38 protein-coding genes (1 of these 38 only partly in view) are annotated in these 57671 nt (G+C 67.3%); 19 read left to right on the top strand and 19 right to left on the bottom strand.

Annotated elements, in window-relative coordinates; all coding sequences use genetic code 11:
- From ACX27O_RS15495 to ACX27O_RS15475, 5 genes are all read left to right on the top strand, one after another.
- Positions 1-988: the 3' portion of a M23 family metallopeptidase gene (locus tag ACX27O_RS15495; protein WP_458939648.1), read on the top strand. 104 nt of this gene lie to the left of the window's left edge; 988 of the gene's 1092 nt are visible here — the last part of the coding sequence; the start codon falls outside the window, past its left edge; its stop codon occupies positions 986-988.
- 102 nt (positions 989-1090) lie between these two features.
- The gene (locus ACX27O_RS15490) at positions 1091-1762 is read left to right on the top strand and encodes a hypothetical protein (RefSeq protein WP_458939647.1); all 672 of its coding nucleotides are present in this window, start codon (positions 1091-1093) and stop codon (positions 1760-1762) included.
- A 66-nt stretch (positions 1763-1828) separates the two neighbouring features.
- Positions 1829-2923 (top strand): DUF4314 domain-containing protein, encoded by a 1095-nt coding sequence (locus tag ACX27O_RS15485; RefSeq protein WP_458939646.1) that lies wholly within the window; start codon positions 1829-1831, stop codon positions 2921-2923.
- 414 nt (positions 2924-3337) lie between these two features.
- Complete coding sequence (locus ACX27O_RS15480) at positions 3338-4486, top strand: AAA family ATPase (protein WP_458939645.1); 1149 nt, start codon at positions 3338-3340, stop codon at positions 4484-4486.
- 153 nt (positions 4487-4639) lie between these two features.
- The gene (locus ACX27O_RS15475) at positions 4640-6133 is read left to right on the top strand and encodes a VWA domain-containing protein (RefSeq protein WP_458939644.1); all 1494 of its coding nucleotides are present in this window, start codon (positions 4640-4642) and stop codon (positions 6131-6133) included.
- Between the two features lie 219 nt (positions 6134-6352).
- Here ACX27O_RS15475 and ACX27O_RS15470 read toward each other — a convergent pair whose 3' ends face one another.
- The 8 genes from ACX27O_RS15470 to ACX27O_RS15435 all read right to left on the bottom strand — a co-directional run bounded on the left by ACX27O_RS15470 (position 6353) and on the right by ACX27O_RS15435 (position 18821).
- Complete coding sequence (locus ACX27O_RS15470) at positions 6353-6727, bottom strand: hypothetical protein (RefSeq protein ID WP_458939643.1); 375 nt, start codon at positions 6725-6727, stop codon at positions 6353-6355.
- Between the two features lie 13 nt (positions 6728-6740).
- The gene (locus tag ACX27O_RS15465; protein ID WP_458939642.1) at positions 6741-8081 is read right to left on the bottom strand and encodes a WD40 repeat domain-containing protein; all 1341 of its coding nucleotides are present in this window, start codon (positions 8079-8081) and stop codon (positions 6741-6743) included.
- A 731-nt stretch (positions 8082-8812) separates the two neighbouring features.
- Positions 8813-9811, bottom strand: a complete 999-nt coding sequence (locus tag ACX27O_RS15460) for a hypothetical protein (protein WP_458939641.1) — start codon at positions 9809-9811, stop codon at positions 8813-8815.
- Positions 9812-10026: 215 nt separating this feature from the next.
- Positions 10027-11511, bottom strand: a complete 1485-nt coding sequence (locus tag ACX27O_RS15455; RefSeq protein ID WP_458939640.1) for an AfsR/SARP family transcriptional regulator — start codon at positions 11509-11511, stop codon at positions 10027-10029.
- A 1710-nt stretch (positions 11512-13221) separates the two neighbouring features.
- Positions 13222-15321, bottom strand: a complete 2100-nt coding sequence (locus ACX27O_RS15450; RefSeq protein ID WP_458939639.1) for an AfsR/SARP family transcriptional regulator — start codon at positions 15319-15321, stop codon at positions 13222-13224.
- 1 nt (position 15322) lies between these two features.
- A complete protein-coding gene (locus ACX27O_RS15445) occupies positions 15323-17005 on the bottom strand; it encodes an Hsp70 family protein (RefSeq protein ID WP_458939638.1) in 1683 nt (560 codons plus the stop codon).
- A gap of 211 nt (positions 17006-17216) precedes the next feature.
- Complete coding sequence (locus ACX27O_RS15440) at positions 17217-17351, bottom strand: hypothetical protein (protein ID WP_458939637.1); 135 nt, start codon at positions 17349-17351, stop codon at positions 17217-17219.
- An 801-nt stretch (positions 17352-18152) separates the two neighbouring features.
- Entirely contained in the window at positions 18153-18821 is a 669-nt protein-coding gene (locus tag ACX27O_RS15435) for an HNH endonuclease family protein (RefSeq protein ID WP_458939636.1), read from the bottom strand.
- Positions 18822-19251: 430 nt separating this feature from the next.
- Here ACX27O_RS15435 and ACX27O_RS15430 point away from each other — a divergent pair, with 430 nt between their 5' ends.
- Positions 19252-22773: an nSTAND1 domain-containing NTPase gene (locus ACX27O_RS15430; RefSeq protein ID WP_458939635.1), complete on the top strand. Its 3522-nt coding sequence runs from the start codon at positions 19252-19254 to the stop codon at positions 22771-22773.
- Here ACX27O_RS15430 and ACX27O_RS15425 read toward each other — a convergent pair.
- Together ACX27O_RS15425 and ACX27O_RS15420 are read right to left on the bottom strand one after the other, a co-directional pair.
- Positions 22768-23067 (bottom strand): NIPSNAP family containing protein, encoded by a 300-nt coding sequence (locus ACX27O_RS15425; RefSeq protein ID WP_458939634.1) that lies wholly within the window; start codon positions 23065-23067, stop codon positions 22768-22770. The two genes, ACX27O_RS15430 and ACX27O_RS15425, sit on opposite strands and share 6 nt — an antisense overlap.
- Before the next feature lie 118 nt (positions 23068-23185).
- Positions 23186-24286 (bottom strand): TolB-like translocation protein, encoded by a 1101-nt coding sequence (locus tag ACX27O_RS15420; protein ID WP_458939633.1) that lies wholly within the window; start codon positions 24284-24286, stop codon positions 23186-23188.
- Between the two features lie 387 nt (positions 24287-24673).
- On the opposite strand from ACX27O_RS15420, the gene ACX27O_RS15415 reads away from it, so the two are divergent.
- The 3 genes from ACX27O_RS15415 (at position 24674) to ACX27O_RS15405 (ending at position 25986) form a co-directional block, all read left to right on the top strand.
- The gene (locus ACX27O_RS15415) at positions 24674-25462 is read left to right on the top strand and encodes a hypothetical protein (protein WP_458939632.1); all 789 of its coding nucleotides are present in this window, start codon (positions 24674-24676) and stop codon (positions 25460-25462) included.
- Positions 25463-25484: 22 nt separating this feature from the next.
- The gene (locus ACX27O_RS15410) at positions 25485-25667 is read left to right on the top strand and encodes a TraM recognition domain-containing protein (RefSeq protein ID WP_458939669.1); all 183 of its coding nucleotides are present in this window, start codon (positions 25485-25487) and stop codon (positions 25665-25667) included.
- A 154-nt stretch (positions 25668-25821) separates the two neighbouring features.
- Positions 25822-25986 (top strand): hypothetical protein, encoded by a 165-nt coding sequence (locus ACX27O_RS15405; protein WP_458939631.1) that lies wholly within the window; start codon positions 25822-25824, stop codon positions 25984-25986.
- 228 nt (positions 25987-26214) lie between these two features.
- Here ACX27O_RS15405 and ACX27O_RS15400 read toward each other — a convergent pair whose 3' ends face one another.
- On the bottom strand, positions 26215-26370 hold the full coding sequence (locus ACX27O_RS15400; RefSeq protein ID WP_458939630.1) for a hypothetical protein: 156 nt from the start codon (positions 26368-26370) through the stop codon (positions 26215-26217).
- A 902-nt stretch (positions 26371-27272) separates the two neighbouring features.
- Between ACX27O_RS15400 and ACX27O_RS15395 the strand changes: the two genes are divergently transcribed.
- Together ACX27O_RS15395 and ACX27O_RS15390 are read left to right on the top strand one after the other, a co-directional pair.
- Complete coding sequence (locus tag ACX27O_RS15395) at positions 27273-27563, top strand: hypothetical protein (protein ID WP_458939629.1); 291 nt, start codon at positions 27273-27275, stop codon at positions 27561-27563.
- Between the two features lie 10 nt (positions 27564-27573).
- The gene (locus ACX27O_RS15390; protein WP_458939628.1) at positions 27574-27753 is read left to right on the top strand and encodes a hypothetical protein; all 180 of its coding nucleotides are present in this window, start codon (positions 27574-27576) and stop codon (positions 27751-27753) included.
- Positions 27754-28766: 1013 nt separating this feature from the next.
- On the opposite strand, the gene ACX27O_RS15385 is transcribed toward ACX27O_RS15390, so the two are convergent.
- Positions 28767-29315: a hypothetical protein gene (locus ACX27O_RS15385; protein ID WP_458939627.1), complete on the bottom strand. Its 549-nt coding sequence runs from the start codon at positions 29313-29315 to the stop codon at positions 28767-28769.
- A 1502-nt stretch (positions 29316-30817) separates the two neighbouring features.
- On the opposite strand from ACX27O_RS15385, the gene ACX27O_RS15380 reads away from it, so the two are divergent.
- Positions 30818-31348, top strand: a complete 531-nt coding sequence (locus tag ACX27O_RS15380; protein WP_458939626.1) for a hypothetical protein — start codon at positions 30818-30820, stop codon at positions 31346-31348.
- Between the two features lie 11 nt (positions 31349-31359).
- Here the strand turns inward: ACX27O_RS15380 and ACX27O_RS15375 are convergent, their stop codons facing one another.
- Positions 31360-32181, bottom strand: a complete 822-nt coding sequence (locus ACX27O_RS15375; RefSeq protein ID WP_458939625.1) for a hypothetical protein — start codon at positions 32179-32181, stop codon at positions 31360-31362.
- A 205-nt stretch (positions 32182-32386) separates the two neighbouring features.
- The gene (locus ACX27O_RS15370) at positions 32387-33502 is read right to left on the bottom strand and encodes a hypothetical protein (RefSeq protein WP_458939624.1); all 1116 of its coding nucleotides are present in this window, start codon (positions 33500-33502) and stop codon (positions 32387-32389) included.
- A 187-nt stretch (positions 33503-33689) separates the two neighbouring features.
- Here ACX27O_RS15370 and ACX27O_RS15365 point away from each other — a divergent pair, with 187 nt between their 5' ends.
- Complete coding sequence (locus tag ACX27O_RS15365; RefSeq protein WP_458939623.1) at positions 33690-34127, top strand: very short patch repair endonuclease; 438 nt, start codon at positions 33690-33692, stop codon at positions 34125-34127.
- Here ACX27O_RS15365 and ACX27O_RS15360 read toward each other — a convergent pair.
- From ACX27O_RS15360 to ACX27O_RS15340, 5 genes are all read right to left on the bottom strand, one after another.
- Positions 34124-35548 (bottom strand): DNA cytosine methyltransferase, encoded by a 1425-nt coding sequence (locus ACX27O_RS15360; protein ID WP_458939622.1) that lies wholly within the window; start codon positions 35546-35548, stop codon positions 34124-34126. The genes ACX27O_RS15365 and ACX27O_RS15360 overlap by 4 nt on opposite strands.
- A 626-nt stretch (positions 35549-36174) precedes the next feature.
- Complete coding sequence (locus ACX27O_RS15355; protein ID WP_458939621.1) at positions 36175-41625, bottom strand: DEAD/DEAH box helicase; 5451 nt, start codon at positions 41623-41625, stop codon at positions 36175-36177.
- 915 nt (positions 41626-42540) lie between these two features.
- Positions 42541-44544, bottom strand: coding sequence for a hypothetical protein (locus tag ACX27O_RS15350; protein WP_458939620.1), 2004 nt, complete (start codon positions 44542-44544; stop codon positions 42541-42543).
- A gap of 171 nt (positions 44545-44715) precedes the next feature.
- The gene (locus tag ACX27O_RS15345) at positions 44716-45645 is read right to left on the bottom strand and encodes a hypothetical protein (protein WP_458939619.1); all 930 of its coding nucleotides are present in this window, start codon (positions 45643-45645) and stop codon (positions 44716-44718) included.
- A 140-nt stretch (positions 45646-45785) separates the two neighbouring features.
- Positions 45786-47480: a hypothetical protein gene (locus tag ACX27O_RS15340; RefSeq protein ID WP_458939618.1), complete on the bottom strand. Its 1695-nt coding sequence runs from the start codon at positions 47478-47480 to the stop codon at positions 45786-45788.
- A gap of 561 nt (positions 47481-48041) precedes the next feature.
- On the opposite strand from ACX27O_RS15340, the gene ACX27O_RS15335 reads away from it, so the two are divergent.
- The 6 genes from ACX27O_RS15335 (at position 48042) to ACX27O_RS15310 (ending at position 56987) form a co-directional block, all read left to right on the top strand.
- On the top strand, positions 48042-49934 hold the full coding sequence (locus tag ACX27O_RS15335) for an ATP-dependent nuclease (protein ID WP_458939617.1): 1893 nt from the start codon (positions 48042-48044) through the stop codon (positions 49932-49934).
- Positions 49924-51618 carry a UvrD-helicase domain-containing protein gene (locus tag ACX27O_RS15330; RefSeq protein ID WP_458939616.1) on the top strand — a complete coding sequence of 565 codons (1695 nt, stop codon included), beginning with the start codon at positions 49924-49926 and terminating at the stop codon, positions 51616-51618. Before ACX27O_RS15335 ends, ACX27O_RS15330 begins: the two co-directional genes overlap by 11 nt.
- Positions 51619-51745: 127 nt before the next feature.
- The gene (locus ACX27O_RS15325) at positions 51746-54094 is read left to right on the top strand and encodes an argonaute/piwi family protein (protein ID WP_458939615.1); all 2349 of its coding nucleotides are present in this window, start codon (positions 51746-51748) and stop codon (positions 54092-54094) included.
- Positions 54091-55410 carry a PD-(D/E)XK nuclease domain-containing protein gene (locus ACX27O_RS15320; RefSeq protein ID WP_458939614.1) on the top strand — a complete coding sequence of 440 codons (1320 nt, stop codon included), beginning with the start codon at positions 54091-54093 and terminating at the stop codon, positions 55408-55410. Before ACX27O_RS15325 ends, ACX27O_RS15320 begins: the two co-directional genes overlap by 4 nt.
- A gap of 310 nt (positions 55411-55720) precedes the next feature.
- A complete protein-coding gene (locus ACX27O_RS15315) occupies positions 55721-56125 on the top strand; it encodes an endonuclease VII domain-containing protein (RefSeq protein WP_458939613.1) in 405 nt (134 codons plus the stop codon).
- Between the two features lie 67 nt (positions 56126-56192).
- Complete coding sequence (locus tag ACX27O_RS15310) at positions 56193-56987, top strand: endonuclease VII domain-containing protein (protein WP_458939612.1); 795 nt, start codon at positions 56193-56195, stop codon at positions 56985-56987.
- Positions 56988-57671 lie beyond the last annotated feature (684 nt).

The raw sequence follows: 57671 nt of genomic DNA, 5'->3' as shown, positions 1-57671 counted from the left end.
CGGATGTCACCCCATGGCCACCACTCCCGCGTCCACGTCAGACAGCACGGCGTCGCCGCACGGGCCGCCGATCCTGTGGCCGGCGATCGGCGACTGGGACAGCGACCAGGTCGGCAACGCCGCCGCGATCGTCGCCACCGGCGCCCGCCTCGGGCTACCCGGGCGCGGCTGGGTGATCGCGGTCGCCACCGCCATGCAGGAGAGCACCCTGCGGAACCTGCCCGGCGGCGACCGGGACTCGGTCGGGCTGTTCCAGCAGCGCCCCAGCCAAGGGTGGGGCACCCCCGCCCAACTGCGGAACCCCGTCTACGCGTCGGAGAAGTTCTTCGGAAAGCTGTCCGCAATCCGCGGCTGGCAGGCGATGCCGCTCACCGAAGCCGCCCAGGCCGTGCAGATCAGCGCCGTCCCCGACGCCTACGCGACATGGGAGGGACCAGCCACCCAGCTGGTCACGACGATCGCCGACACCACGGGCCTACCCACCGACGGCCTGGCCGGGTGCGGGGCCACCGGCCCGTGGACGCAGCCGGTCCTCGCTTCCGTCGGGTCAAGCTTTCGTAGCTCGGACCGGCCCGGCCACGACGGCGTCGACCTCAGCGCCGCGCGCGGCACCATCATCCGCGCCGCGTCCGCCGGGACCGTCCGCACCGTCCGCTGCAACGCCGTCCACGCCGACACCGGCGCCGATTGGGGCTGCGACCGCGACGGCGACCCCGACCTCACGCGCGGGTGCGGCTGGTACGTCGACATCGACCACCCAGGCGGCCTGCTCACCCGCTACTGCCACATGGACCAACCCCCGATGGTGACGGTCGGGCAGCCGGTCACCGCCGGCCAACCCATCGGCGTCGTCGGCTCCACCGGCCACAGCTCCGGACCGCACCTGCACTACGAGGTGCACCACAACAGCGATGCCAGCCCGAACGGCGCGATCGACCCGGTGCCCTTCATGGCCGCACAAAACGCCCCGCTCGCCACCAAGCCCTGACGGCGATACCGGCGGCTCCATGGTCAACCGACTCGACGGCGGTTCCCCGCCTGCGGACGACCGCCGCAACCCCAACCACACATCCTCAAGGAGGAAAGGCACGTGAGCACACCCGTCCTGATCGGTGTCGCCGCACTCCGCGGCAGGTACACCGCCCGCTCCATCCAGCTCGGTGAGGACCCGGAGGTCCTGGTGCCGCTGCTGCGCCGGATCTGGGCCGACACGTTCGCCCGCGACACCGACGCCCTGGCCGCCGCGCTGCTGGCCCGCAACTGGTGGAGCCTCGCCGTCAACCCCACGCTACGGCGATGGCACCGACAGCCGCCCGTAGCGGGACTGGGCTACCCGACCGTCACCGAGAACAACACCCTCCGGCAGGGCTCGCTGCGCGAGGACCTCGACGGGTTCTACGAATGGATGTACCTGCTGCGCCCCGACCAGCGGCTACTGATGGTGTACGAGGCGACGGTCCACCGCCGCTGGCTGCGGCACAGCGTCCACCACCTCGACCCGATCGAGGACCTGTTCGTCACCACACCCGCCCTCGACGAGGGCGGCCCGGAGATGACCGTGTGCACCGTCTGCGGCGCCGTCGACGAGATCGACCACGTCGAGGTGCCGTCCATGGCCGGCTACGGCCGCGACACCGCCACCAGCTGCACCCGCTGCGGCTCCTCGGTCGCTACCGACCCGATGTTCGGCGCGCACATCACCTGCAAGCCTTGGCCCCCGCACGCCCCCACCACTGACGACGCGACGGGCAGCACCCAGTGAGCACACCGGACCCCGATGCCGCCGCCCACCAGCCGCGTCTTATCCACTCACCCATCGGAGAGCACCATGACCTACCAGCCCGGCCAGCGCGTCGCCCTGGTCCACACCAGCGAACCCCACACCCAGTTACGGCCCGGCGACACCGGCACCGTCCAACGCCACGACCAGCAGCAGAACATTGTCGAGGTCACGTGGGACAGCGGCTCAGCCCTGTCCATGTGCCTCGACGCCGGCGACCGCATGCAACTGGTCACCACCACCCCGCAGCCCACCGGTGAGCTGGTCGACCAGGCCACCGGATGGGCCACCGCGCTGCGGCGGATGCGCGCCGCCGGCGTCGATGCCGGCCGCACCGCCGCCGAATGGTGGGCGCAGGACACCATCGGCGCCCGGTGCGGCGGCGACACCCGCCTGGCCGCGCGCCGGGTCCTGGCAGGCATCGACGACGGCGATCTGGCCGTCCTCGACGCCCTGCCCCGCTTCACGTTGGCCGGCGATTCGGTCGACATCGCCGGGTGGGAGCTGTTCGCCGACGCCACCGGCGACACCACGGGCTGGTTCGGGTTGCGCATCGCCCAGCGCGACGAGGCGATGGCCGTCTACCGCGACGCCTTCACCGCCGCCGCCGTCGACCGCGTCGCCGACCTGTGTCACCTCGCGGCCAGCCCCACCGGCCGCGACGTGTCGCACCTGCACCCTGACCGGGTCCGTGTCGGCGACGTCGGCGTGTTCTCCGGCGAGTGGGCTCTGACCGTCGGCCGGGACGGCAGTGATCGCCTTGAGGTGGGGTTCGTCGGCACCCTGATCGATCACTGGAACGGGTGGGCGGTGTTCTCCTGCAGCCGCGCCGTGGCCGAGGCGGTCGTCGCGGACCAGCAGCGGCGCCGCGACCAGTGCCGCGTCAGCATGCGGGACGCGGGCGTGCCGGAGGACGAACTGGACAGTCGGGTCGACGCCGCGCTGGCCGACCTGTCCTTCGACGGCGACGTCATCGTCGCCGACCAGCGCGCCCTGTCCGACGACCCGGACGCCATCCAACGCATCGCCCCCGACGGCGACGCCCGATACGTGGTGATGGGCCGTAACTGGTGCTGGGAGGCCGTCGACCCCTACGCCTGCGACCGGATCATCGGCGACCCGCCCGACCCCGACCAGGCGTAGGCCCAGACCCGGCCAGGGCCAGATTGGCACCGGCACAACCGCCGCCGACAGGCGACACCGACACGCAAGCAGTCGAAGCACCGTACGCGGGCCAGGCGCCGGCCTGCGATTCCCGAGTCCGACCGTGCCTTCCCCACCGGTAGGCGCCCCGACCTGAACACCGCTCCGCGTAGCCGAGCACGGCTACGTGCGCTCTTCCCGCCCGCTGTGGCTCACCAACGCCGCCGCGCGCCCCGGGAAGGGGCGCGCGGCGGCAATATTCGCCAAGGAGCACTTCATGCCACACCTGAGCACACCAGTCCGCCGATCAGCCAGCCGCGCGCCAGTGCCGCGGCTGCGCGGGTACGACTTGATCACCTCCGGGAGCGCGGGTATCGGTTGCACCCCGATCGCAACCACCGTCGGAGGTGCCCGGTGACCTCGCCCGCTCGACCCGCCAAGCCCAAGGCCAAGCCCCGCCCCATGTTCGGGCCGGTCCTGGCCCTGCTAGCGGCCGAACCGCACCGCGCCTTCTCCATCGGCGACCTGGGCAAGGAACTGCCCGGCCGGTCGTCCGGGGCGATCGGATCCGTTTTGAACCGCCTCGTCGACCGTGGTTGGGCGACCGTGTCCACCGGCTCGCCCCGCCGGTACACCATCACCGCCGAGGGCATCGACGCGTTCACCGCAGGAGCTGGTACCAGCCGCGCTCCGTCGGCTGCCACCGGCACGCCCGCGGCGACCGCCGCGCCGGTACCTGCCCCGACCGGCCCGGTTCCCCCGCGTCCCGGCGCTGTCCTGCGCCCCAACGGGGTCTGGTACCTGCCCCGCCAGCTCGGCGACGGCACCGACGTCGAGGTGCTGCGCCAGCTGCGCCGCGACACCATCCCGGTCCTGCTCTACGGGCCACCCGGCACCGGCAAGACCAGCCTCATCGAAGCCGCCTACCCCGATGCGATCACCGTCGCCGGGCACGGCGACACCACCGTCGAGGACCTCGTCGGCAACTACGTCCCGCTGCCCGACGGCGGCTTCGCCTTCGCCTACGGGCCGCTCGTGAGCGCCATGCGCGCCGGACGCGCCCTGTTCATCGACGACGCCACCCTCATCCCACCCCGCGTCCTCGCCGCCCTGTATCCGGCGATGGACGGCAGGGCCACCATCACCATCGCCGCCCACCACAACGAAGTCGTGACCGCCACCGACGGGTTCTTCGTCTGCGCCGGCCACAACCCCGGCGTGCACGGAGCGATCCTCACCGAAGCCCTCGCCTCCCGGTTCTCCGTGCACATCGAGGTCACCACCGACTTCCAGCTCGCCCGCTCCCTCGGCGTACCCAACGGCGCCATCGACGCGGCGATCGCCCTCAACGCGCGGATGCGCAAGCACGAGATCGACTGGGCGCCGCAACTGCGCGAGCTGCTGGCGTTCAAGCGCGTCGCCGGAAGCCTCGGCCTCGCCGCCGCCGTGGCCAACCTCGCCGCAGTCGCACCCGAGGCCGACCGGCAAGCCGTCGTCGAAGCCCTCCAGCGGGCCTACCGCGGCACCACCATCACCCCCCTCACCCTCGGCAAGCAGAAGTAAGGCAGGCCGTCATGACCAGCGTCTCCGCACACCTGCGCCCCTCCGGCGCCAGCCAGCCCCGCCTCCCCGGCCCCGGCCACCTCACCATGGGGCCGGTGGTCAGCGGCCTGGACCAGGCAGGCCGCGACACTGACCGGCCGACCAGACGCCAGCGTGACCGTCACCCCGGCCGACGGCGGCCCACCCGGCTTCAGCTACCCCGCCACCGCCCAGATCCAGGTCGACGCCGACCTCATCGCCGACCCGGCGATCGCCGACCCTCGCCGGCCCGGGCACCGGTCGAAGGTTTCCGTCGCCTACGGCGTCCTGCTGCACGAATGCGCCCACGTCATCCACTCCCAGTGGGACCCACCGCCCACCGTGGTGCCCGTCGTCCGGGAAGCCGCGCTCCTGCTCGAGGAGTCACGCATCGAACGACGCTACCGCGACACCCGACCCCGCGACCGGCGGTGGCTACGCCGCGCCGTCACTAGCATCATCGACCCCGCCGACACACCTACCGACACCCTTTGGAGTGCTGCCTACGCCGCCGGACTGCTCCTAGCCCGCGTCGACGCCCGAATCCTGTACCCCGCCGACGTCCGCGCGCCCCGGTGCGCCATCGCCACGGTCCTCGGCCGCAAACTCATCCGGGGCCTGCGCGCCGTCTGGCGGGAAGCCCACACCGTCGGCGACACCGACACCACTCGCATGATCGAACTCGGGGAACGCTGGTGCCGCCTACTGGGCATCGACCCGACCACCACCCCGGGCTTGCCCGCCGACGACGCGGCCACCAGCGCGATCGCAGCAGCCATCTCCGGCGCCCTCGACACCATTCTCCACAACCCCGCCGACACCCCGGAACCCGCAAGCGACAGCAGCCGTCCCCACGGACACGGCCTCCACGTCGACACCGACACGCCGATCACCTGGGGCGAACGCGACGCCCGCGACGCCGAACGCCACGCCGCCAACCGCCTCACCGCCCTGCTGCGCCGCGCCGGCCACCGCGAACCCGCCCGCACCCGCCAACCCAGCGCCGCACCGCCCGGACGGCTGCGAACCGGCGCCGCGGTCACCCTCGCCGCCCAACGCGCGGCCGGGGGCATCCCCACCGCCCAGCCGTGGCAGCGCACCGTTCGCCGTGCGAGCCCCGACCCCGAGCTGACCGTCGGCATCCTCATCGACGCCTCCGGCTCAATGGAGGACTTCGCGAAGCCCATGTCCTCCGCCGCGTGGATCGTCGCCCACGCCGCCACCCGCGCCGGAGCCACCAGCGCGACTCTCGCCTACGGCGACCGGATCACCGTGCTCATCCCACCCGGCCGCCGCCCGAGCAAGGTCCGCGACATGCGCGCCGACGCCGGCACGGAACGCTTCGTCGAGGCGTGCGCCGAAGCCGACCGGCTCCTACACCTGTCTACCCCGGGCACTTCACGCCTGCTCGTGGTGGTCTCCGACGGCCACTACGTCAACCCCGACGAAAGCCAAGCGACCATCACCCGCCTCCACCACACCGGCTGCGCCGTCCTCTGGCTCGCACCGAACAACAAAGGTTGGCCGCCCAGGGTCTATGACAACACCACCACCATCACCGTCGATGACCCCACCACCTGCATCAACCTCATCGGCCAAGCAGCCATCAACGTCCTGACCAGGGCCTGAAACCCACACCAATCGCCGGGCACGGTTGACTCGGGATACAGGGGGACGGATTCCGACCACAGATAGTCAAGGACCGCCCCCCGCTGCCCAATCTGACGGCGGCAGATGAACCTCCGCCAGCAACTCATATAAATTTTCCAGATTCCTGCTGCACCAAAGCGTTGCGGTCATTCGTACGCGTTTGTCAGCCAAGCCAAGCCAGGCCCTGCGCCGGCGATTTTATACCGCGCCTATCAAGCAAACTGGTATCCACATCAGCGTGGCAGAGGCCAGGATCCACGATCCAATGGCGGCCCCCTTCTCAGCGACGAGCCCCGTCATCAACATCAGAGCGCCAAGCGTCGTGTAACCGGCCAACAGGTAGATTAGATAGGCACCCGTTTCTGCGCCTTCCCACTCTCGTATACTCGCGAACATCCAACCCGAGAACGCGAACGTGCTGGCGGCTGCGGCCATCAGAACGCCGCCAATCCCTCTCGCGAGAGGGGCGCCCCGCTCGTCGCCGCTTATGAACACAAGGAAAGCGATGGCGAAGACGATTACGCTCAGGACACCGATCATACTGGAAACTTCCGAGAGCTCATGAGCTGTCACCCGTAATGCCCCCTCACCTTTTGCTCAAATCCCACAACCGCACCTCACCCTCGTCTCCTCCGGAGGCAAAAAGTTTTCCGTCGGGGCTGAAGCTCATCGCGTGCACGGAATATTTGTGTCCACCAAGCGGCTTGCCGAGTTGCTCGCCCGTGCTCACTTGCCAAATGCGCACGTCACCGTTCGAGTCGCCAGAGGCCAGTAGCTTTCTATCCGGACTGAAGGCCAAGCGGTAAAACCAAATCCCGTCATCCTGCGTGTTGAACGTCTGAATCCTTCGGCCGTTCGAGACATCAAACAGGAGGATCACCCCGGCCTTGCCCGCCACCGCGATAATTTTCGAGTCAACACTAAAGGCCAGCGCCCAAGTAGCGTTGTATTGCGTCGACTCAAGCTTGCGCTCGACCTTCATGCCTGGCACGGAGTGCATCAAGGCAGTGCTCGCCTCCCCGCCCGTCACGAGGTGTCGGCCATCTGGCGATAGCGCGACTGTGGTTACATTCCATTCATCACGCGCCTCCCCGATCAACTTGCCGTCGCGACTCCAAACCTTGGCACCTTGACTTGCAGTCGCAATCTTGGTGCCGCTGCGATCGAAAGCGACGCTGTTAACGTGCACGGACTGAGCGGGGATTTGGATTGCAGTGCGAGATCCTTCCGTTGATCGAATCGCCACCGACTTATCCTTGTTAATGGCGGCAAGGAGTTCACACCGCGGGAGGAAGTAAGCGTCGATCCAGTCATTCTGACTTGACGCTGAGACCTGTTCGAAGTTGCTGAGGTTCCATGTCCGAACCTGGTTGGTGACGCTGCAAAGGGTGTCGTTCCCCTTAAAAGAAATATCCGTTACTCGCGAATCACCGGCTTTGAGAGTGGCGAGCAGTCGTGGGTCATCCTTAAATAACGGATACAGAAAGCTACCCACCAGGAGGATACCTATAACCCAAATTGCCACCGCAGCGGTCCAACGCAGGGTCGAGTTGTCAGACCGAGGCTGACTTATAGCAACAGTAGGTTCGACCGCTGGTTCGACCGCTGTGGGCCGTCTTGTGACAGCCGGGAGCGGGGAGGGCTGCACCTCAGCATTGAGGGGGCGACCAAGAATTGTTTCGCGGCGACTATTTCTGCGCGCATCGCGCGTCGGACCCGCTTCTTGCGCATCAGCGCTCGATAGCTTTTCGTTACCTGTTTCACCCTTCAGAACAGCCACGATCACAGTTAGTCCGACCGCGAGAATCGCCTGCAACAGGATCCGACCCAAGGCCGCCTGCCCGATTGCATCGGCTACAAGGTTGGCACAAACTGCCGCAGCTACGTCCACGCAGGCAATCACGACGACCCGATGGGTCTTGTTCATGCGGTAGCGCCCCCCTGTGGTGTCGACTGCAGTCGATGGTGCCCCATCCACATGGCCCGAACATCCACCAGACGCAGGATGGCGCCCTCACGCTTGGGAGCATCCCTGAGGGTGATCGGTGGACACCAGGCTGGCTGCACAGCCTATGTCCTTCGCGATTACCCTTGAGGTGATGCATGCGAACAATAGTCGCGTTAGATTGGAACAGTGACCACGTCGTGCTGATCATGGGCGTGAGCAGCGATCAGTTTCAGAGCCTGACCGAAGTTAGAAGGCGCACCCGCTGCACGATCGGTCGTCAACTGAGGCGGAAGCCGAGACGCCGTGGGACAAAGGGCTCTCGCTGTGGCGAGCCATCCTCGTGCTGCCGGCACCCGCAGCAAGCTGACCGGGTGGAGAGCTAGCCCACTCGCGAGTTGCTGTGCCAGCTGGCGGCCTATTGGCATGTATCGGCCAGCCGTCGTCGCCGCTAACGTCAGGTGCTCCGACATGGACGTTACGACGCCCCAGGCTGCCGTCGAGTCCTCTGCCTCGCCACCCCGGGCCGCCGGGGGTAATCCGACGGCAAGTACCGGTAGACCGAACGAAGCGATTGCCGATCCTCTCGGCTAGCAGTTCAGGGTCCAGGTTTGGCTCTTTGCGGAGCCAGTAGGCTACGGCTTCTGCAGTCCGCCGGGGCACCTCAGTGTTCCCGTAGTCGCCCGCCTCGTCGTCTCGGCCAGCGACGGAGCTCACGACGCCTGACTCGTCCGCGGGTACAGAGTGGGGCGGGTCAGTGTGGCAGCCTCCGCCAAACTGCGCAGGGCTGCTTTCGTTGGAGCCGGGTCGCGGCTCTCATCTGGCGCTCGTTTCGGCTCCTGCCGGCTAAAACCTGGCGTTTTTGACTCCGACAAGGTGGGAGATGGCAGCGAGGAGGGCGCAGTATGGGTTGCCGGTGGCGCGTTGACGAGATGTTCTCGCGTAGACCAGCGACGTTGGTGCCGGGCACGGTATGCCGTCACGATTCGTTCGGGGGCGAGATCCGCGCTCAGCAGAGTGGTCAGGCCGTCATAGTCGGCGGTGTCCGCGAGGCGCGCGGCTATTTGGTCCAGGTCGTAGACCTGCGTGGCGATGTCGGCGGTGGTGGGGCCCACCGCAGCTCTGATCTTACGATGGAGCACCTTGGCGATCGCGACGTCACGCCGCCGGCGAGCGATCGCGGCGCGGGCCGCTATCAGGGACTCGTACAGGTCGAGGCCGTCAGCTTTGGCGATGGACCGCGCTCGGGAGGTGACGAGGGGATGGCAGATCCAGTGCCCGAACGCCTCGTAGGCGGGTGGTGTGGGTGGCAGGCTCCCGGTGACGCGCAATCGGTCGCGGCGTTGGTTGCCGGCGTGCATCAGCCAAACGAGGTATCCGAGGGCGGACATGCCCGCGTAGAAGCCGCCGGTTAGGTGGTCGGGGTGAGCGGCCCCGTTGAAGGTGACGGCTCCGGCGGCAATCGCGGCGGACAGGAGGCGTGATCCGATTGCCCGCTCGCCGAGGCGGCGTCGCACGTCGGCGTTGGCCATCACGACCACGCCACCCAGTTCGAGCGTCGCGACGGCGGGGACCGCGACGACCAGCGGGACGCCGAGTGTTTGGACGGCGCCGGTGACTTGTCCAACGAGGGCGACCAGCAGCACCAGGATGTAGAACACCTGACGTATCCAGGCGGCGCGCCGGACTGCTGTGGCCAGGTCGGCGTCCACCGCGTCGAGGGTCGTCGGGGACGAAGCTTGCCGGTACGCCGATCCGCCCTGAGGACTGCGGGCGGGCCCAGGATGGCCGGTGAGTACGGCTGCTCGCAGGGGCCACGCGGTGCCGTTGCGGTACCAGTCTGCCGTCTGCGGGCCGTCGCCGCCGCTGTTGGGCTGATCGTGCAGGCTGCCACGACGTGCGTCAGGTGCTGCCGAAGGGTCCGGTGTCATGGGTGAAGTCCGTTGTTGTGAGAGTCGGTCTTTCCGGTTGGCTTCTGTCGGCGCAGGTTGGCGATGAGCTGGTCGGCGAGTCTGAGGGTGTCTTCGCTGGGTTCGGCGTCGATTTCGTCGAGGCGGAGGGTGAGGGATCGGCGTAGGGAGCGGATTTGCTCGACGTGTCCGAGTGCGGCGTGGGCGCGCATCGCGTGCTGGTAGATGGCCTCGGCGTACGGGTCGTGGCGCATGGCGGCTTCCAGGACGGTCAGGGCTTGTGCCGGGTCGGTGGTAGCGGCGGCGAGGGCGAGGTGCGCGTCGAGGGCTTGGCGGCGGACGCCCTCGCGGTATGCCTCGATCCATTCGTAGTCGAAGCCGTCGGCGAGTGTGCCGTCGTAGGCGTCGACGGCGCGCTGCAGTGCGGCGGTGCGGTCGGTGTCGGTGGTGGCGAGGTCGGCGTCGCGCAGTGCGGTGCGCATGCGCCACAGGTCGGTGTCGAGGGCGTCGCGGTTGAGGGCGTAGCGGCGCGAGGGGTGAGTGAGGTAGGTGGCGGGTCCTCCGGTGAGGGCGAGGGTTTTGCGGAGTGCGGATACGTAGGTGTGCAGGCGGTGCGGTGCCTTCGACGCGGGGGCGTCGGGCAGCAGGTCGTCGAGGATGTTGTCCTGTGCGGCGTCGCCGTCCTGAACGACGAGGTAGACCAGCAGCTCGAGGGCTTTCGCCCGTAGCGGGGTGGTCGTGTCCATGTTCACGATGCGGGCCTCGCCGAGTACTCGAACGTCGACGCGTCCGCCGGTACGGGAAGACTGGTCGTCGCCCGCCGGGTGCGGTTCATTCCCGGCGCGGTCGCGGCGCTCCTGCAGGCATGCGGCGCCAGAATTCTCGGGTGTGGGGTTCGGCGCGTGGGCGGCGCCGATCAGCCTGTCGAGTGGTGTGTGCTGCGCGGGTGCTGGCGGTTGAGGGTCGCCGATATGGGACTCGGTGAGGAGCCGCAGCAGTTCGGTGGCCTCGTTGCGGTTGATGACGCTCAGGCGGCCGACGGCGGTAGGACAACTGTGCTGATTCACGTCGTACTTAATGATGCTGGTGGAGCCGTCTTCGGCGACGAGGATGGTGTCGCCATCGGGCCAGGCGCCGAGCAGGACGCCGTGGATGTCGAGTCGGTGCCCTTGCGTGAGCAGCGCGGCGATACGGGTGCGCTCGTGAGCAGCGGTGGGGGCGGCGATCAGCACCGTCGGCGGCACGGGCTCGGCGGTCGGGTCCCGGTCGCGCAGCTCGACGAGCGTGTCGACCTCGTAGTCGCTGCACATGCGGGCGCGGTGCAGCGTCTGCTCCTCGATCAGCGTCAGAGCGTCGCTGACTTCTCTGGTGACGCTCATCCGCGGGGTGTCCGCCACTGTGGCTGTGGTGGTGCCTAACAGCATGGCGAGGGTGTCCGAGGCGATGACGACGTGGTGGCGGCTATCGGGGTCGTCTGGTCCGCCGCCGGCGAGGGCGGACACCAGCACGCCTCGGGCCGCTGCCTCGGCTCCGGGCCCGATCAGACCGAGTCCCGCAGATGGCCACACCTCGATCAGTGGTCGAGGCGGCGCGGGTAGAGGCGGCTGCGACTCGTGCGCCGGGAGCTTGGGGGTCCCGTCGTCGGCGGCGTCTGCCGGGTCCGAGTCAGCGTCCACGATGGGTTCGTCGGGCGGAGGGTCGAGGTCGGGGCCGGGGTCAGGGATCGTCTTTGCGCTCGGTGTCAGGGCCCGTAGGCCGCGACGGATCCGGGTGACCACCGCTGGCATTGGTTCGACGCTCGGGTCGTCGAGGTGTGGGCGCGCGGTGGGTTGCTGGGGGGTGTAGCGGCGACGGCGGTGTGCCCAAACGAGGGCAACTGCGGCGAGGATGGCGGTGGCGAGTCCCATGTCGAGCCAGCTACCCGCGCCGAGCGACACACCTGGTTGAGGTCGCGGCATTGGGGCGGTTCGGTCGTCGGCGGTGCGAGTGGTGGGCGTGGCAGCCGGTCCCGACGCCGATGCGTGGTCGGCTGGCGCAGATGTGGGCGTTGGGGCGGACTCGACGAGGCCGTCGTCGGTGTCCGTTCCGGTGTGGCCGCTTGGCGTACCTGAGGGAGCTGATGTCCTCGGCGTTGGGGTAGGCGCCGGTCGGGGCGACGGGCGTGGTGCTTCGACCGTGGGAGGTAGTCGCAGGGTCCAGCCCGGGTAGATGAGGTCAGGGTCGCGAAATGTCCCACCGATGTGAGGGAAGCGGGTGCCACGGTTGGCGGTGAAGATGTCGGGCCAGCGGTCCGCGTCGCCGAGGCGGTCCTGGGCGATGCGGGACAGCGTGTCGCCGCGCCGCACCGTGTAGGTGTACTGGGCCTGATCCTTGCCGTTGGTTGGTGAGGTCTTCTGGTCGTCGGCGTGGGCGCGCTCGGTGACTGCTGGGCCCTGCGGTGCGTGGGTCGTCTCCGCGGTGGTGGTGGTGGTGGCCGCGTTGGCGTGGGCGGGCGTCGCGGTGGCCGCTGTGCTGACGGCGGTTGCTCCCAGGACAGCCGCCGTGATGCCCTGCAGCGGCCCGGGCATGTGCAGTCGTGGCAGTCGCCGTGACATCCGGGCGGCCTGGGCGTACAAGCGGGCCGTGATGGCGGCGGCGAGCATTGCCCACAGCAGCCATGCAGCGAGGTAGGCGATTCCGGCGAGGAAGCCGCCGCTGAGGGGCTCCTCGACCCAGCCGTGGAGCAGGGTCGTCCAGGAGCGCTGCGGGCGTGGCCACTTGCCGACGTGGACGAGCGTGACCGGCACAGCGACGACCAGCAACGTGACCGCCGACGTGTGAGCGGCCGAAGCGACCCTGGACCTCATCGCCCCTCCCTTGCTGCTGTGTGCGGGCTCCGGACGCCGAGCCGGCTTGGCGGCGCCGTGAAACGGTGGCCGCGAATCGACCGTAGGGCGAGCGGCAGAAGTCGATGCGGTTCCGCGGGCTGACAGGACCTCACACGACCTCACGCGACCTCACAACCCCAGCTCACAGGCAGTCGGTAGGAGTCGAGACGGTGCGATCGGCGGCGTCTGCTGAGGCTTGGACGCGGCTTCTGCCAGGAAGACGAACTGGTTGTCTGGGACCGAGTACGGGGAAGCCGGAGCGGGGAAACGGAGCCGGAAGCGCACGGGGCAGCACAGTTCGCACTTTCCCGAACTGGGTTGCCCGTGCGCTCGGAGCGGGCGGCGTTACCGGGTGGGGATGGCGGGATGGTCCCTGCGGGTGGCTGTCGTGAGAGCCGTGTCGGTGGGAAGGATGCCCGCTGCGGCGAGACGGCGGGCGTAATCCTTCCGCAGATGATCCGCCGCGTTGTGGTCGCCGAGGGTGATGAGTGCGGTGACCGCGCGGGTGTGCAGGTCGGCGTTGTACGGGTCGATGCGGATGCCGGCCTGCAGCCATGCGAGGGCTTGGCGGGCTTCGGTGCTGGCGCTGGCGAGAGCCGCGTGTGCGTCGATGACGCGGCGGCGGGTGGCCTCGCGGATTGGGTCGAGCCAGGGCCAGGTCCGTCGGGCGGCGAGGTCATCGGGGTAGGCGTCGATGACGGCCTTCCAGGCCGTGGCGTCGGTGGTGACGGTGGTGGTGGCGTCGCGGACCGCGTGGTGGAAGTGCCACAGGTCGACGGTGACGCCGGTGGGGTCGAGGCGGTATCGGTCGTCGCTGTGCTCGATGATGGCCACCCCGGCGGTGGAGCGGATGGTGGTGCGGAGGTCGCTGAGGGTGGTGTAGAGGCGGCCGGTGAGAGAGCGGCGGGGCAGGCCCGGCCAGATGGCGCCAGTCAGCTGTCGGGTGTCGGCTCCGTCGGGGTGGGCGGCGAGGAACACGAGGACTTGGAGCGCGGCGGTACGGCGGATCTCCACCGGGTGGCCGTCCAGCAGCAGTGTCGGTTCGCCCAGCACGCGCAGCTGAAGGCGTCGTTTGCCGTGGCTGTAGCGGGCGGGGTGGTCCTGGGTAGTGGCCTCCCCCTGCGGCGACCTGCCTGCCAGGGCGGGGTTGCGCGACGGGCCGGAGGTGCGAGGCTCTGGCAGTGCCGGGTCGGGGTGGGCGATGACGGTGAGCAGGTCGGTGGCCGTGACCTGGGTGAGGACGCACATCCGTGGCCCGGGTGTCTCGCTGCTGTTTCGGTGATGGGTGTGCCCCAATGGGTCGACCCGCCATGTCTGGCCGACCGGCCACCGTCCGAGCACGGCCACCGCGGCGGAGGTGATGGCCAGAGTCGCCAGGATGTCGGCGTCCTGCGTCGCGGAGGCAGCATCGACGATGAGGGTTGGTCCGGGTGGGCCCGCGCCCTCCTGCGTGTCTGATTGTGTCTGGTCTCGTCCGCCCAGGCCACGACCAGGGTGGTCTCCGGAGAAGAACCCTGCTGCCTGACTGACGTTGTCGATGACGGCCAGCCCTGGCAGGCGCGGGCCCAGCGCTTCGGCGGTGGGGCCGAGCAACCCGGCCAGGACAGGTCGGGTGACGACCACGGACACTGCCGGGTGATGATGCCCGGCTAGGAGGCTGGTGACGAGCAGTCCTCGCGCTGCGTCCTGCGCCCCCAGCCCAGTGAGACCGACCCCATCTCGGGGGAAAGCGCCACCATCGCTTGGCCGGTCGAACATCGACGAGCCCGCCGAGGCGCCGCCGGGTTCGGTAGGCGGTGGCGTCGAGTCGGCGAGGGCGGCTTGTACTGCCACCACTGTCGGGGGCAGCGGCGCCAGGTCCGTGTCCTCGCGGCTCGACGGACCGGGCGGGCGGGGCCGGTAGGAGCGACGGCGACGGAGCCACACCAGCGCCGCCGCCGCGCTGACCTGCTCCGCTGCCTCACGCGGCAGCCAGCCACCGGCAACATTGATGCCCGCGTCGGCCAGGACGTCGCCGACTGGTGGCGTCGGCTTACCAGTCTCATCCAGGGCTCCTGCCGTTGCCGGCTGTGCGGGCGGCGGTGGCGGTGCGGTGATCGCGTGGGAGCTGACGCCGAGGACGGCGGCGCCGGCGATGCCACCAGCGGTGGCCTGCCAGGGTGTCGGTAGCGGCATGCGCCGCAGCCACGACACGGTCGCGCTTAGGCGTGCCAGCACTCGGATCGTGACCGTGTAGGCGAGTAGGAGCCACACCAGCCAGGCCGCGATGGTCAGCGCGGCGGTGAGGGTCTGTTCGGTCAGCGGGTTCTGCACCCACTCCCGTGCCTGCGCGGCGGTCGGCCAACCTTGTAGGGGTGCTCCGATCAAGGACAGCAGCACGATCGGTGGGCCGGCCAGAAGGGTGAGGACGAACAGCAGCGACATCAGCTGCCGCGGCCACCGCATGTCACCCGCCTCCACCCGGTGACATGTCCGCCCGAACCGGGCCCGTGGGAGTGGGTGGGGCGGGGCGCAGGATTCGGCTCCAGAGCCGGGTAGCCCACCAGGTCGCGACGGCGATGGCGTAGATGACGCCGAGCATGCCGGCGGCCCGTCTACTGACTATCGCCGCGCAGATCACCGACACCGGGGCGGCGAGGATGAGGCGGAACATCAACGGTGTCACCACCGCCATGACGACGGCGACGCCGAGGAGGAAACCGCCGACGCGGCCGGCGATGTCGATCCACAGGATTCGGTCCGGCCACCGGTCGGCGGTCAACGAGTACTGGATCAACCCCATGCCGAGTGTGGCGGCGACGATGGATCCGGTCGGCGCGGCCAGCAACGCCGACCAGCCGCCGTGCGGGGTACGCCACTGCCGGGCGGCGACGATCGCCATCGCCACGGCCATTACCGACACCGGGGCGATCGGCCACAGCGCCCACTTCAGGTACGGGCCGACGGGCATACCGAAGTATTGGCTGGTGACCACCGCGTACAGGCCGGCGATCGCCGCGCCGAGGGACACCGCGGCGAGGATCCCGACGCTGACCCTTCCCCCTTCGGTTCGGGTGCCGGGGGTGGGGCTGCGGGCGGCGATCAGCGAGCCGAGGACCGTGCCCGCGGCCAGGCACGCCAGCAGAGCCATCACGGCCGCCATCGTGAACTCGCCCCAGTTCACACTCACCGAGTGGTACACCCCGAGCACACCATGCTCCTCGGCGGTCAGCAGGCATTGCCAGATCAGTGCCAGCGACGCGAAGCCGGGCACCGCGATCGCCGCCGCCCGCCGCACGGGCGGCACCGGCACCTCCACCCGCTCGACCGTTCCGGTATCGACGGCGCCGACGTCAGCGGCGCCCCGGGCCGCGACCAGCGCCGGCTCGGGCACAACTATGGGTGCAGCGCCGGTGTGCTCGGCGATCGCCGCCGCCAGGTGCGGTAACTGGGCGCTGCCGCCCACACAGTAGATGCCGGCGAGGTCGTCGACCGTGAGCTCAGCGGCGGCGACTGTCTCCTGCGTCAACTGCGCCACGCGCGACGCCACCGGCCGGACGGCTTCGTCGAGCATCGCGCTGTTCGCGATTACCGGCGGTCGGTCCGGGAGCGGAACCGTGACAGCCGGATGGCTCACCAACGCTTCCTTGGCCACTCGAACGCTGTCCCTCACCGACGCGTGCTGACCCTCTGTCGTCGACGCGCCGATGAGGGCGTCGGCGAGCGCGTGATCGATTGCCGTGCCGCCAGCCGCCGCGTCGGCGAGGGTCGCGAGGACCTCGAACCCGGCCGGCCCGCGGCGCAGCACCGTCACCTCCGCGCCCGCCCCGATATCACAGATGACCAGGAACGCACCGACCGGCACCCGCACACCAGTGGCGAGCAGATACTCGGCGACCGCCACCGGAGCCTCCACCAGACGCGGTTGCGGCAACCCCGCCCGGTGCGCGACCTGCCGCATCCAGGTCCGCCGCCGGGGCCCCCACCCCGCCGGGACCACCACCCGCACATCCCGCACCGGCTGACCGACGACCCGCTCGGCTTCGGCGGCCGCACGGCGCAGCGGCGACGCCGCCGCCTCCAGCGCGTCGCCGCCAGCGTCACCTGCCGTCGCGTCCTCCACCGGACGGCGCGGCCCCGGAATGAACACCGCGGGCCGCCCCGCCGCCTGTCCGCTCGTCGGCAAAGACGACGCGCTGTTTAGGGGTGGATTCCCGTCGAATGACAGCACGTGCGTCCTGCCGTCGGCCCACCCCAGGACGGCTTGGGTGCCGGCGCTGCCGCAATCGATCGACAACCGTGCTTCCCCCGGCCCCATGTCCATAGTCAAACATGAGGATCACATTCACGTCACCTGTCAATCACTCACAGCCAGCAGAGGCCAGCCGAATCCGCACCAGCGTCACGGTCCGCCACGGGGCGCCAGCTGTGAGGTACGCCAGATAGATGTAGCGGTAGTCGAACTCGTTGTGGTGCTGGTATATCCCGTCAGTCACCGGTCCACCTCGTCCAAGGTCCACCGGGCCCATCGGTTACCTTCGGCCTGCGGCGATCAACCAACATTCATCAACCCAGTCGAGTTCAAGCCACCATATGGCGGATGCGTCGGGCTCCGGGCGCGTCGGCTACGCACCGCCCCACCACACATACGCCTGAGCACCGCCCAATCCACAGGGCCGCCGAAGGTTGTCCGAAGCCGCTCTTCCGAGGCAGCGAGTCCGTGGATCGACCAGCCCAACCCCGAGGTGCAGCACCGCCAGTTCCGTTATGACGACACGGACGACGTGCCGACCTTCCAGGACGACGGGCCTCCAGTTGAGGACCAGTGAGATGGGCACGGTCTGCCAACCCACCAAATCCGGAGCCGCCCGTGCCTCCTGCGGCCACCAGATCACCGATCAGCACCGAGCACAGAACGGCATAATTCCGGCCCGACCACATCGCCACCCAAGACCAACAGCGAATCAAACACTCGTTCGACAGGTTGGTGGAGGGCATCGTGGCTCGCTGGTGGAACGGGATCTAGGGACGCCTGGGCCGCCGAGATGTGTGGCTCACCAGCGAGGCCCGGTGGAAGGTCACCGCCCGACCCGGGGACACCGACACCGGCCGTGTGCTTCGGTGGGAGTTCGACACCGAAGGCGAGGCCCTCGCCATGGTCAAGCGCCTCCTCGCCGCCGACTCAGGCGGCCAGTGACGCAAGCAGTCCGGCGACAACCACCCACCACAGCAGGCATAGCTTCTGGCTTGCGGTCCACAAACCTGCAGGGGCGGCGGACCGCAAGCCAGGATCGCGGTCAGGAGCTGCAAGTGTTGAGCATGCTCTGCAGGGCGGACTTCTCCGACGACTGCAGCGTCAAGCCCCAGCTGTACTTCACGGTGATCCACATCTTGCTATAGGTGCACCGATACGACGACAGAGGTGGCTGCCAGGTGGACGGGTCCTGATCACCCTTGGACTGGTTGACGTTGTCCGTCACCGCGATCAGCTGAGGGCGGGTGAGGTCGTTGGCGAAGCTCTGCCGCCGGCTCGTCGTCCACGAGCTGGCGCCAGAACGCCACGCCTCGGCCAAGGGCACGACGTGGTCGATGTCGACGTCGGAGGCTGCCGTCCACGTGGCGCCGTCGTACGGGCTGTACCAGCGACCCGAGGTGGCAGCGCAGGCGCTGTCGACGACGACGGAGGTGCCGTCGCGCTTGAGGACCTGCTCGCGGGTGTTGCAGCTACCACTGACAGTTATCCAGTGCGGGAACAGGTCCCGCGAGTAGCCGCTCGTTGAGCCTTGTGTCGCCACGGTCAAGGCGTTGAGCTGCGACTGGGCCGTCGCTTTCGAGGGGATCCCGGGAGGTGTGGCGGACGCGGGCTGTGCGCTGACGCCGACCAAGGCGGCAACGGCGGCGAGGACGACCGCGGCGGCGTGGCGCGTGACGCGTGGGGAACGGGCAGAGACTGGGGTTACCCGCATAGGGGCCTCCTGGGCAGTGGGTGGACGACTACCGTCTCCCCCGATCGTGGACATCGAAGGGCATGTTTGTGAAGGGGCGGGTAAGCAGCCAGGAAAATTTGAAGCGTTCTGCGACTGGCGTGCAGGCACGAGCCGAGTCGGCTCGACACAGCCTGGCCGGCTGCCTGTTCCGCGTAGGCGAAGTACGGCATCACATGTTGATGACTGTTCGCCCAGCTCCTGGCGGCGCAGGTCGATCGGGGACTGTTTGGACCGTGTCGCCGCGATGTTCGGCGCAGATGCAGTGCTCGTCAGGTGACAAGCCACCGAGAAGCCCTGGTTGACGCCTGGCTCTCGTCGCTAACGCGGTCCGCACTACCCAGCCGTGATACGCGGGGCGGGCGCATAGCCGCTACGGTAAACCCATCGGGGACCATCGCTGGGAGGGCTGGTGCGGCCGAGTCGACGTCCACCCATTGCCCTTCAACTGTCGCTGCTCATCATCGCCGTTCTGCTGGAGATCGCGGCGAACTTCTTCGCCAATGCCGACACCTCACCGCTGACCGCCGGGATCCGTCAGGTCGCCGGTCCGGCGCTGATCGTCCTGCTGGTGGTGCTGATCGTCGGTAACGGCCTGGTGCTGTGGTGGCAGGCGCCTCGTAGTCCGCGGCCCGTGTGGCGGCCGGATCAGAGCCCCTATCCCGGGCTGTCTGCCTTTACGGAGCAGGACGCGTCGGTGTTCTTCGGTCGGGAGGAGCAGGTCACTGAGCTGGTGCGACGCCTGCATGAGCTGGGTCCGGACGGGTCCGACCGTTTCGTCTGTGTCACCGGTGCCTCCGGCAGCGGCAAGTCCTCACTGGTGCACGCTGGCGTGGTTCCCCGGCTGCGAGTGGGACGGTGGCAGGTGTTGCCACCGGTCACGCCGGCAGGCGAACCGCTCGGTGTCCTCGCGGACCTTGCGGTCACACTGGGTGCTGTCGACCGAGCCTCGGCGCTGCGGGAAGTGCGGTCCCGCCCGGACAGCCTCGCCCGTCATCTGACCGCCTGGCGGGCTCGAGAAGGCCACCGGCGCGGGCGCGTTCTGCTGATTCTCGACCAGCTCGAGGAACTGGTAACCCTGTCCAGCCCTGCTGAACAGGCGACGTTCCTCGAGCAGATCGCGATGGCGCTCGACACCGACCGGAGGCTCTGGGTTGTCGCGACGCTCCGCGTCGAGTTCCTCGCCGATCTCCTTGCCGGGCCGCGCCCGGAGCTGTTCGCTAGCCCGGTCGCGCTCGGGACCATGCGGCGGGCAGATCTCGTCACGGTTGTGGAGCAGCCCGCCCAGCTCGCCGGAATGCGCTTCGAGAACGGCCTCGTCGACCAGATCGTCGCCGACACCGCTACACCAGACGCGTTGCCGCTGCTGGCGTATCTGCTTCAGGAGCTGCACCGGGCGGCCGGCCCGGGGCAGACGGCTACCCGCGAGGCGTACCAGGCACTCGGTGGCGTCGCGGGGGCACTGAGTCGCCAGGCCGACAGCGTCATGGCGGACGTGCGGCGCGAGAGCAGCACCGAAGACGTCCTGGACACCCTGCTCCGTCTGGTAGCGATGGAGGGCACTGAACCGACTCGACGCCGGGTGCCGTTGCGGGACCTGTCCAATGATCAGCGTCGGGTGATTGCCGTCTTCACCGATGCTCGGCTTTTGAGCATCGACGTGATCGACGGTCAGCCGTGCGCGCAGGTCGCGCACGAGGCGTTGTTCCGCCGATGGGCGCCGCTGCGCCAGCAGGTCGAAGCGCGGGCGGAGCAACTGCGCCGGCGTACCGAGCTGGAACGGTGGGCAGCGGACTGGGTCCACGCCGGGCGCAGCGCCGACTACCTGCTCACCGGAGAACGACTCGCGTTGGCCGGGCAGTGGCTGGAAGCGATGGAGTCGGCCGGCCAGGACAGCCCTACCGCGCGTGCCCTGGTGAACGCCTCCCGCAGCCGGGACACCGCGTTCCTGCACCGGGTGTCGGAGACGATCGGTCAGTTCGCGCTCGGCAACGTCGACCGCTACCCGGAGTTCGCGGTACTGCTGACCGCGGCCGCCCTGCAGGAGTGCTCACCAACGCCGGTCGCCCGCCGGGCCCTGATGGCAGCGTTGGCGTTCAGCCACACCGAAGCAGTACTCGCCGGACACACCGACGCCGTCCGCGGAGTCGCCTGCTCACCGGACGGCGCGCACCTGTCAACCGCGTCCAGAGACGGCACCGCACGGATCTGGCACGCCGCCACTGGCACCGTCGTCCGGGTGCTACGCGGACACACCGGCATGGTGGACGCCGTCGACTGGTCACCCGACGCCACCCGGCTCGCTACCGCCTCCCGGGACGGCACGGTCCGGGTGTGGGACGTGGCAACGGCGGACACAGTCGCGGTATTGCCATGCGGAGACGTGGCACGTGGTATCACCTGGTCACCCGACGGCTCCCGCCTCGCCGGGTCGAGCCGGGACCGAACGGTCCAAGTCTGGGACACCGCCACCTGGAAGGTTGCCGCTCATCTGGTCGGCCACGAAGGGGACGTGTGGGGCCTGCGATTCTCCCCCGACTCCCGCCGGTTGGCCTCCGCCTCCCACGACCGATCGGTCATCGTCTGGGACATCACTTCAGCTACAGCGGAGCAAAGGCTGACGGGGCACGGTGACTTTGTCGAGGCCGTTGCCTGGTCCCCCGACGGCAGTCAGCTCGTCACCGGGTCCGGTGACCACACGGTACGAATCTGGGATCTGGCGACCGGTGAGACCCGACACGTCATCGGCGGTCAGGGATCACCCGTCTGGTCGGTCGCCTGGTCCCCCGACGGGCGCACCGTCGTATTCGCCAGCGGCGACGGCAGCATCCGCGTCTGGGACATCCGCAGGTTGCGCGAGGTAGCCGAGCTACGCGGGCACTCCCAGGTCGCCTGGTCCGTCGCGCTGTCCCCGGACGGGCGGCGGGTATTTAGCGGCTCCGGTGACGGCACCGCCCGGCTATGGATGATCCAGCCGCGTGGCGCTGAACAACGGCTCCTCGCCGGACACGACGGACCGGTCACCGCGCTCGCGCTGGACCGGACGGCGAGGATCGTCACCGGTGGCGCAGACGGCACCGTACGAACCTGGCAGCCGGACGGCACCGCCGCCGTGACGAGGTGGCCAGAGCCAATCGTGGCCCTTGCCTGCTCACCGACAGCCGACGTGATCGCCGTGGGCCTGCGCGACGGCTCGGCCCACCTAGCCGGCGGCGACGGCGCCGTACGCCTCGGGGCTGAGGTCGAATCGCTGGCCTGGTCACCGGACGGGTCCCGGTTGGCAGCAGGCTGCAAGGACAATTCCGTACGAGTCTGGGACGTCCGGACACGCAGTTCCGCCGGCGTCCTGCGTGGACACGCCGATTGGGTAGGAGCGCTGGCCTGGTCGCCGAGCGGCCGCTACCTTGCCTCCGGCTCCGACGACCGAACCGTGCGCGTCTGGGACATCGAACACCCCGGCGACAGCACCGTTCACTCCGGCCACCAGAACTACGTCGACGCGATCAGCTGGGCACCCGACGAGCGCCGGCTTGCCACCTGCTCCGCCGACTGGACCATCCGGGTCTGGGACCTCACCGGCACCGACCACCCGCGGGTGCTGACCGGCCACGACAAGCGCGTCCGCGCAGTGGCCTGGGCACCGGACGGCCAGCGTCTCGCATCCAGCTCCGACGACCGCACCGTACGGGTCTGGGGCAGCGCGGACGACGACCACGGTGAGGTGATCGGCGTGCACCGCGACGGCGTGACCAGCCTCGCATGGCTGCCGGACGGGCGGCAGGTCGTGACTGGCTCAGCGGACGGCACTGCCCGCGTCTGGCCGGACTCGGTCAACCTGACCGAGCTGACCTCAGTCGCACGCTCACGGGTGTTCCGCACGCTCACCGCCGACGAACGGCAGGCACACCTACTACCCGTAGACGCCAACTTATAGCGTCTGCTCGACCTCGCGGGTCTCCTCCTCGACCAGGTAATCGTCCGGGTCCAAACCGAGCGTCTTACGACGCTCGGAGGCCCAGTAGGCGGCGTTGGCCTCATCGAACGGCTCGGGGCCCTCGTGGGAGATCACCCAGACGTGCTGATTCCGCGCGCGGTCCTTCCACGACCCATGGATCTCGAAACCGAGATCACGGCGCAGCGGGACAACCAAACGCTGCCACCTGTCCACCCACTCATCCAGCAGCCCCGCATGGATCGTATAGATGCGGATCTGCACCGACCGTGCCATAACTGTCACCTCATCCGTGGCGCAATCCAGGGCGTGTCATCGACCCTAGCCGAAGCATCGAACGCAAGCCGGCCATAGAGTCCAGCACCCGACGCGACCACTGGCTCCTCACTGGCCCTTAGCCGCCGGGGAGGATCACCCGCGTACGGTGAGGCAGCGATGTAAGCACCCGACGCCTGCCGGTGACCGGATTGACGGCGACCAGCTCACCGGCACCCACTGCCAAGTCTTGAAGGATGACCTCGGTACCGGCCAGACCGAGGAAAGTCTCAGCCTTGCCACCCCGGAGCACCACAAGGTCAATCCGGCCGGACGATAGACCGGAGCGCAAATCCACCCCTACCAACGTCATTGGGGGCACCGCCGGCTTCCCCGCCGGCTTGCCCGCCGGGACATCCTCCTGCGGGGTCACCAAAGCCCACGCCGTCGGCGGATCGCCGCCACCGCGTACGAGCGGGGCGAATGCGTTGCGGATATCTCCGGGGCCGACCTGATGGGTTGTGTCCAGCGACACCGAGCGGGCACTACCGCCGTTAACGTCCTGAATCGCGATGGTGAGCTGGCGGCGCGGGCTCGCGTTCAAACCGACCTTGACCTCTACGGTGGCGAGCTCACGCCCACCGATGAATGCCAACATCTTGCGGCCCGACGTCCCGCGTAACGCCAGTGGACGCACCTCCCCACCGGGCAGGGTGAACGCCGCGTACGCCTCATCGGCACCGGAAGGTTGCCCAAGCAGCAACGATCGCCCATCGGTTGACCACTGACGCAACTCGTACCCAGGCGGGACCGCCCGTTCCGCGGTCCCGGTCAGGTCACGGATCCACCACTGCTCGTCTCGGCGCTGGGCGAACCACCGCCCGTCCGGCGAAAGTGCATGACTGGCCCTCACGATGTCTGCTAGCCCGACGCTGAATTGTTCACCGGAGGCGGTCACCAAGTACATCGGCCACCGAGGCAACGCGCCGGTCATGTCGAGGGCATCGGGGTCATTGATCTGGTAGAGCAGGGCTCCCCGTCCCACGGCCCGATCATCGGGCAGGGCTGTCGGGGTGGCCGGCGGCGACAGCCGACCGGGCAGTCCGGCAAAGAGTTCCCGGGCTGTGACCGGGGCGGCGACCTTGGCCAGCGCCGCTGAGCGGGTGGCGCCGGCTCGCCCAATCGTCACCCCGGCGGCCCCGGCGGCCAGCACCCCAGTGAGCGCGGCAACCAACCACATCCGTAGTCGGTGCCGTCCCTGCGGCGCAACAGGTACCGGTCCCGGTGCCGTGGATTCCATGGTCGTGTCTCCGATCCGGGCGTCCTGCCCGCGCACAGCAGAGCGGAAGATCCACTAACCGTCAATGGTCAGTCGGGCCCCGGTTCACGATCGGGGCTCAAACGTGATCTTCAAAAGGGTTCCGGTCCTCTGTGAACACCCTGCTCAGCCGGGTAGCGAGCGCCGCCGGGACCTGCAAGCAGCCAATGTGACCGCCCGGGAGACATCGTCGGCACGACACCGAGGGCGTCGGCCAGAGCTTGAGTCTGCCGTCGCAAAGCTCACCGCCAGACCCACGGAAGCGGATACATAAGGGTCACTATGGTGTTCGCCCTCGGAAGGCTTCCTGTGTCCGCGCAGGTAGGCTCCGTTCGCTCTTGCGTTCGCCTTGTCGGCCCAAGGGCCTGCCGACAGCGGCCGGGCCATCCCCGCGATCGCCGCTGCCCCGGGCCCACGCTGGTCATCAGCGTCAAGGGTGACATCGTCGACGCCACCCGCGATCTGCGCACCGAACGCGGCACGGTGTGGGCGTTCGACCCGCAGCACATCCTCGGCGCCGACCAGGGCATGTGGTTCATTCCCCTGCGGGCGGTGTCCACCATCACCGATGCCCGCCGCCTCGGCGAGCACTTCGCCGCTGTCGAACGCGAGCCCGGCGTCAGCCGCGACGCCTTCATCGACCCCTCCAGCGAGGAACTGGTGGTCAACCTGCTGCTGGCCGCCGCCTGTTCCGGCCGGGACATCCTCACCGGGTACCGGTGGGCGGTCAGCCCCCGTGACGACGAACCGGCCATGCTGCTGCGCGAGCACGGCTTCGCGCTGCCGGCCGACCCGGTCTCCGGCGTGGTCAACATGCCCGACAAGATCCGCGGCGGCATCTACGCCGGCGCCCAGAAGATGCTCATGTGCCTCACCGAGCCCGTCGTCACCGCATGGGTGACCCCACCGACCCTTGGCGGGGTCCTCGAGTTCGACCCGGCCGCGTTCGTGGTCAGCACCGACGTGCTGTACCTGCTCTGCCAGGGCGGCCCCGGCTCCCCGCCCCGCTGGTCGCAGCCCTCACCGACGCCGTCCCACGCGTCGGCGAGCTGCGCGCCCGCGCCTCAGCCGGACGCCGCCTGGACCCGCCGCTGCTGAGCATCCTCGACGAGGCCGCAACATCTGCCGCCTGCGGCAACTGCCCAACCTCTACTCCTACTACGGCGCCCACGGCCTGCCGATCATCACCATCCTGCAGTCCTACCCCCAGGGCGTCGACGTGTGGGGACGCGAGGGCATGCGCAAGCTCTGGTCGGCGGCGAACGTACGAACGTACGGCGGCGGCGTCGCCAACCCGGACTGACTGGAAGAGCTGTCAAAGCTAATCGGCGAGCACGACGTCACCACCCGGTCGACCAGCAGCAGCGGATCCGGGTGGGGCCAGGTCGGTCTCCCACGCCACCCGCCGCCAGCGCATCCTCGACGTCTCTGACCTGCACGCCCTGCCCCGTGGCCGGATGGTCGTCTACGCATCCGGCCCCCCACCCGCGCTCACCCGCACCGCCCCCTGGCAGGACGGGCCCTACGCGGCAGCGATCCGCGCGTCGATCGCGCACTGGCACCCCACCGGCCGCGCCGACTGGACCCTCTCCCCCGACGCCTCACCGGGGCCAGCCCCATGACCACGCCCACCGCCGGGCCGACCGCCGACGTCGTCGCCGTCGCCGTCGCCGACCTCAGCGCACTACTCGGCCAGCTCGCTGGCGACCCGGGCGCAACCCCGCCGGCCCGCCGAGACGCCGGCAACGGAGGCAGCCGGCGCGGAGCCGGTCTACCGCAACGATCTTGGAGGACGGTCGAGGTCCCCACCTCCGACCCCGGGGGTGAGGGCCTCGACGTATCGGCTGGGATCACCGCGTGTGGTTGATCGCCTGCCGGATCTTCCGCTCCGCCCGGCGGGCGTCGGCCGCGCTGGTCTGCAGCTGGCGCTTGGCCTGGCGCAGCTGCTGTTGCGCCCGAAAGACCGCCTGCCGGATCTGGGTCGTGCTGATACGGCGGGTCGCCATGGTCAGCTCTCCTTCCGGACGCCCTTGAAGCACTCCCCGTCGACCTTGACGTCGAGGAACCGGCCGTTGCCGGTGTCGCGCTTGACCCACAGGCCAGGGGGAGTCTTGGTCTAGGACCGTCTGGTCACCGCGCCGCGGCGGTGTCCGTGTCCAATGTCTTTCGCCATCGTGCTCACGTAGCACTTATGCCCGCCGAGCCTTGGCGAGGCCGTCGCCGTCGACTAGCTCCACGATGCCACTTGGCTGGTCGAAGATCTTGGCCGGGAGCGCCTCGAGCGGCTGTAGAGCTCCCGTCTTCCATCTGCGGGCGATGTCACTGAGCGTCACGTCGCGTCAAATCGGTACGCGGGAGCAGTGCTCCCTAGAGGTTGGCGCCCCAAGATCCACAGCCTTGCTGTGTCCTTGCTCACACCCGATGCCAAGGAAGGCGCTTAAGGAATAAATCACAACGAAAGCCTCCTAGCTTCAGCGGATGCATCAATGAGTCCCGGTGGCTCTCACCTGTCCAGCAGGCCGTCGTCCAGCACAGGTCGAGGCGCACGACCGGGCCATCGGTCCGGGCTCCGCCAAGCTCGAGCGACTGCTCCGAAGGTCCCGTCCGCCGGGACACGACGGCCGCCGGTTCAACCCCCGGGGAGGAGACGGATTAGAAACCCTCCCGGGAGGTAAAGGAGGGTCAGTGATTGCACCCTTCAAGATTCTTCTAGTGCGGGGCATCATCGATCCGCGTTCTGTGCGGTCAGTGGGGTGAGCGCGGACCGATCAATCCGGCGGGGTGCCGAGCTGCTGCGGAAGGAGTCACTAGGACTCCCATCAGCCCCATCCACCCGACGAGATAGCCCCAAAGACCTCTACCGCAATCCGGCTCACCCCGACGTTGGCCCTGCTTCTCGTCTGACGTCATGTCCTCAGTGGAGGTATCGATCTCGTTCCTGCCTGCCCTGGCGCAACGACGCGTTGACGGATGGGTCGGGCGAGTCGTCGGTGCCGTAGGCGACGATCCAGGGGAAATTGACTGCCTACTCGCGGAGGCCCTCTCGCGACAGGGCATTGAGAACGCCGATGGCGAGTGTGTTCGGGCACAGCCCTCTGACCTGACCGCGCTGACCCTGACCGCGCTGACCCTGACCGCGCTGACCCTGACCACGCTGACCCTGACCACGCAGACTCTGACCGCGCAGGTTCTGACCTGACCGCAGGGACATGACCGAGTTGCCACTGCCACCGTGCTGCCACCGCCACCGCCACCGCCACTGCGGCAGCGGCCGCTGCCACCACTGCTGCCACTGGGTGGCCGCCACTGCCGCTGCCACCCCGCACGACTACGACCTCGCCGCTACTGCCGTCGCTGCCGCTGCCGCTGCCGCCGGCCACTTCTGCTAGGGACTAGCGGCCCCCGCCGCCCTCTCGGCTGATCTTCACCGTGGGCGACAGAGCAAGCCCAAGCTCACGCGTGCGGAGACAATGCCCGGCAACACGAAGACAATCGTTGCCCGCAGTGCCAGTCTTGGCCTCGTCCCGATGATTCCTACTCGGCGAGACAGATCCCGGTGCCCTGATACCCGGTCGGTACCCAGACCTTGCGCGCAGTCGACACCCAGCCGGTCGGTACCGCCCACCACTCGGTCGGTCAGTGCCCGTACCGCAGCTGGTCGTACCCGTAGCGCGGTCGGTCGGTCGGTACCAGTACCCCGCGGTCGGTCGGTACCGCGTACCGCGGTCGGTCGGTCGGTCGGTACCAGCACCCCGTGGTCGGCCGGTACCGCGTACCGCGGTCGGTACCAGTACCCCGCGGTCGGTCGGTACCGCGTACCGCGGTCGGTCGGTCGGTACCAGCACCCCGTGGTCGGCCGGTACCGCGTACCGCGGTCGGTCGGTTGGTACCAGTACCCCGTGGTCGGCCGGTACCGCGTACCGCGGTCGGTCGGTACCAGTACCCCGCGGTCGGTCGGTACCGCGTACCGCGGTCGGTCGGTACCCGCGCTCGTTACCCTTTGGCCGACCAGTGCAAGCTTGTCGGTCCGGCTGCTAAGTCGCGCACCGGAACCGGCGGCCGGATCCATTATCAATCTGCAGGGTTGGAATTGAGCCCTGTCGCCCCACCCAAGACCGAGCCTATCTGCGCAGGGCTGAGCCAACGCTCGCTCCGTTGCCCACGGTGAAGACCAGTGGAGGAGCGACGGAAGCGGCAAGCTGGTAGCAGAAAGTGGCGGCGGCAGCGGTGGCCGCAGTCGTGCCGGGTGGCATGGGCAGCACGGTGGTAGTGGCAGCACGGTGGCAGTGGCAGCACGGTGGCAGTGGCAGCACGGTGGCAGTGGCAGCACGGTGGCAGTGGCAGCACCGTGACAGTGGCAGCACGGTGGCAGTGGCAACTAGGTCACGCCACCCCGGCCAGGTCAGCCGGCCAGCGCGGTCAGGGTCAGCGCGGTCAGGGTCAGCGTGGTCAGGGTCAGCGCGGTCAGGGTCAGCGTGGTCAGGGTCAGCGCGGTCAGGGTCAGCGCGGTCAGGGTCAGCGCGGTCAGGGTCAGCGCGGTCAGGGTCAGCGCGGTCAGGGTCAGCGCGGTCAGGGTCAGCGCGGTCAGGGTCAGCGCGGTCAGGGTCAGCGCGGTCAGGTCAGAGGGCTGTGCCCGAACACACTCGCCATCGGCGTTCTCAATGCCCTGTCGCGAGAGGGCCTCCGCGAGTAGGCAGTCAATTTCCCCTGGATCGTCGCCTACGGCACCGACGACTCGCCCGACCCATCCGTCAACGCGTCGTTCCGCCAGGGCAGGCAGGAGAAAATCATTCCCTTCATTAGGGACACGAGCGAGAAGCAGAAAGGACTTCCGCCGTCCGAATAGTTGATTCGAATTTCCACAAGACAGCGTTCCCGCTTGAGTGACAACTTGCATTTCTAACCAATCACTCTGGAAGCATTCATTTAACAAGGAAAAGGGGGCCGACAAGCGGCCCCCTAGGGTGGGTAGTGCTATACAGCAACAGGACGGTGTCAATTATCCTTTCCGTTGTCGTACCAAAGAGTGATCAATATTCGGACTACGATCAGGCCGCCCACCCACGTCAGGAGAAGGGTCCAACGCGTGGAGGTCTCACCAAGAGCGTTGAGGAGTTCGAGCAGGCCAGAGGCCAAGCTCAGGCCCACCAGAGTCTCCTCGTGGCCATCCCGCGAGTCGGGCTCCTGGGGATCGATAGGAGCGTTCTGCAGCGACAAAATGCTTCTCCTTCAGGTGGTGATGGTCCCGGTTCAAAGGGGCCCGATCAGCCGGCGTTTGCGATGCCTCAAGAATGCATCTCGGCGACCTCTGCCGCCACCCGTAAAGCGGGCCAGGATGGATCGTGGCAGTCATAGAACAATTGGCTTCTAGGGCCGCGCAGGCCAGGGACAAGTGCGCGCCAGCGGGCTCCCGGCTACTGAAAGTAATCGGCGGCACAGCCGAGATACGCGGAACAACCTCGTCGGCTTGCTACCGAGTCGAGTGTCCGCAGGATCCGTCGGCGCGGCGTGAAAACTGGTTCTGGCACAGATTTTGTTACGCGTGCTCGCTGCGGTATCGGCTTGGGTCCGGGGGTGAAGATCATCGTGGCGTTAGCACGGTGCCCATGCGGCGGTTGGCCGACGTCAGGCTGGGCAGCCGTGAGGTGCCGCGCTGCACCTGTCGCCTCTGCCACTGAGCAGTTACAGCACGGCGATGGATCTCGGCATGCAAGATCCGCTGCAACCCTTATCCGACCTCCCGCCGCCGACAGGAAGACCACCACGTACGTCGTCGTCGGACTTCGACATCGGGGGCGAGGCCGCCGCGTCGCTATGGTGTTTCCCGGCGGACCTCGCTGCGCATCCATCTCGATCGAGCGGGCCCTGTGAGATCTCTCGGCAGGTTGTCAGCGGCGGATTCTCACGGGTGCCAGTAGATGACGTGGCCGACGCCCAATGGGGGGGACCCGTGTGTTTGGACCAACATGAAGGGCCTTCGTCGCCGTCCGCAACCAGCTACCCAGCTAGTCGACGTATGGCAATCGCCGAACACAGGAACGACTTGCCGCAGCACCGCCCAACGATGAGTGGCTGGCGTTTGTCGAGCGTGAAGCTGAGGCACTGCGACAGCGGCTGTCGGCCATCGAGATGAACCACGAGGCCCCACTAACCCGGATGGGGGCAACGATCCACACCGATGCGCTGACATCGGATGTCGCGGCGCACTGACCCCTCAACGCCGACGTAGCCTGCGGAGGTGCGGGCCCGTGACTGTTCGTCAACGTTGCGACGGCGACCACGAGCAATGCGGTGCGCTGAGCGGTCGGCTGCCGGACCGCGGACGCGTTCGGGCTGTGTAAGGCCGGGTTAGCACTCCTGTGGACTGAGCGACCCCCAGCAGGCGACGATGAAACACAGACGAATCCGCGCAACGGTGGATCCCGGCTGCGGGCGAAGGGATGGATGGTGGCCGTGACCTACGAGCAACTACCAGAAGTACTTCGACGATTCGATCGCAAGCCCACCGCGATCGTCGCGGAAGCGATCCCGACCCAGGTCCTGTGGATCTGTCTGCTGCAGCTGCCCAGCCTCGGCGGCCAGCTGGGGCTTACCGGCGTCCACGAGTGGCGCTTAGGGGGCCACGGAATAGGTGACATTAGCGGACGAGACGCCGACGACAAGATCGTTGCCCACATCGAATTGAAGTCGGCCACTGCCAGGGCGAACGTGGGATCCAGGTGCTTCGACGGGTGCGGACAGGAGCTGTACCAGCTTGAACACATGGCCCACCAGCCCTATGCCCAGATCGTCCTGGTCACACACAGCGCCCGCTTTCACATCGCGGAGAAAATGACTCAGCAGGCCGGCCTCGGGGAGCGGGTGCAGATCAAGTCCTTCGCGGATGTCGCCGACGCGACCGATCTCTCGCTGGCCCAGGACGGCACGCCACGCTCCCACTTGCTGGAGAGCCTGTTCGATGTGGAAACTGCGCTGCCGTCGTAAAGGCCCGCCGGTCAGGCGGGTTGGACCGGCGTGGCTTCCCGCCGGCCGAGATCGGCGTCGAGGATGGCGCTGAGCTGGATCGCGCCGATGTCTTCAGCCGGCGACGCCGTCGATTCGAGCATCAGCTGACCGCGGGTGTCGAGTTGTACTGGTGCGAGTGTCCTGCCCGCGTCGTCCAACTCCGCCAGGTCGTCGTCATCGACAACCTGCGACTCCCGGACGATCCTCAGCTGCTCGTCGCGGAAGAGTTCGGCGGCCCGAGCCGCACGGAGACGCTCCAGCGCCTCTTTCCTGCCGATGACGCGTCTGTGCGCGTCGAACACCTCTGCTTCGTGCACCACCTCCGCCAGCGGTGGCTGCACAGCGGTCGGGGCAGAGACCGCCGACGTACGAGTGGCTGCTTCCTTTGCGATGGTGGCCCGCCGGCGACCCGTCCAATCCTTGACGGCCTTCACCCTGGCCTTGGCCGAGGGAATCACGTCGTCGCTGAGCCATTCCAACACGACCGGCGTCGCCCGCCGGATCAATTCGCGCGTGACGACAACACCGGCTTCGACCAGGAGCGCCTTGAACTCCTCGCGCTCCCTGGAGCGGGGATCCGCCGAGTACCGGATGTGTGACTGCGGAGCACTGGTCGACATGACCTTTTCATGATCCGTCGGCGGCCGGAGCGTGGACTGCCCAAGAATCCTCGAATCCGGAGCGAGGAACCCGGATGTGAAACTGCCCGGCTCCTTCTGCGAGTGGAACAGGTTCGCCCCGGCCGGCCGCTTGACCCACATCAGTTCTTCCACCATCGCCGGTTCTTCCGGCCCTACCGGTTCTTCCTGCATCGCCGTCCTTGCCCTAGTCCACCCGTCCACCCTGGCGCGGGCCATCGCCGCAGACATGCGTGCCCCGGCCGTTCAGGGCACGCCACTCTGCTGAAGTTTCTCACCTCTCGTCAGTGGATCTCTCGCTTGCCATCAGTACTGGACAGCAGGCCGATTGGATGCTGGATGGGCAGGCCAGGGGCCTACGTCCCGACAGCTGACGAGGCTATCGATCGGCTACCTGCGTCAGCCAACCGGCCAGGCCGGCGAGACGTCCCGACTCAATATGCCCCAGGACCCGGCCGATACCCTTACCACGTGCGGGGACGGGCGCCCCGTACGCAGCATGCGGTCCAGCCGGGTTGACGTGAACGACGGCGGAGAACAGTGGGCTGTTCTGGCGGCGGACCTCGCAGGCCGCAGCAAGCCGGGCCGGGTCGAACTCGTTGGTGATAAGCACGTAGTCGAAGTCCTCGCCCGCCTCCTCAAGCTCGGCATAGTCTCGGAAGTCGCTGACGAACTGCTCCTCCCGGTCACTTCTCACACTCCACTTGCAGGAGACGAGCGTCCGCCTGCCAGTGACCTGGTGAACGAGTGCGAGATCCACCTGTCTGGGCTTGCTGTTGGCCCTTGGCCTCCGGAAACCCGGCACTTGGTGAAGCAACGGACGAACAAGAATGGTGTGGGTGTCGGCGATGGCCGGGATGCGGTTCAGGAGCGCGCTCACGGTGTCTTCAAAGCCTTCACCGACCAGGTTCTTTCGCTTGTTCTCTAGGCCGATGTGGGCGTAGATCCTCTCCGTTAGCGTCCTGAGGGCGACTGTTGACGGCCGCTGCGCGAGGAACGGATCGAGCACTCCGGTGATGATCGACTCTAGTTCGGGGTCCTCGCCGGGTTCGGCCAAGCCCATGCCCTCGAAGGGCTGGCGTTGGCTGGTGACGGTTTCCAGTAGTCGCGTGCGGGTCTGGGCGGCGACCTGCGCAAGATCAGCGGTGGCGTGTCGGAAGAGGTAGTCGATGTGCTTGTCCAGCTCGCCCGGCGGCGCCCCGAGTGCTTGCGCCGACCAGACGTGGAAGGCGAGGCTGCGTGCGTACCAGGGGCGGCCGGGCTGGCACTTGTCGCTTTCGTAGCAGTGAGCGAGTCCTGTGGTGCGGTCGATCCAGAGCAGCAACCGGTAGACATGTCGCCAGGCGTTCTCCGGGCTCACTGCCTCGGCGCTAGAGAAGTACCGTTGCAGCAGCCGGGCGCGGTTTTCCTCGCCGAAGGCGCGGGCACTGGCCTCACGTGTCGGGCCTTCGGGTGCGTCAACCAGCCCCGGTATGGCCACCTGATCTCCAACCACTTGCCGAGGGTACTAGGCATGTCCATACTTCGGTGCCCTGTAGGGGCTGAGACGTCCTGGTAGACGTGCAGGAAGTGATCCGGTTTGTGCAATAGTTGCCAAGTCGTCAGCCATGAGCGGGCGTAGGCGCCTCGTTGCCTGTTTCGCTCGGGTTGAATCGGGAGACTCGGACGGAGCGTACGGAGCTATGCCTGACCATCTGTCAAAGGCGGGACGCTCGCGCGTGATGGCTGCCATCCGGTCCAAAAACACCAAGCCGGAGTTGATGCTGCGGCGGGCGTTGCGAGCCTCAGGCGTGACCGGCTATCGAATCCACTGCGCATCTCTTCCAGGAAAGCCGGACATCGCCTACACGCGCTGGCGCCTGGCCATATTCGTGGACGGCGTTTTCTGGCATGGCCATCCGGATCATTTCAAGCCGGAATTGGCCAGCCAGTACTGGCGGGACAAAATCGCGCGGAACCAGAAGCGAGACCAAAGGAACGACGCCGCGCTTACTGCTATGGGATGGACTGTTCTAAGGTTTTGGGACACGCATGTCAAGGACGACGTTGATGGTGTTACCCGGGTTGTAACCGCCGCACTGAGGGAGCTCGGCCGGCCGGGCGCTCCAACCACCGGCTAGGCGCCGGCTGCACCAGGACGGGCTGGCTCCTTCTCCGAGGAAGACGGCGAAACCGTCTGCACACCCTGCTCGCGACAAGCGTCGATAAGGGACTTGACCCTTTGCGCGATTTCCTCTGCAAGCAACGGCGGCACGGCGTTACCCACCTGCCGGTAGCGGGAGTGCGCCTGGCCACCGTCAATGCGTCCAGGGAGGGGACCGCGCCGAGGATCGGTTGTGAACACGAAATGGTCGGGGAAGGACTGCAGACGCGCGAACTCCCTGACGCTCAGGGCACGTGGCATTCGATAGTGGTAAGCCGAATCGGCCTTAGTGTTTAGCGTCCAGGCCCACACGCCGGGGTGGAGGCGACGATATGCGTAAAAGTGCGCCCGCCCGAGTTTGCCACTGTCCGTGCTCGGTCCCCACTTCTCGCCACTGATGTAGCGAGCGGTCAAGGCTTCAGTGAGGTCTCGGTGGTTGCCGCCGGCTGGAATACCCTTTAGTCGTGTGACCGTGTCGGAGTTGATTCGAGGGACACTGACGTTCCAAATCCTTTCCTCCAGCTGCTTCCGCATCAAGCGCTGGTATGCGGACTCGGCTTCCTTCATTTCTCCGATGGGCATCGCCTCTTCGCGTCGCCCAGCTTTCAGATTCCAGAGGTCTGAGAGTGCCTGGCTAGCCGTAACAACAGAGGTATTGTCCGGGTCTTCAAGCGCCTTGAGCAGGGCCGCTGCCCGCACTTCGTCGCGACGTGTTTCGACTGCGTACTTGCCCTTGCTCTGGCGAACCAGGGCGAGGTGAAGGGTTGCTTCCGTCCCCTTGAACAGTGGCGGGGTCTCCCCCAGGTCACTTCGTAAGCCGACGAACACCAGACGCTTGCGGGCCTGCGGAACGCCGAAGTCAGCGGCGTCAAGAAGGTTCGGCCGAACCTTGTATGCGCCGTCAAGCTCGAGGTCCTCTTTAACCTGCTCCAGCACGCCCATCTGGGCCATGCCCGGCACGTTCTCCATGACGAATGCGAGCGGCCGTAGCTCTCCGACAGTTTTGACGAACTCCCGGTACAGGGAGTTACGGGGATCGTCGATGATTCGCGAGTGATTTCGGACCTGTGAGAAGGCTTGGCACGGCGGGCCACCCACGACCACATCGACGCCCTGCCCTGCCTCGATGATGCGTTCATGCACCTCAGGCAGCCTGATATCACCACAGATGGCTTGTGCCTCTGGGAAGTTGAGGGCGAACGTCGCGCAGGCGTCCGGGTCGATGTCGCTGGCGCCCACGATCTCGAAGCCAGCCTGCTGGAATCCTTGGGAAAGGCCGCCGGCGCCAGCGAATAGGTCGAGTACGCGTGGCTGCTGTGCGGGCAGGAAGTCGACTGGAGCGCTCGGCGCCGTGTCGCCTTCGAGTCCGGGCAATGGCAGTGCCAGTTGCGTGACCACGCAGCCCCCTTCGACCCGTCCCGTCACGCCGCGTACGCGCGGTGCTACAGCAGGCCCAATTCTGGTCCTGGCCGCACGTAACGAGCGGCCGCCGCGCCGGGTGGCGCGCCTGTCATATTTGATCCTCTCCTACACCCGTTCGACAAGTCGTCGTCTGGCTCGGCTGCGCGCCGACGTGAGCCACGGCGTCAACGGCGATCGACCGGCGTTCTGGGCGCCAACCCGAGCACCAGCGATGATGAGCGCCGAGCACCCTGCTGGGGCGGGCAGTTGTCAACGCTGCGCGAGTTGAGGCGCCTTCGAGGCACGCCTTAAATAGCCACCCTGCCGAGGCAGTGTGCAGTCCGTCACGGCCCGTCCTAGATTCCGAATGAAGCCACTGCAACTGCGCTCCAGGGGTGCAGGCCCTGCCTCCGGCACGGATGACTTCCCGGCGTGCCAGCTGACCATCGGCAGATGACGACGGGGCGGGGTCGGCCCGGCCAAGGCTGCACCGGACCCTTCGACGACCGCCGCCCTGTCGCACAGCGTTCGCGGCAGATCCTCTGGGCCACTGCCCTGCCCCGCACTCCGACCGAGGGCAACGTAAGACTCCGGGCTTGAACTAGGGTTTTGAGGCGAAGCGCCTACGTCAGTGTCCGTGCGAGCGAACCCATCAGGTATCCGGGTGCGCGTTCCAGGGCGTAGCTATCGGCGGCGACAATGGCGTCGAGCTCGGTGACAGTGTCACGAGCGGCGGCGGCCGCGTTGGCGAGTCGTCCGCTGGCAGACTCTGCGTCGTAGGCCTCTAGCGGATGCTTGACGATGATTGCGATACGGCCGTGGGCGGGGTGGCTGAACACGGCGGTCGGCGCAGGCAGGTCGTCAAGCAACTGGGCACCGTAGGTTGTGGCCCATGCGGTGACGGCCCGTCGCTCTACCTCGACATCTGGGACGAGTGGCCCTCCCCGAAGCAGGCCGAACAAATCCCGCGCCAGTCGCCAGTCGAGCAGCGTGTGGTAGGCCATGTTGGAGTAGTCCCGTAGGCACCGGTAGCAGGAGCCGGTGCAGGCTGCTGCATGGCCCGGTTCCTCGAACTCGGTGAGCCGGGCCTGTATGTGGTGTAGGAAGCGAGGGAGCGTGCCTGGTGACCCGAGGTGAGTGCTAAAGCCGGCACCGTTCTCGAGGGTGTCGGCGAGGAAGGCGTACGTGACGGGTTGCCGGTCGTCGTCGGCGCCGGTGTAGATGCCTGCGCTCAGCTCTTGCGGCTGGATGTCGAGGTAGCTGGCAGCGGCGGCGCGTAGCAGGAAGGCTAAGGAGTACCAGGCGGCTCGCCGCCCGGCTGTTTCGTCAGGTGCGCCGCTTGGCTGCTGCAGCCCCTGTTCCAACGTGAGCCGCAGCCCGGGGAATCGGTAGCCGGGCGCTGCGCCGGCGAACAGGAAGTCGGTGGGCTGCACGGCGCCCAAGGCGACCTGGATCGGATCGCCTGATGCATTCTCGCTGCGGACAAGGTTGCCGGTAACGGCGTCTGGTGACAGATAGCCTAGACAGTTGCCGCTTACCGGCGTGAGGGCAAAGAGGCGGCCGCCGTTGTCGTTGACGGTGTAGCGGGTCCCGGGGCCGCTGTAGGCGGCGACGGCGCCCTCCTCGTGGTGCGTGAGATCCGAAAGAGTGGCGTGGGCGCGCGCCGCCATTGTGCGGGGCGACCATGTGAAGTTGCCGTCGAAGTCACGGCGGTACCCGGCGCGAAAGCCGAGGGGTTCCCGTAGTTCAGTCGGTCGGTAAGCAGGCTGCTGGGCGCCGCACCGCGGGCAGGTTTCCAGACCGTTCGCTGGGTCGGGCAGCGCTGCCAGCAGCTCGATGTGGGAGCAGGTCTTGCATACACCGACGAACCGCGGTGTGGCGAGCGGCTCCGCGACGGCGCGGGGGCGGGGCATCACGGGGTCGAAGGCGCAGATTCCGACGGCCGGGTAGACCCAGCCATCGCGGACAACTTCGCTCATCGGAGCAAACTGTGACACAGCGATGGCGACGTCGCGGTCGATGACGGCGGATGGAGGCCATGGGTAAGACCGAGTGGGCTTGCGCAGGTAGAGATAGCGAACCCGGCTCGGGAAGCCGAACATCGGCAGCACGCCGGATTCGGCTAGCCGCTGGCTTAGATCTGGGTGCCCGCTGTCCTGGACGGCGACATCGCTGATCCGGTCCAACAATGCCGGGACCCATGCGTCAGCATCGAACCCTGCAACTCCGCCGTGGCAGCGGGCAGCTAGCGCCCTGGCGGCAGCATCAACGCTAGGCCGGTTCTGCTCGATCCAACCCACCACATGCCGGCGCGCGCGCTGCCAATCGGCGGCTGGCCCGAACTGGCCATGGGAATTGTTGGTGAGGTCGGGCAGGACCTGGTTGGCTACAAGCGCGGGCCCAAGGCTCGCGAACGCCATCCGTAGGACCTCTGCAGCGAGGACCCGTTGAAAGATCTCGGGCCGGTCGAGCGCAAGGTACGGAGCGGGCGTGGGCTCGTTGGTGATCAGGTCAGGGCGGTCGAAGTAGTACTCGTCGTGGCTACGCCCGCGACAGACAGTGAGAGCAACGGCAACTGGCGCGCCACGTCGGCCCGCACGGCCGACCCGCTGCTGGTAGTTGAACCGGGTGGGCGGCATGTTTGCCATGACGACGGCCGATAGGTCGCCGATGTCGACGCCAGCTTCCATCGTGGTAGTGACCGACAGCAGGTCGATCCCGTTCGGCAGCGGAGGCTCTCCGGTGCCGCCGAGGAAGATTCCCTGAAACCGGGCTTGTCGCGCTTGGGACTCCACCCTGCCGGTCTGGCCGGTCAGCTCGGCGCACGCCAGGCGGAACATGCCCTGCCCGTTCGACGCCTTCCATGTGTAGTAGTCGTCTTCGTGTGACACCGGTTCCGGCTCGTTAGGCAACCGCCGTTGGCAGCCGGTGCAGATCCCGATGCCGCGGGCAAGGTGCTGGCGCCGGCACGATTGGCATCGCCAGGCGCCCTTGCCCGGCGGCCGCAGGGTGACCCGCTCTGGCCGGATTACGTACTCGACAACCGCGTCGCCCCATGTGGCGCGGACGAGTTGCTCAACGGCTGCTGCGGTGCTGTCGAGTTCCCGAGCTGCGGTTTCCCAGAATTTCCGCAGCCGCGCCGGTGGTTGGATAGAGCCGTCCCGAAGGCCGGTAAACCGGCGCATCTGGGCCAACACGCGAAGGCTGGCCCGAGCTACAGCACGAGCGCTGTCCGGGGGTAGGTCAGCGTCCTCGGTGTCGTCTTGTAGCGCGAGCCAGCCCAGCCCGAGGGACTCGAAGTCGCGGCCAGCGCCGGAAAACAGGCCTTCAAGCATCTCCTGTCGTAGTTCCTGTTGGATGTCGTCGAGGAGAGCCTGCTGGTTGGCGCTCAAGTTGCTGGCTTGGACGGGGGCCTGGCCGGCCCACCGGTAGAGCGTCGTCCACGGCTGTTCGCTGCGGTCGGCCTGCAACGACGCCTTCGGGCCCCCCGGGTTGATCCCCATGGCCAGCAGGTCGCCGGCCAGGTCTCGAGCCAGGTTCTCGACGCTGGGCTGGCCGGCGAGATCGCTTCGCAGCGCGGCTTCTGACGACGGGTCGGCGTGGGGCGCTTTCTCCCAGATGTCGCATAGAGACTGGAAGCTCGCGGCGTTACGCTGGCGAAGCCGGGCGACTGCAGCCCACGTGTCGTCGTCTCGTGGGCCCTCCTGGTAATGCCTCCGGGCGAGCTCGAGGTCCCCGCTGCCTGCTGCGGGCTGGCTGACTCTCCGGTGTAGCAGCAGCCGCAACAGGTCCTGATAGTGGCGCAGCCCAATGCCCGCAGCTAGCTTCGCCGCATCCTGGCGACTGTCGGAGAAAATGATGCTCTTGCGTTCCTCGACCGGCAGGTGTCCTGCCATCTGCGTGATCAAGACTTGGTTGATCTTTTCGAAACCGGTGCGCATGGTGCGGATCGGGGACCGCTGGCGGCGCCGGTCGGTCAGCGGCAGGGGACCATTGCGGTCGCGGCGGATCTCCCAGTCATCCCCACACCCAGGGCATCGGGTCGGGAACGGCTGCAGGCCGTCAGCGCCAATCGCCGCCACACCACGCCGCAGCCCAGCAGAGCTGACGTGGAAGCTCCATCCGGTGAAACCGCGCTCGCCATTGGACAGCCGCCCAGTCGCCGAATCCAGGCGACTGCGCCGGTATTCGAAGGTGACATTGCCACCATCGGCGGTCCAACGGCGGTCGGTCTCCAACGGGACCGTGCGAGGCCAGTACACGATGTAGTTGGCGGCCGTCGGGTTGAGGACAACCTGGTCCGGCAGCTTCGACAGGTCGGGCACGTCGGCAAGAAGGAACGTATCGACGGATCGCTTGGACAATTCGTCCTCAGGGGCGAAGCCGCCCAACAGGACGTCGCCACAGGTCTGGCAGTAGAGCAACTCCAGCACGCGGCTGCCGCACTGGCACCGGCTGGCCGGCTGGGCGTAAAGCCGACCAACAGTGCGCCCGTCATAGGCGTCGCCTTCGACAGCGGTGCAGCCCGCGTCGGTGCAAGCCCAGATACCTGGGACGTTACGAAACATCAAATGGGCCCGGATGCGGGGAAGCTTGCTGCCCGGCAGCGTACCGGCTGAACGTAGGCCAGCGAGCAGGCCGCGCAGCGCCTCGTCCCGCTGGGCTGGTTCACAGGCAGGGAACAACCGACGTGCGAGCAGCGACGTCTCCTGAGCTACTGGGCTAGCGGCTGACGCGCCATCCGGGCTCGAGAGGCATGCGGCGGCGAACGCGTCGGCGGCGCCGGTCTCGGCCAGCACGGCTGCGCATTCCTCAGGCGCCTCCTGCCCGGTCAGCCTCGTGAGACGCGAAGCCTGAGGAGACACGTTGACCTGGGCGGCTGCCGGTCGAACGAGCTCGCCGGGGACAAAGTCGAAACTTTCCCGGGGAAGGGCGAAGAACTCCTCGAGGAAGCCCGCATCCCGAGCCGGATCCAGCGATGCGGAGGCAGCAAGGACGCGGATCCGCTCGGGGGCGTCCGACAGCCCTAGCCGGTGGCGGAGGTTTCGCAACAGGTAGGCGACCTCGGTGCCGGCCGTGCCGCGGTAGGTGTGCAGCTCGTCGATGACCAGCGTGAATCGCGTCGAGGGATCGTCTTGCAGCCATCGCCGGGTGCTGTCGAAGAACGCCGCGTCACGTTCGCGCAGCAACATGACGTTGAGCATCGAGTAGTTGGTAATCAGGATGTCAGGCGGAGCGTCGAGCATGTCCCACCGGGAGCGCATCTCCGCCCCGTCTAACTGTGGGAGGAAGGCACGGTCCTTCTCGCGGCGGATCGCTGCGCCCCGCCGACTCGTCTGCAGCAGGTCTTCGCGCAGCTCCTCCAAGGCGGCGGCGTTGCCGGGTGCTCCGGTCACCGGTGTTTGGCCTGTGTAGCGGCCGAAGTAAAAGCGGTGGCCGTTGCGATGGCTGTCCAGCCACGCACGGGCCTGGCTGCTGTCCAGCGCGCGGCGAAGCCGGACGAGCTGATCGTCGACGAGGGCGTTCATCGGATACATCACGAGCGCGCGTACCGCCGCAGGCCGGCCCGTCTCGCCCTGCCGCTGCGGCACGAACGGAGCTCCGGGAGTTTCCCACCACGGTCGGTGCGGGGCCGGGGTACCGGACCAGCCACGCGACTCGCTCAACAGGCTGGCCAGGATCGGCAGCACGAAGGCCTCTGTCTTGCCTGAGCCGGTTCCCGCCGTCACGACGGTGTTCCGGCCAGCCGTCAAGCCGCTGCGTAGCGCCTGCTCCTGGTGCCGGTATAGCGGCCGGCCAGGCGGGATCAGGCCGCACGCGGCGAACGCCGCGAGCTCAGGCACTGCACCGGTAGCAGTCGCGGAGGCCGTCATGTCGTGCGGAACGACGGCGTAGTCGGGCCGCATCTCGATGAGCGGCCGGCGCCAGGCGCCCCCATCGCGGTCAAGGAGCGCACGGCGCTCTCGCACGAGTCGCTCGTCTTTGAGCCCGAACGGCGTGTCGTAGTAGCGAAACAATGCATCGCGCAGGGCGTCGAAGGTCGCCAGCGCATCGAGGCTCGCAGGTCCCGTCATTGTTCCTCCAGGCGGTGCCCCAGCGAGCCTGCCAGCTGCCGCGCCAGGCTGAGGGGCACGTTGTCGAAGGCGACCGTTTCGGCGCGGTCGGTCAAGCGGGGCGGCAGGCCCGTGCACAGGGCGGCTGCAGCGGCATGCAGGGGTGGCAGCGGTGCTCCGTAGTCTACGAAAAGTGTTCCTGCCTGTTCCCTACCAGGCTCGGCCCGCCAGCGCAGGGGCTGGGCGCCACACGCGGCAAGCACAAGATGGATGCCCTCTGCGTACGTGGTCCGGTGCCAGGCACCGGCGCGCTGCAGCAGGTACGCCATCCGGCCGTCGCGGCGCAGGCGGTACAGGCCCTCGCCTGCGCCGGCCGCTCGGGCTGAGACGGGCTCCCACGCCCGCCTGAGGGGCGCGTAGCACTCCACTGTCGCGTTTCCGCTGGCCGGTGGTGCCGCAGCATCCCCCGGCCGGATGACAGCGATGCTGCTTCCAACCTGAAGAGCCGAGCAGGGCACGTACCGGGCTCCCAACCGGCTCGCCAGCTCGGGAAGCTGGGCCGGGGAGTCGTAGGAAATCAACACGGCGGACGGCGGTGGGAGTGCCGTGCTACGCCCTGGCCGCGACGCGAACGTCACTGCGAGGTCCTCGCTGGCCAGCCGGTCGAGCACGCTGGCAGGGCGGGCGCCGGCTAGAAGGGCGGTGCCATCCGACTGGGGCAACCGAGTGATCACCGTTGGTGCTGCCTGCCAGGAGCCGGCAGTCCAGTCGACGCGTGCAAGGCACATGGTCTCGGCGTCCCTGAGCCACCGGCCGGCGCTGAATCCCCTCGTATCGCGGTGCCCGTGCTGGCCCGTCGCCGCGAGCCACCTGATCCGCGTAGACAGGTCATCGAGGCTGCCGTGCTGGACTTCGCTCATCCAGCGGGCCAACAGGTCAGCGTCCAAGGAGGTTCTCCGCGGCCTGCGTGTACAGCCGCCAGCGGTCCTGGTCGCTTGTGATCCGCGTTGCCGGACCCAGCAGACGTCCCCACACTTCCTGAGCGGCAGCGGTTAGCTGGTGCATGGCGGGGAGGGTGGGATGCACCGGCCGGACGCGCCACCCTAGCTGCGACCGCTCGGCGATCCATGCGGTCCCGCGCGGCGGGACGTATTCGAACCGGTACGTCGCTCCGATATCCATGAGGCCCTTCAGCCATGCCGGGACAGCGGGCTCTTCGACGAGTGCAACGGTCCCGTCATCGAGCAGCGCGTAGGCCTCCTGGATGCCGCGGCGAACCAGCACCGGCTGGCCACCAGGGTCTCCCGTGCCTACCCATGCGCCTTGTACGGCGGCTCCGGCCGGATCTACCGGCACCGCCCCGGCACCGAGCGTCTGGACCACAGTAAAGCTGAGGTCCGTCCGGTCAGCGGTCAGCTCATGCCTCCCCCCAGGAAGCGGACCCAGCACCCGAAGCGGTACCGGAAAACCCGCAGCCCTGAACTCCTGCTCAACGCCATCCAACACAGCGCGGACCATTCGCGTCTGCTCACCGGCAGGCAGCAGCATGTCAGGCTCGCCGCCAGCAAGATAGTGGCGACGGCCCAAGCCTCGCCCCACCGGAAGACCGTGGCATAGCACCGGCAATATCCCCGTGTCCTGGCGCAGCGCCGAGGCCACTCCCTCCCGCAAGCCCGGCAGAGCACCCTCGACCACAGCTGGATTGGTGATGCGCACGTTGAGGAAGGTCACCCAGCCCGACAGCAGGGACACCCTCGCCGGTTTCCAGCCCGCAGCCGCAGAGGCCTCGAGGATCCTGCTGACCTCAGCTTCGGCAGCCTCGGCGACCAATAGCACCTGATCCTCGAAGGCAACCACCCCGGAGTGCGCCGCCCAAGCACCGATCGTGGGGTCCTTGCGCATCGCCACAACGTCGGCAGCCGGAACGTGCAGCGCGAGCTGCGTACCGCGAGCGTGCAGGCCACTTCGAAGAGTCCCTGAGAAGGTGGGCAGGTCCCCGTCCAGGTCATAAAGATCGCCGTCTCCCCGGACAGACAGCTTCAACTCTCCACCGCCGGGCAGTTGCACCACGTCCTCGTCAACGCCCGCCACACGTTCTACTTCCCACCACATCGACCACGAGTCGGTATCGACGCAGGCACGCAACCGGGCACGCCGCAAACCTGCCCGCTCGCGGACCAGCCCGTCCCAGTGCTCCGCTAGTGACGACACCACCCCGCCCAGAAGCTGCGAGTCGGCGTCGTTCTGCAACGCCGCCACTAGCCTGGGCGACAGTCCACGCGGCCGGCTGGCCCAAATGCGCAGGTGGTAGAGGATGCTCTCCACATTCGGAACGCCACCACGACCAATGCCAAGCGCTGCGAAAAACTCTGTCAGCCGGTAGCGGTCCTCGGCGCGAACAAGCGCCTGGGACAGCGGGTAGCCGATGCGGTGGAAGTGTCCCCCGGTCCGGATAGTGCTAATCCCCCGCTGGCCCTCCATCCCCTCGAGCCAGTCGTGCAGCACACGCCACAACGCTGCGACTACGTCGAAGGCCTGCGAAAACCGGTCTCGCAAGCGAGCGAGATCGTCTGGTGGGGCGCTGGGCTTCAACGCTTCCGCTAAACGGATGTAGTAGGCATTTGGCGCCGAACGCTCGTCGCGGTGCATCCGAGTCGCGGCCAGCACGGTGACGGCAAGCAGCGGTAGGCACGGCGGCGGCTCGGCGCGACTACCCCTACGCCACCGCGTCACCGCAGCCTCCACCGGACCGAACAGCCGCGCCTCGTCGGCCAGGCGCAGATGGCGCGTCACTGCATCGGTAAGCGAACCGGAGCCGCCAAGTTCCGCGAGTTCCTCGTCACTGGCGAACAGAAGCACGGGCCGGCCAGCCTGGGCCTTACCGAAGTACCGGCAAGCCAGTATCTCCTGCCACTGGGCATAGCCATCCGGCCCCGTCATGGTCCCAACGTATCGGTTGGCTACGAAGAATTCTTATCGGCGAACCTACCTAGTTCGCCGCCGTCTGGCCGTCGTGTACCTAGCTAGATGGCCCGAAGTTCTGGGCCGGAGCAGCGTCTTCACCGATGTGCGGCTGACTCAAAGGTATTCGACCACTTGAGCACGGGGTGTTCACCACCAGCGGCGCCTGACCTTGATCTCGCGTACGGGTATCTCGGAGGGGTGTAGGGGGCGTTCGATAACGGGGCGGATCGTGTGGGGTGTGATGCGGTCGCGTTCGTGTTCCTCGGCGAAGCGGGCGGCCTGGTCGTGTTCGCCGAGGTTGTCTAGGGCCTTGAGGAGGTCGGTTACCAGGATGTCGAGGCGGTGGGTTTCGGCTTCTGCGGCGAGGAACCGTTCGTGGTGGGTGACTGCTCGGTGGCCGCACCACTGGCGTAGTAGTTCGTGGCGGGGCCGGTCGTGGCGGCGGTACCAGTCGTACTCCCATTCCGGTGTCGTCGACCGGTTGTCGCGGCCGACGCGGTAGTCATTGCCGAACTTGCATTTGTGGCGGGACTGGGCTTCCTGCTCGATGACGAGGTCGAGGACCTGGGTCGGATGGGCACGGCACGCGGCCTCGACCAGTTGAAGGGTGCCGGCCGGTGACAGGATGGTCCGGCCGTCGTGGTCGAACCATTCAGCCGAGGCGAGGATGTCGTCGATCGGGCCGTCGATGATCGCGCTCAGCCGGGCCCTGTCGCGGATGTCGGTGGCACATGACACCGGGGACCAGAGCAGTTCGGCTACGTCATCGCTGATCAAGAGGTCGAAGATCTCCTCGACGCAGGCTTCCTCTGTACGGTCGAGGCTCAGATCGTCGATGCGTTGCCAGTTCGCCATCAGCGCGTCGAAGGTCCCGACCTCGCTCCACGGGACCCGCAGCCGCGACCCGGGGACCTTCTCCACCCGTTCGTCGGGGTCGTCGAGGAATCTGATCTCGAGGCGGGCGCTCGTCTTCTTCGGCTCGACAGACAGGATGCGGACGCGTTCGGACGGTGCGTGGTCCGACTGCCGGTACGCCCATTCGTCACCGACGGTGAAGCAGGAGGGGTCGATTCTCATCCAGCCGTCCTTCGGGTAAGCGTCGCTTGTCGCGTGGTACCGGGTCGTGCTGGCGGTTCACGCCGCGATGGCGGCAGGTCCCGGCGCAGGCTCGTGCGCATCCGGCCGGAGTGTGGTGGCGGTTGAGGTGTAGACGCACCTCAGGCGCCGCGGTCGCGCAGCCCGTGGTGCCACGATTCCGCCTGTCGGCGGATGCCGGCGTGGGCCTGCCGGTCGTAATCGGGGCGGTGCTCCTTGCGTGGTCCGTGGGGGCTCCACTCACCGAGGAACGGGCGCAGGTCGTCGGGTCCGGGTTCGGGGTTGTAATCGACGTCAGCCAGCACACGGGGACTGCGGATAGGGTCGATCCGGTCGGCGGCGGCCCTGCCCCACGCGACCCAGCTGGTGAGGTACCCGCCGGCGCCGGTCCGCCCCTCGGCCGCTTGTTCAAGGGCGGTGCAGAACGCGCGGATGTCAGCTGCGGTGGTCCATGCCTGGTAGGCGTTGCGGAAGGTTTCCGCGCGGATCTTGTCGACGGCCTGGACGCGGGCGTCGGCCATCGCGGCGTGCCATTGCGCGAGGGTGGCCTCCTCCTGCCGTCTGCGCTCGGCCGCGGCTTCCTCCTGCCGCCGCCGGTGCTCGGCCGCGGCCTTCTCCCGCGCGGCTTCGGCTGCCCGCCGTTGCTGTTCGTCGGCGGTGACGCCAGCCTCGAACCCTTGCATGATCTGCGCGACGCGTTGTTCCAGACGTACGCGTGGGGTGTCGGTCCAGGTGTCCCGGTTGTCGTGTCCGGCCCGGGCGATCTCCAAGCGGAGCCTGCCGGAGTCGACGACGTCGAACTCCGCGGGTTTCATCCACGGCCGCAGGCGCAGCACCTTCAGCTCCTCGGCGGTGGGTTCGTGCGGGACCTGGTCGCGTTCCTCGGTCAGGGTGACCGTGCGTCGGACCTGCCCCGCCTGGAGGAACATCCGCGGGTGTTTCGCCTTGGTGTTGACCCCGAGCCGGTGCCCACGCCGGGCCGCCTCGCCGGCGAGCTGCCGGATCAGCAGCATCGCCCGGGGCAGTGAGTCCGAGCTGACGGCGAGGCTGGTCGGATCGGCTTCGAGAGCCGTGAACGCCAACTGCGGGTCGGTGGTGACACGTCGGGTGTTGAGCCGGATCCGGTTCCAGTCGGTCTCGTCCGGACCGGCATCGGTATACAGGCGGATGACGATGTCCCCGGCGTCACGGCCAGTGTGGCGCAGATGGTGACCCGACGGCACAAGTCCCTGCTGCTTGAACGCGTGAATGATCCGGCGGTACCGCGCCCGCGTTCCACTGTCGGGACTCTCGATACGGACCATGCCGCCCCCGTGCTGTAGGCGGTCGAGCAGTTCGCGAGCCGATCGCAGCAGGTCCTCCGACGAAGCGCCGCCGGCGATGCCGCCGGGTGGCGGCGTCTCCGACCGCGGGAGGGAAGCACGGTGGTTGGGATGATCGGGATGGTGGCCATGCTCAAGGTAGAAGCGGCCGGCATCGGTCGAGCACGCCCTCCACACCCCTGCCTTGCGTGTCACCGTGACCAGGTTCCGGTCCTGCAGCGCACGCGCCGATCGGCGGTACTCGACGCCGTCCGGGCCGCTGAGGTCATCGCCGCCGTGGATCCGGCGAAGCAGGTCGAGCTGCCGCTCACTGAGCGAATCCCATCGCTGCACCACCCGACAGTAAGGGTCAAGGCGTACTCGATGGAGCTGGACACGGCCGTATATGGCAGCCCCGGTCCGAAGATCGAACCGCACTGTCGGCTCTGCCTGAAACTGACCCGTGGTTTCGGAACCCGCCCGAACAGAGGGGCCAAGGTCGAACGGCGTTGACACCGAACAGGATCGGGCTGTCTGCGAACTACGAGCCTGTAGGCGGGTGGCCCCTCAACTCTTTTGGCAGGGAGAAACGGGCGGGCTCGTCGTACGCGATCAGGCTGTGCGGTGTGATGAGCGGTGCAACGCTGGTTGCGAGTGCGGCGCCGACTTCTGCGGTGGAGATGGTCAGGCCTTCATGGAAGTGCGCCACTGCGCGTCCTGCCCCCGCTACGAGGTCGGCGAGTTGGATCGACGGATGATCCGATGAGTCAACCCGCGCCAGCCCTCGCGGCCTATCGCCAGTCCAGAGGAATCGAAAGTCTGGGTCACCCGCCGTCATGGGGTCTGCCGCCGGCACGGTCGGCGCGAAGCATGCTTCACGGCGGTGACGATGTGTCAGGAGCGCTCCGATGCAAGCTTGCCGGATGAGGGGTAGGCGTCCCCGACGGGGCGACCGGCCACGAACCGCCAAAGGTGCCTGTTGTAGGACCGTCGGCCAAGCATGCCGACGGGCATCGCGCTCGCCCAGGGCTTGACCCATACTGGCCGGACCGCATGGTCGGCCCTCAAGGAGCGCAGGTGAAGGTAAGCCGCATCACGTTCCAAAATTTCCGCGGCGCGAAGAGTGGCACGGTGCTACTTGAGGGCCACTCCTTGCTCGTCGGCGGCAACAGTGTCGGCAAGTCGACGATCTGCGACGCCCTCGACCTCGTATTGGGCCCGGAGCGGATGACCCGCCGACCAGTCATCGATGAGCACGACTTCTTTGCTGGCCAATATCTGCTGCCCGACGGGACCACTCCCGAAATCAGGATCGAGGTGATTTTGACGGATCTTTCCGAAGAGGCGACCCGCCGTTTTCGCAGTCACCTTCGTGTCTGGTCTGCGACCTCGCAGGACCTACTGAACGTCGTGGTGCCTCCCGCACCCGCGCCGGGAGGGGCTCAGGACCTCGTCGCTGCGTTGCAACCATCCGGGCCGGGGCCGGAGGCGGGTGCTTGGTGTCTGCCGGTGCTGTTCATCGGTCGTTTCGATCCCGAGGAGGACGACTTCGCCGCAGGTACCTTCTTCGCCTACCCGGAGGTTGTTGTCGACAGCTTCGCCGACTTCGAGGGTGACCTAGGACAGGGTCTCAAGCCCTTCAAGCGCGAGGACAAGCGAATGTGCGGGTTCATCTACCTACGCGCCAATCGCACGGGAAGTCGAGCGCTCAGCTTCCAACGGGGATCACTGATCGATACGATCGTGCGGCTTGAGGCGCAGGGCACCGACGCGTCGCTGTGGGAGCGGGCGCTTCGCGATGTGGACCAGGTAGTGGTCACCGGGGATGGCTCGGGCTTCGCAAAGATCCGCCTCGAGGTCCGCAAACTGGTCAGCCAGTTCATCAACCTCAGCGACCATCCCGCAGCTGTGGACGTGCACGTATCCGATCTCACCCGTGAACATCTGCGCGAAGTCCTGCGGCTGTTCGTGTCGACCCAGCCGGGCACGTACCCGGTTCCGTTCAACCGGCTGAGCACCGGATCACTGAACCTTTTGGTGTTCGCACTACTCACCTACATCGCGCAACTGACCGAGGACCAGTCGGTTATCTTCGCGATGGAGGAGCCGGAGATTGCGCTCCCGCCACATGCCCAGCGCAGGCTGGTCCGGTTCACGCTCGACCAGATGGACCAGGTGATCGTCACATCGCACTCGCCCTACGTCATAGAGATGTTCGATCCTGACCACGTGGTGACCGTGGCCCGCGACGACGCCGGGACGCTAACCAGCTGGCCGGTTACCCTCCCAGCCGATTACAAGATCAAAAAGTATTGGACCAACCAGCGTCAGTTCGCCGAAGCGGTCCTGGCACGCGCGGTCTGTGTCGTCGAAGGAGCCACCGAGCTCGCCACCCTGCGGGTCGCCGCCGACATCCTTGAGCAGGACCCGACGTCGGACTATCAGCACCTCGACCTGACGGGCATCTCGCTGTTCGACGCCGGCGGGGACACGTCGGTGCCGCTGTATGCGCCGGTCTTCGCAGCGATGGGCAAGCCTGTGTTCGGTATTCATGACACGCCGACCAGCCCGTTGACCGCCGAACAGACCTCGAAGACCGCCGACTTCACCATCTACCGGGTGATCGGCTATGCGGGCATCGAAGAGCTGTTGACCAACGAGATTCCGGTCGAAATTCAACGCCGGTTCTGTACTGCCGTCAGCACCAGAAGTGACTATCCGCAGGAGTGTGGCATCCTGGATGCCAGCGCAGGCGAGGAAGCCGTCAGAGACCACACCCGTCACGTGCTGAAAAAGCGCAAGGGATCGTTCGATGGCTACGCGCCTTTACTCGTTGGAGAATGCCGCACCCAGGCGGATCTTCCGGCGACAGTCGTCGAGTTCCTTATGGAAATTAACCAGGTGCTGACTGAGAAGACGGCCACCGAAACGGCGACCGATGGTGCAGACGAAGCCGCCAATGAATCTTGATCAGCCCCGACTCGACATCCTCGCGGCATCGGGTCACTTGCTTATCATTGGAGGCCCTGGCTGCGGCAAGACGACCATCGCCCTACTAAAAGCACGCGAGGTCGTTCCCGCCCTCAAGCAGGAACAGTCCGTGCTGTTCCTCAGTTTCTCGCGAGCGGCGGTACGGCAGATCACCGACCGGATGGCAGGGGTGCTCAACCGGCAGACTCGACGGCGGTTGGAGGTTCGCACGTTCCACGCCTTCTTCATGGACATCGTGCGCAGCCACGGCTGGTTGCAAACCGGCAAGCCTTCGTCCTTCATCACCCCTGACCAAGAGCAGCAGATGCAGGCGGCGTTCGAGGGCGACTGGGCTGCCGAAACCCGCCGGCTGGCCGCCGACGGCAAGTACGTGTTCGACCTGCTGGCCTGCACAGCAGCCGACCTCTTCGAGCGCTACCCTATCCTCGCTGCTCTCTACGGCGACGCATACCCGGTCGTAATCGTGGATGAGTTCCAGGACACCAACGACGACCAGTGGCAAGCGATCCGTGCGCTGAGCGCGACGTCGACGATTCTCTGCCTCGCAGACCCCGATCAGCGCATCTACGACCACCTGCCTGGCGTCAACGAGGAGCGCATCCAACACGCCATCGACACCCTGCAGCCGAAGTCATTCGACCTGTCCAAGGACAATCACCGCAGTCCCGGGCAGGGCCTGCTCGCATACGCGAACGCGGTGCTGCGGAATGACCCCAGCATCCCGGTGCCGGACAACCTTACCTACGCCACATACAACTACCGGAAAGTAGAGGTACTGGCTCATCAGTACCTGATCGCGCTGCGCCAGCATCTGCGTAAGGAACTGGGCAGAGAGCCCATCATCGCGGTTCTGGCCCCGACCAATTCGCTCGTCAGTCGACTGTCGGAGGCAGCGGCGACAGACATCGAGATCGACGGGACCCCCTACCCGGCTGTGGACCACGAACTCAACCTCGACCAGGACCTGGCATCCGCGTCCGCCTACGTGGTCGCGTCGATTATGGAATGGCCCGGCGTCGACCCAGACGAGGCACTCACCGCGACGGTGGAACTCATCTGCAACTTCTACCGTGTGAAGTCCACCAAGACGCCCGGAGCGAAAGCGAAGGTCGCAATTCTTGAGCGCGCGCAAGCGGACATCGCTGCCGGAGCGAAGGTCCGATCAGGAACCGTCAAGGCGGTCGCCGCCGCCTGCTCCAACGGAATCCAGTTCACCGGTAGTCCAGTACAGGACTGGCAACTCGCTCGCGCCCGATTGAGCGGGTCCAACGAGTTGAAAGAAATCTTCGGCAAGGCCCGCCTCATCCGGTTACTGAAAGCAACCGATGCGATCGCTTGGGCGCTCACTGACGCGTGGAACGGCACCACGTACCTAGACGCGGCAGCGGTGGTGCGTCGAGTTTTGGCGAACCGGATGATCGAGGCAATTCCCTCCGATGAGGCCGCGACCACGACCTTCATGAACATGTACAAATCAAAAGGTAAGGAGTTCGATGGCGTAGTCATCGCTGAGACCAGGTTCGGTAATGACCAGCTCATCGATCACACGAGTAAAGAGGACAACATTCAGTCTCGCCGGCGGCTCCTTCGAGTCGCGATCACTCGGGCACGCCACCACGTGGTGATCATTCGCCACGCCTCGCAACCACCCCTAATCGGCTGACCTGCCAGCCCTGGCGTCCACAGGGCCTGCTTGTCGCACCCCCTGGGTAGCGTGGTTGTCCGGCCAGGTGCGGTCCGCCCGGGCCGAGGATGAACGCGGGCGTAGCCGCAGCAAGTGGAGGAGGAAGGTGGTCGAGGCAGTGCGTGGAGTGCCCGCCCCGCCCCAACGGGCGGCGCCGAGTCTGGTGGCGAACTTCCTGCCGGTCCGGTTCCACGGACAGGCGTTCCACGCGGGCGTTGTCCCGTTCGACTCGAGGGAGCGGCTTGACGGGCTCCGTACCGAGTTGCAGGGGACGCACGTGGTCGCCCGCGAGGGTAACCAGATTGTATGCGTGCCGCTCACCGCAGAAAGCCGGCCCGTCGGCACCGAACAGAAGTTCCCGATCAGCGACTTCCGCCATCTCACCATGCGCCTGGTGCGCGAGGCCTTGATCAACGAGATCATCGGGATGGGATACAAACTGCGCTCGTTCAAGCAGCCCGGCTTCGTCTCCCGGTACCGCCAGCAGGACCTGCTCGCTCAGTGCGCGGGCGACCAGCGGGAGGCGCTCGCCGGTGTGCACGTGTTCCCGCAGTACCGTCTCGATGCCCGGGCCAACGGCCCGTCGGCGAGGATGGGCATCGTCGTAGGCCTGAAAACCAGGTACGAGTTCGACCTCACTGTGCAGGATCTGCTCGACCGCGGGTTCCGCGTCGAGGGCCGGTACGTCCTCGCCCAGACCGGTGAGGTGCCGTACAACCCGCATCTCGACGAGTGCGCCTACCGCAAGCTGGTTGGGGCGGTCGAGTCGGTACGCGCCGGGCGGTTGCAGCTACGTGACGCCCCCGCAGTATCGGAGGTCGGTGCCGGCGAGGCGTGGCTGGAGGGGCGCCTCGACAGCTTCCAGGACGTCGTCGCCTTCCTTACCGGTGGGCGCCAGGGGCCGCTGCTGGAGCGGCTCGAGGAGGAGGCGTTCGCTCTGACCGGGGCCGAGGGGCGCCTCGGACGGATCACTTCGCTGGCTAGGCGGCTCGCACGAGGCGGGCCGCTGCGGATCGCCGCAGATGTCGAGGTCGAGATCGGGGTGCCGCTGGGAAGTGGCTCGACCGGAAGCGGTAGCGGTCAGGTGCGATCGACGCCATTCGCGGAGCCGACCTTCGTCTTCGACCCGGGTGGCGGCAAGACTGACAACTCGGCGCAGCGAGGGCTGACGCGGCTGGGTCCGTTCGACTCGGAGTCGTTCTCGCCTCGCCGGCCGCGGATCCTCGTCATGACGCCACGCCCATATCAGGGCAGCGTCGAGGTCTTCATGAATCAGTTCCGGCGCGGCGTCCCGAACGCCAAGGTGTTCACGGAGGGCTTCGCCCGCAAGTACCGCCTCACCGACTGTGATATCCGCATTGAGGCATTTGACGCCACCGGTCCCCGCGATGTGACCGCGTACCGCGACGCGTGTCTCGCCGCACTCGACCGCGACGAGAAGCCGCATCTGGCGATCGTGATCACCAGCGAGGCGCAGCAGGACCTGCAAGGGGACGACAGCCCGTACCTCGTGGCGAAGTCCACGCTGATGGGCCAGGGCGTCCCCGTCCAGGAGATCCAGTACGAGACGATCGGACGCGGCGATATCGCGTATCCGCTCGACAGCATGGCGCTGCAGTGTTACGCGAAGCTGGGCGGGATCCCGTTCGTGATCGCAGCACCGGGCACGATCATGCATGAGCTGGTGATCGGCATCGGCAGCGCGCACATCAAGCCGAGCCGGTTCAGCGCGCCCGAGCGGGTCGTCGGTATCACTACCGTCTTCAGCGCCGACGGCAACTACCTGCTGTCCAACATGTCCCGCGAGGCCGACTACGACAGGTACCCCGATGAACTCCTGCGCGCTTTGCGGGTCTGCATCGACGAGGTGAAGAGCCGCAACGCTTGGCGGCCCGACGACGCGATCCGGCTGATCTTCCACGTCTTCAAACCGCTCAAGGACACCGAGGCCGACGCCGTGAAGGAACTCGTCTCCGGGCTGCTCGCCGAGTTCCGTGCCGTGCAGTTCGCGTTCGTGCACGTCAGCGACGAGCACGACTGGTACCTGTTCGACACCGCCGCCCAGGGTGTCGGCAACGCCGCGATGCCCTCGGGGCGCCGCCAGCCGAAAGGGCGCTACGTCCCCCAGCGTGGGCACGCCGTGACGATCAGCTCCTGCGAGGTGCTACTCACCGTCTCCGGGCCGTACGACATCAAGCGGCCCACCCACGGGCTGCCCCGACCACTGCTGCTCAAGCTGCACCGTGCGTCGACGTTCACCGACATCGAGTACCTGGCCGGTCAGGCGTTCCGGTTCACCGCGATGTCATGGCGTCGGTTCTACCCGTCGAGGTCCCCGGTCACGATTATGTACTCCGACCTGATCGCGTCCCTGCTCGGCCAGCTCCGGCACGTCCGCAACTGGAACGCCGACATCCTGCGCACGGCGTTCCGGACCAGCAGGTGGTTCCTATGACGGGCCAGGGGCCTGATGCGCAAACGGTCGTCGTCGCGCAAGTCGCCGACCAGATGGCGGCCCTCGACTCGCAACTTGGCTACGCCAACAAGCCTGGGGACCTCGACGGGCTCTTCGCCCACCACGTCCTGAGCAGCGTCGACGTCTCGTTCGCCTGGGAGGTGAACCCGCTGACCGCGCAATGGCTCGACCAACACACCGACAGGCTGCGCCACGCCCCGGGGCTCGCCGTCCTCGGGTTCGCCCTGCACGACTTCAGGGATCACCGCGACCTCGGTATGAACGAACGCCTGGTGGACGGTCTGCGCGACCTGATGCGTCGCGACCCGTTCCCAGCCGATCGAACGACCTTCGTGACTGACCGACGGCAGTTGCTGGGCATCACGCTCGCCGCGCTCGTCGCCCGGGACGCGTTGCTGGCGTTTCACAGCTGGCTCCTGGATGTCCTGCACGACTCCAGGTTCCGCGCCGACGACCCCCGCACCGACCTCGCGCGTCGGCACTCTCTGGCCGTCCTGACCGATGATCCAGCGCCGCTCGGCGGGTTGGCCGGTGTCAAGAACCTGCCGGAGCTCTGCATGGTGCACTGGATGTCGATCGCCAGCACAGCGCGACTTACCGATCCAGCCGCCGATCTGCAGCTGATCCAGCGCCGGATCCTCACCGGCCTCCTGCGCACCGACATCGCCGACCTATCCACCTGCGACGCGGCCTTGGTGCGCGCTGCGGCCGGCCGGATCATCGACGCCAGCATCGACAGCACGGTCCTCACCCGCAGCCACGTCGGCATCGTGCTGCGCCGGTTCCCCACCGCGATGAAGCGCTGGCGCTGGGACGATCCGGACGACGTCCGGCACCCGATCCGCTGGGAGGTCAACTCCGAACGCGAGGTCCAGGACATCGTCTGGATCATGCTCCGATCCGTGTTCAGCGACCTCGTCGATGAAGAGCCGTTGCCGCGACTCGGTCACAGCTCCTACCGCGCAGACTTCGGCATCCCGCGCCTCGGCATACTCATCGAGATCAAGTACGTACGCTCCGCCACCGATTTCAAGAAGGTCGAGAAGGAGATCCTCGAGGACTCCATCGCCTACCTGCGCGAGCGCGGCACCTACACGAAGCTCATCGTGTTCATCTACGATGCCTCGGCCTCCAACCAGGAACACGACATCACGAGCGCGGCGCTCCTGGAACGGGACGACATCATCGATGTGATCATCGTGTCCCGCCCCAGCCAGCTTCCCGCGACGGCAACACCGGGCACCGTTTCCTCGCTCCGCCGCTCCCGAATCCGACGAAGTCCGAACTCGCCCTGACAGTGATCGTGGGCGTGCAACGGTTTTCCAAGCAGAATCGCGTGCATTACCGGCTTGGTGCCGCCTCATCCGGCGACCGTGTTAAAGGCCATGAACGCCGGCCAGGTGTAGAGGCCGTGATCGCCCCATTGACGGGACGTGGCTGTTCCGTGGCTGGTCCACATCATGCGGTGGCAAACCGCGCAGCGGCGCGGCAGCCGATCGCCCGACCTTGATGGAGGCCAACCGCTCCGCGATCGCCACGGCCTCTCGACGACGGGAGAGGACCGGTGGCGGTGAACTTGTCGGACCGTGCTGCTAGAACCAGGACGTGGAGACCAGCCCGGCAGTCAAGATCTGCATGACGTGTACAGAGGCCAAGGACACGTCCTGTTTTTATCGCGATCGGCATCAGCCGGACGGGAGAGACCGGCGCTGCAAGGACTGCACCCGCAAGTACCGAAGGCCCTACGACGCCCTGCGAACGGTAGCGCGCAAGTACGGCGTCTCCCTCGCGCAGTACGAAGAGGCACTGGAGAAGCAGGCAGGAGTCTGCGCCATCTGTCGGCAACCGCCCGTACGGGGTGTACTCGTGGTCGACCATTGTCACGAATCCGGATTGTTCCGCGGATTGGTCTGCGGGGCTCACAACACCGGCATCGGGCTCTTGGGCGACTCGCTCGCCACCTTGCTCAGAGCCCGCGCCTACCTCGAGAGCAGCGCCCATGAAAACTAGGACGTGCGCCCGATGCGGCGACCTTCGCAGCGACTTCAGCGCCAAGTCAAGCTACTGCCGTCCCTGCGTGACCATCCGCAAACGAGCGGAAGCGCTAGCGAAGTTCGGTCTCACACTCGAGGACTTCGATCGAATAACGCGGCAACTCGGAGGGCTCTGCCCGGTATGCGGTCAGGATCCGAGTACCCTGGAAAAGGGATGGGCGATCGACCACTGCCATGAAACAGGGCGCTTCCGCGGCCTCATCTGCGCCCGATGCAACGCCGGCATCGGCGCGCTCGGCGACTCCGTCGCCGCAATTGGCAGCGCCATCAACTACCTGCTGGACTTCTACCGGGCGAACCCCGGAGCATGGGCTGCACACATTGCCGTGCACCCCGAGGACGAGGAGATTTTGGGTCCGGCGACCGCCGAGCCCGTCTTCTGGTCGAAGGTATGTGACAACTGCGGCGCACCACTGCTGGCCAAACACGGTCTAGGGAGACGGTTCTGTAGTCACAAATGCAGGACCGAGGGAATGCGCAGCCGCGAATCGACCTGCCCCACATGTTCGACCACCTTTAGGTCGCCTGACCGCAACAAGATCTACTGCAGCACCAAGTGCTATCGCCCCGCGCGCCGGAACCGCGCCTTCAGCCGCCCGCCGTGCAAGACATGTGGCAACGAGTTCATCGCAAAGAGCGCAAGGCAGCTCTATTGCAGCCCGCGCTGCTTTGAGAAGAGCCGACCCTTGCCGCTGCTGATCGTCTGCCGGAACTGCACAACGCCGTTTCGGGCGCGCGACAAACGCCGCCAGTATTGCAGCACGTCGTGCGCATACAACGGAATGAAGAAAATGCGCAGGCAAGCCGAACCCCCGTGATAATGGCCTCGGCCGCATGCCCTGCCGTTCCCACGGTGGTCCGTTCATCCCGGTCAGCGATGAACTGGCAAGAGCCATCAGCGCCGGATGGTTGGCCTCGGCCGGTCTTGCTCAACGGGGTCGAATAATGGGCCGAGCTGTACGCCGTGCGGGTGCGGGAACTCTACGACACGCATTGCTCCTGCTGTGAAACGCAGCCCTCGCCGATCGACGTTCTTCGTCCGATGACGCGGCTGGCGCCCACGATTCAGGGAGCGAGCGATTCGGCAGGCATCCCGGCCGGACGCCTGAGACTTGACCCCCAGTCAAGGCGGTGTCGGCACGCGGGTGGCGTCGAGTGGAATCGGTTCCACTCGGTGCACCCGAGCGGCCGTTTCATCTTCAAAGGGTCATTACTTCAGAGGGCGCCCGGAAGCATTGCAAAGCCCTTCCGCAGCACTTCGTCCGGGCTATCGGCGTCGCGAATTCGACATGAGCGTAGATCCGGCATATCACTTACCGCACCAGCCAAGCAACGGTCAGGCCGCAGATTTCGTGCAAGCGAGCACAGCAAAACCGTATGCGACCAGCGCACAAGGGATGACAACCAGGAGAGCCGCAGGTAATCAGCCGTGCCGGCGCAGATAGAGCATCGTCTTAGGAAACCGATGCTCTATCCCCTGAGCTACGAGGGCGCGAGGCCAT

Source organism: Micromonospora sp. SD19 (genome assembly GCF_054462275.1).
Note: the sequence above shows the minus strand (reverse complement) of the source record. Positions and strands in the feature narration are given on the sequence as shown.

What these genes read in the sequence shown, in the direction of transcription:
- ACX27O_RS15450 (WP_458939639.1), bottom strand. Translation starts at nt 15,321, where the DNA reads ATGCGGTGGCCGCGGCAGCTGATGTCGCTGCTGTTCGTCCTCACCCTT.
- ACX27O_RS15390 (WP_458939628.1), top strand. Translation starts at nt 27,574, where the DNA reads ATGACCGAGTTGCCACTGCCACCGTGCTGCCACCGCCACCGCCACCGC.
- ACX27O_RS15405 (WP_458939631.1), top strand. Translation starts at nt 25,822, where the DNA reads ATGGTCGTCTACGCATCCGGCCCCCCACCCGCGCTCACCCGCACCGCC.
- ACX27O_RS15400 (WP_458939630.1), bottom strand. Translation starts at nt 26,370, where the DNA reads ATGGCGACCCGCCGTATCAGCACGACCCAGATCCGGCAGGCGGTCTTT.
- ACX27O_RS15355 (WP_458939621.1), bottom strand. Translation starts at nt 41,625, where the DNA reads ATGACGGGACCTGCGAGCCTCGATGCGCTGGCGACCTTCGACGCCCTG.
- ACX27O_RS15350 (WP_458939620.1), bottom strand. Translation starts at nt 44,544, where the DNA reads ATGACGGGGCCGGATGGCTATGCCCAGTGGCAGGAGATACTGGCTTGC.
- ACX27O_RS15435 (WP_458939636.1), bottom strand. Translation starts at nt 18,821, where the DNA reads ATGCGGGTAACCCCAGTCTCTGCCCGTTCCCCACGCGTCACGCGCCAC.
- ACX27O_RS15345 (WP_458939619.1), bottom strand. Translation starts at nt 45,645, where the DNA reads ATGAGAATCGACCCCTCCTGCTTCACCGTCGGTGACGAATGGGCGTAC.
- ACX27O_RS15320 (WP_458939614.1), top strand. Translation starts at nt 54,091, where the DNA reads ATGACGGGCCAGGGGCCTGATGCGCAAACGGTCGTCGTCGCGCAAGTC.
- ACX27O_RS15395 (WP_458939629.1), top strand. Translation starts at nt 27,273, where the DNA reads ATGTCCTCAGTGGAGGTATCGATCTCGTTCCTGCCTGCCCTGGCGCAA.
- ACX27O_RS15330 (WP_458939616.1), top strand. Translation starts at nt 49,924, where the DNA reads ATGAATCTTGATCAGCCCCGACTCGACATCCTCGCGGCATCGGGTCAC.
- ACX27O_RS15465 (WP_458939642.1), bottom strand. Translation starts at nt 8,081, where the DNA reads ATGAACAAGACCCATCGGGTCGTCGTGATTGCCTGCGTGGACGTAGCT.
- ACX27O_RS15365 (WP_458939623.1), top strand. Translation starts at nt 33,690, where the DNA reads ATGCCTGACCATCTGTCAAAGGCGGGACGCTCGCGCGTGATGGCTGCC.
- ACX27O_RS15420 (WP_458939633.1), bottom strand. Translation starts at nt 24,286, where the DNA reads ATGTGGTTGGTTGCCGCGCTCACTGGGGTGCTGGCCGCCGGGGCCGCC.
- ACX27O_RS15485 (WP_458939646.1), top strand. Translation starts at nt 1,829, where the DNA reads ATGACCTACCAGCCCGGCCAGCGCGTCGCCCTGGTCCACACCAGCGAA.
- ACX27O_RS15375 (WP_458939625.1), bottom strand. Translation starts at nt 32,181, where the DNA reads ATGCAGGAAGAACCGGTAGGGCCGGAAGAACCGGCGATGGTGGAAGAA.
- ACX27O_RS15425 (WP_458939634.1), bottom strand. Translation starts at nt 23,067, where the DNA reads ATGGCACGGTCGGTGCAGATCCGCATCTATACGATCCATGCGGGGCTG.